Here is a 57671-nt window from a genome sequence, read left to right as displayed (position 1 = left end):
TGAATCGATTGGCGTTGGCCTCAATCTTTGTGCCGTCTATGAAGATAGCCTCATCCTCAATTAAGCCTTCCTGCACCAATTGGCATCGGAACTGCACGAAGCATTGACGCAACAGTTCTTGAACCGCAGGGTTCACCCGGAAACGATTGATGGTACGATACGTGGGCTCATAACCTTGCGCGAGCCACATCATCCTTACGCTGTCCCGAAGCAATCCTTCAATTTTTCTCCCGGAAAACGCTGATTGTGTAGGCACACAGGATGATCTTCATCATCATTCGCGGATGGTAGGCGGGGCAACCCGTCTGACGGACGAAAGCGATATCTTTTTTTGGTAATTTTACCGCTAAATAGATAGGCAAAATAACTTGATTCATAATATAATGTTTAAACATAAGGATACCTTTTTGTTTACCAAAAACCTCCGTAGGAGGATAAAAAAAATAGACGCGAACTTACCCAACTTAGGTAAACTCGCGTCTATTTTTTCTATTCAGTTGGGGTTTTGTCCCAGCCTCTTCATTTTTCATTAGCTTATACGCCGTACCTGCTACTGCACCATCTCCACAGCAGCTTTCGCAATGGTAGTTTTTCGTTTCGAATAGACCAGACTCAAGCCTAACCCAATCAGAACAACACCGATTGCTACATAAAAGGCTTTCGTGAAGTCGCCATTATTGGCCGCTGCTAATGACGCCGTCACTTTCGGCGCGACAAAGGCGGCGCTCGAAAAGCCGATAAAGACGATACCGTAATTGACGCCCTGATTTGCTGGGCCGAAGTTATCCATGACCAATCCTGGGAAGACGCCCATGACGCCGCCGAAGCAGAGACCCAGAGTGACGACACCGACAGCAAATGCCCACACTTGGTTGACGCTGACGAGCAGGACAAAAGCAAAAATGATGGCACTGTAGATGATGATGACCGCCCGGATCTGACCGATGCGATCGGAAACCGCGCCCCAGAATACCCGGCCGGAGGTGTTGCTCAAGGAATACAGACTGACGTAAGCCGCTGCGGCCGATGCCGACAACCCGAACATGGATTGCCCGATCAGCGATGCATTCGAGGCGATCATCAAGCCGGAAAAAGCGCCCATCGCGAACATCAGTATCAACAGGTAGAAGGCTGGGGTTGCCAACATTTCCTTCCAGTTTTTGTTTGCGGTGATGGCTTTTGCTGGAGCCGAAGTCTTTTCGGAGGCTGTATCCGCTAGCGGAACAATCTGCTTAGGTGCAGAGCGAATGAACAGACTGAAACAGAAACCGACTAGCGCATACGCTAAGCCCATGCGCCAGAAAGCTTGGCTCACGCCGTAGCGCTCGATCAGCGTGTTCGCGATCGGAGCCGCGATGATCGCTGCTCCGCCCATACCACCCGTAATCAGACCGGAAGCCAAGCCTTTTTTATCCGGGAAAAAGCGGATCGTGTTGCTGAGGCAAGCAGAATAAGCAAAGTTCTGCGCAAATCCGCCGAAGATGCCGTAGATCAGGTACAACTGGAAGATGCTCGTCGCTTGACCGGTGAACGCGAAGCTGATCCCGAATAGGACGACGCCGATGCGGGCGATCCATTTCGCCCAGCCGCGGTCGGTAAAATATCCGCCGAAGATCATCGGGATCGGCCCCACTGCGGAATTGATCGCGAACGCCATCATGATGTCCGGCACCGTCCATCCCCGCAACTCCGCCAACGGTCCTGCGAAAACGCTGAACGTATAGACGATACCGGTGCACAACAAAATCCCCATCGAGCTGATCAGCACCACCCAACGATTTGTTTCTTTCTTCATTAATTGTTCCCCCTTATCCGATTTTTTCTATTTTTTAAAGAGATTGGCGCAAAAGCAGCGCCGCTATCCCAATATTTGCTTATGCCTTTCACATTTGAAGGTTGTTCCAGTATGCCACGGAATCGGGGTATAGGGTAACACTTAATTGGTATATTCAGTTATAGACTGATGCTATATGTGCTTTGGTGGCCGGCCGGAGCTAGGTTGCTTGCGCGGGCGCCCTGCTCCGGCGAGGGAGCGCTCGTCGGAGGACGAAGGCAACTTCTGGGCTCCTCCTCCGACGGGCACGGTCTCATCAGAGGACAGCACGCATAATGCGGGCCGAACTCCGGCGTAGCCTACGCTCATCGGAGGAAAACTCGGTCCATCTACTGTCCTCTAACACCATAGTGCGTACAGTTCAGCATCCAGACTCCGCCAGATGTCTTAATGAAATTAAGCCCATTGGTACGTCTGTAGCGACAGCCCCCATTCACAGTAGTTATCAGACAACCCAAGAAATTTAAACGGGTAGGTGATCCCACTTCGCTTTTATCCTTGTTGACGACTAGCTTTGGGTTGTCATTCGCTAACAGTCCCTACTTCAAAGCCTGTAGTGGACTTTCACCACCAAGTTATCACCCGTGCCGGGCGCACGTTAGAAGGGGGTGTCTCAATAGGACAATGTCATTAACTTAAGGGTATCGACAAATAAGAGACAGTGGAAATGGGAGATAAATTCTCTCATGTCCACTGTCTCTTTCTTTTCTGACAATCGAAAAAATACCCAGGAAAGCCAACCACTCAGCACAGTGGACCGAAATTGTCGAATAGCTGAGGAACATGCGACAATTTGCTTCCACGTCGGGCCGAGATTGTCGGATGTCGAGAAACATTCGACAATCTCGGCCCCGCAGTCAAAAAAAGCGAGGGTGCATTTTGCATTCTCGCTTTTTACAGTTGTCTAGTTGCTTAAGTTAATGACATTGCTCAATAGGAGGCAGCCTCTTGTTTGCGGTTTGGCGGGGTATGTCTGCCCTTGAACTACTCACCACTTAATTTCTATCGAAATTTGAAGTGTGAGATTCCTGCGAACACCGGTGTATCCACCCGTTATTGAGCAGGCTCTGCCCGTCGTCCCAACGGTGAAAGTTTTGCTGGTTTGTACGTTGGACTCGCCGCACGTTCCCATGTGCTTGGTTTTCGCTAGATGGAAACGTGCGGGATGTCTGAACGTTGAAGATTTTACCTGGCAGACGAATTTCCTGCCAGAACCCCCTATCTTCAGTTTTCAAAGAACAACCTACACGCATATTATAGTACGTATGTTCGGGTTGTTCAACAATTTAGGCTGACGCCATTCATCTCCCGCCTACTACTTGGGCTACGCCCTTTTCATTCCTTGAGGCGGGAGTATTCTGGCGGAAAACGATAAACATAGAAAAGGGGGTGCCTCAGAACCAGAAAAGGATTTTCTGGTTCTGAGGCACTCCCCTCTTTCTTTATTCAATTAATTAATCTAAATTAAGCTGCTCTGAAATTTTATTCGACTGTACTTTCACAGCAATGAACCCTGTCACAAATGCTCCTGCAATGACAACTAGGTACTGGACCATAGATGCGAAACTACTGGTGTACAGCAACAGTCCAGGAATAAAGGTGATTCCCATACCTGTAGCGGATAGGCTAAAGATATAAGTAAGCAGACCACCCACAGCTCCTCCCAACATGCCGGAAACCAGTATTCTCAAACTTCTCAGATTGACACCGAAGAGAAGAGGTTCTGTAATTCCAAATAAGGTAGATGTGGAAGAAGAAATAGCGTTAGTTCTCTTTAGTTTAACATTCATTAGTAACGCTGCACTGATCGCTGCCCCTAATTGTCCGGCCATACTGGCTGTAATAAGTGGATTCAGCACATTTTCACCTGTATCGGCAAGTAGCTGAAGCTCAATGATTGACAAAGAATGATGAAGTCCTGTAATAACCAAGAGTTGTTGAAGTGCGCCAAATATGATATATCCAATACCAAAAGGTGCATTAACCAGCATAACGATAAAGTCACTGACTGCAATCTCGAATGTATGCGTGATAGGACCTAAGATAAAGAGCATTAGAAAAATGGTTACTGTTAATGTTACAAACGGCGTTACAAGCAGGTCGATGATCTGAGGAACAACTTTTCGTAGCTCCTTCTCAATTCTTGATATCAGATACCCTGCTACGATAGCGGGGATGATGGACCCTTGATAACCTACAATAGGAATATTCAGTCCCAAGAAAGAAACGTTGAGTGCTTCAGCGCTTCCACCTGCTACAGCCCAAGCATTAGGCAAATTAGGAGATACCATCATAAGGCCGACTACGATACCGATAATGGGATTTCCACCAAATTTACGAGTGGCACTATAAGCAATAAGTACTGGTAGGAAAGCAAATGCGGTATCTGTCAGCATCTGGAACATGCTCAACATAAGTGGGCTAAATTCTACACCCAGTTCCACAAGAAGTCCTCTTAGACCCATTAATAGTCCCGTTGTGACCAGTGCAGGAATTAGAGGAATCAGAATATCCGCCAAAGTTCGAACGACTCTTTGAACGGGAGTCATGTTGGAGTAAACATCTTCTTTAAACGCTGTATCCGCTGACTCATCCATCTTTGTATATTGCTTAAATTCAGCATAGACTTCATTTACCTTTCCAGTTCCGAAAATAAACTGGTGTTGTCCTGTATTAAAGAAGTAACCTTTGCTTCCAGTGACATTTTCCGCCTTTTCCTTGTTCACCTTGCTGTTATCTCTTAAGATAATTCGAAGTCTGGTAGCACAGTGTTCAAAATTTTTGACATTATCTTGGCCTCCCACAGCGTCAAGAATGTCTTTGATGGTTTGTTCATTTTTCATTAATGATTCCTCCTTTTGTTCTGTTGTGCCTAAGAATAAGTGCAATACAAGCTGTGTTTCAATCTATTGCGGAACCGGTTCCTTTCCGGTTCAAAAACGAGAGGCGCAATTTTTCTTCAGTGAAACCGGTTCCTCTTGATACAAATAGTAAACCCTTTCATATTTAAAGTCAAGCGTTTTCTAAAAAAATATTTTGTGTTTATTATGAACCGGCTGGCGACGGCCTTTCCTTGGCAAAAGCGTTAAAATGAAGGCAAAGATTCTGTATTTAGTTATCCCATAACCGCCAGCACAAACGGCATCGCGAAGATCCCGATCAGGATGGAGACGGAATTCATGAAGGCGGAGGTTTCGACGTCCCCGCCCGCTTCATCGGTGAATCCGGTCGCCATGGATGCGATCGGCGAAAAGAACAGCATGCAGAGGATTGTCTTCACGACCATTGAAACCGGCAGGAAGAGCACGGTCAGGATGGAAAAGATCAGCGAAAATCCGTAGCGGATGGCCAAGTATTTGAAGGCCAGCTTGAAGCGGTGCGCGTCCAAGCCCAATTCCAAACCGATCCCAATCATCAGCATCGCCAGGAATGTATTGGCGCCGCCCACAGTGGACGTAAAGGTAATGACTGCATCCGGCAATTGCAATCCGAAGAGGCGCATCAACAAAAGAATCAAGTATGTATCGAACAGCGGCGAAAGGAACATGAGCTTGAGGAAGCCGCCTAAGGTCGTTTTTTGTTTCTCGTCCGCCACCGAACGGGACCAGCCATAACCGATTCCAGCTGCGCCGAAGGAATTGCCGACATCGAAAAGGGATGCGAAAATGATCGACTGCGGGCCCATCAATCCGGCGATATATGGCATCGCAAAGGCCCCGACATTGTAGCTGCCGATGTTGATGATGCCGAAAGCTTGTGCTTTGCCGCCTTTCCGCTGGTTCACCAGATAGCCGGTGATTTGTTGGATCAGGTTCGTGATGATGCCGATTGCCGTCAAAAACAGCAGGTTGTAGGTGATGTCGAACGTGTTGAAACTGGTGATCAGTGCGCAGGGCAACGTGATCCGCAAAACGATTTTCGAAAATTTCGGAAAATCCTCTGCTTTGACCCATCCGATTCGTTTGATGACGTAGCCGATCACGATGATCAAAATCAATGATGCGGCTTTTGCTGCTATTTCACCCATTACGTTCCCCCTGCTCGCGTTTTTCCTTCAATTATAACAAAAAAAATGCCGTTTCATCCGATTTTTCTGTATTTCGTAATCGCGTTACGGATTCTTTTGCATCCTCGATCAGAGCATTCAAAAAAGTTCCGCCTTCCCCACTGGAATGGGCTTGGCGGAACTTTGAGAGTCTTTCTATTCTTCGTATTTCAAAACGGAACGCTCGCCCAATGGTTGGACCTCTCGGTTGTTGCCTTGATAATATTCGTTGAAGGCCGCAATCTGTTCCGCAGAGACTTCCACAGGGTTCGCCATCACATACCACTCGACATTTTCGGTCAGCGGCGGTGTCGTCAAGGAGCCTAGGTAATGGTAGTAGCTTTTGTTGGCCGGAAGCAGTTCGGCAACGTTCAGGCTAAGTCCGCTCGCAACAGTAGCTTCTTCATTCGCCTTCACATCATCCAGAATCGCTTGAAAGGCAGCATTCTCGGTTCCTTCTTTAAAGAAAACCGCGATGACTGCCAAACGTCCGTCCTGTGCTTTGTGGACAAAATGCAGTTCGATCGGGAAACTTTCGCCATCCACTGTATGCTCGCTCGGGGAATGCAGATGGAATTGCGCCAGTTCAAAACTGCGTCCGGCAATCGTCGCCTGGCCGCCGTCCTCGATTTCGATGCTGTGCCCGTTGTCGACCACATCGATGATCTCTTCCGCATAGTCCAGTGTCAACGAGCCGTCTGTGGTCATCGCTTCGGTTGCACTCGTTTCGATATTGATCGGGGATTGCATCTCGCCGTATTCGAAGTCCCATTCATCCTGATTCTCGTAATCCAAATGTTCCTCAGTAGCCGCTTCGGTTGTTTCTTCAACTACCGCTTCGGAAGTCTGTTCCGTCGTCGCCTGCACGCTGCTGTCCGTTTCCGTCGTTTCTTCTTGGCCGCAGCCGCTCAATCCCAATAAGGCGAACGCCCCCAGAACCGCCAAATATTTTTTTAATCCTTTTACATCATTCATTTTCCCGATCTTCCTCCTCTAACGCAGTATCTACTTATTATATAATAATCCGCAATTAAATTATTGATTCAATCGCGAAAAACAATAAATCAACAGAAAATCCCTTTCGTTCCCTGAATTCAACAGGATATTGCGCTGAGAGGACTGGCGGGGCTATCCCGTCCCATGTGCGGTTCCGGATGCCGTCAACAGCTAGCTGCCGAGGATTTCCGCGATGGCCTCGGTGCAGATGCCGACTGCTTCATCCAGTTCGGCTTCTATAATCGTCAAAGGCGGATTGAAATAGAGCACATTGCCGAGCGGGCGCAGGATCAGACCTTTCTCCAAAGCCTTTTTGTAGATCTGATAACCGATCCGCAGGTCCGCATCAAAACCGGTCTTCGCCTGCTTGTCGGTCACCAGCTCGATGGCATGTATCAGGCCGATATGGCGGATCTCGCCCACGTTGGGGTGGTCCAGCAGCGTTTCGTTCAGACGCTTGGTCAGATGTTCGGCGCGGATCGCGGCTTTTTCCAGGATCCGTTCCTCGCGGAGTACCTTCTGGACCGCCAGCGCCGCGGAGCAGCCCAGCGGATTGCCGCTGTAGGTATGGCTGTGCATAAAGGCCTTGCCTTCGCTGTATTCGGCATAGAAGGCGTCGTAGATTTTGTCTGTCGTGATCGTGATTGCCATAGGTAAGTAGCCGCCTGTGAGCCCTTTCGAGACGCACATGATGTCGGGGCTGACGCCGGCATGGTCGAAGGCGAACATTTTGCCGGTCCGTCCGAAACCGGTCGCGATTTCGTCGGCGATCAGCAGGACGCCGTAAAGGTCGCAGAGTGCGCGCAGTTTCTTCAGGTAGAGCGGTGGATAGATGCGCATGCCCGCGCTGCCTTGCACCAAAGGCTCGACGATCATGGCGCAGGTTTCGTCACCGTGTTCCGCAAAGGCTTTATCGGCATAGACGAAACATTCGCAATTGCAGCTGTCCCGATTTTTCTGGAATGGGCAACGATAACAATCCGGCGCCTCGATCTGGTTTGTGTCCATCAGCATCGGCTGGTACATTTTGGCGTACAGATCCATGCTCCCGACCGCCAGCGCGCCCAAGGTTTCGCCGTGGTATCCTTCCGTCAGGCACATGAATTTCGTCTTCTCCTTGTGGCCGGTCTGGTATTGGTACTGGAAACTCATCTTCAGCGCGCATTCTACGGTCGCCGATCCGTTGTCGGAAAAATTGAACTTCGAGAGTCCGGCCGGGATGATCTCCATCAGCTGCTCGCACAAAGCGATCGCCGGCTCATGCGAAAAGTTCGCGAAAATCACATGCTCCAGCCGGCCGATCTGGTTGATGAGCGCTTCGTTGATCGTTGGATTGCAGTGCCCCAGCAGGTTGCACCACCACGAGCTGACGATGTCAAGGTACGTTTTCCCTTCCTTGTCGTAAAGAAACACGCCTTCGCCCCGGTCGATGATGATCGGCTTGAGTTCCTCATAATCCTTCATCTGCGAGCAAGGGTGCCAGATGTATTTCAGGTCCTTTTCGACTAGATCCATCCGACCGCCCCTATCCATACAATCCCGCCAGCGTCGCCGCATCGATGGCGATGGCCGCTTCATCCTTTTTCACGCAGGCGATGACGGGCACGCGGGTGAGGATCTCGACCATCTTCTTGTTGTCGCGCATCATCGCATTGGCCGCGTCGTAACGGTTCAGGATGATCCCCTTCACCGGGATGCCGCGCCTTTTCATGTAGTCGACCGTGAGCACTGTCGCATTGATTGTGCCAAGGCCGGCATCAGCGACGACGAGCGCGCCCAGCCCCAAAGCCGTGATGACATCCTCAAGCAACAGCTGCGCATCGTCGTCGTAGCGGAGCGGGCAGACGATGCCGCCGCTGCCTTCCATCGTCACGTAGTCGTATCGGGACAGCGCTTGCTGATAAGCGGTCATCACGACAGCCATTTTGACGGGATTGCCCTCCAGCTTCGCGGCCAAGTGCGGCGAGACGGCCTTTTCGTAGACGTAGGAGACGGAATTTACCGCGTCATCCTCGGATATTCCCGCCACATCCGCGACGTAGCCCGCATCCCCGGTTCGGAAACCTGCCGCAGTCTTTGCGATCCCGCTGAGCGCGGCCTTGTAGTATCCGGCGGAATGACCGGCCTCGCGCAATTTTTTCACGATCAGCGCCGTAACATAAGTCTTCCCGACATCCGTCCCGGTCGCAGTGATGAACAATCCTTTCCCATCAGTCATCGCGTAGGACCACCTCGTAACCGAGTTCGCCCAGCATGCGCATATCCTGTTCGATCGTGATGCCGTCCGTCGTCAGCATATCGCCGGAAATGGCTGCATTGGCGCCGGAAAGGAAGCACTGCCTGCCTTTATCCGCAAGCAGCCCCCTTCCACCGGCCAAGCGGATGTATGCATCGGGAGCCAGCATCCGGAAAATAGCGATGATGCGGCTCATCTCGTCGTCGCCGACGACTGCGTTTCCCTCGAACGGCGTGCCCGGGATGGGATTCAGCAAATTGACGGGTATCGAGCGGATGTCCATTTCGCGCAGGTCGATGACCATATCGATGCGGTCCTCCATCGTTTCGCCCAAGCCGATGATGCCGCCGCTGCAGACGGTCAGGCCGGCCTTTTGCGCGGCGCGGATGGCGGCGATCTTGTCGTCGTAAGTATGGGTCGTGCAGACATTCGGGAAGTTCCGCCGCGAAGTTTCCAAGTTGTTGTGGATGCGCGTCAATCCGGCCTGCTTCAGTTTGGCGAATTCCGGTTCCTCCAAGAGCCCGAACGAGCCGCAGAGTGCGATGTCGGATTCCTTTTGGACTGCTTCCAGGCTTTCGCAGACCCTGTCCACTTCCTTGGGGGACAAGGCCCTGCCCGAGGTCACGATGGAATAACGCAGCACGCCGCGCTCTTCGTTGTATTTCGCTTGTTCGACGATCGTTTCCGATCCGATGAGCGAGTAGGCATCCACTTTCGTGCGGTAATAGCGGGATTGGGCGCAGAACTTGCAGTTTTCCGAGCATTTGCCGCTCTTGCCGTTGATGATCGTGCAGACATCGAACACATTTCCGCAGAAATGCGCGCGCACCTCGTTGGCGGCAGCGCACAGTTCTTCGAGCGGCACTTCTATTAATTCCAGTGCTTCCGCTTTTGTGAGGCGTCCACCGGCATACAGTTTGTTTTTGATTGCTCCCATTGTCGTCATTTTCGTAGTCCTTCCTTTCCTAAAGCCCTTTTCTGATGACCGGGATCAGCCGTTTGCCGAGTGATGCGCCCAGTAAGCAGAGCGCGATGTCGCCGGGCACGGACAAAAGGAAGCCGTACAGGAACAGCGGTCCCATCGCGATCGGGGCACCGATGACGTAATTGCAGATGAGGTAGTAATAGATCAGCCCGAACACATACACGATGCCCAGACCGGCCAAGCTGGCCAGCAGCAGCCGCTGGAACGACGGCTGCGCCACCTTGTGCGCGATCACGCCGGTCACATAGGTGCCGACGCAAAAGCCGATCAGGTAGCCGAAGCTCGGTTTCAGGATATAGCCGATGCCGCCGCCTTCAGCGAACACGGGCAAGCCGGCCAACCCCATCAGCAAATAAAGCGACACGCTCGTTGCCCCGAGCCTTCCGCCCAATAACACGCCTGCCAGCATCGTGAACAGGAATTGCAGTGTGAATGGCACAACCGGCACCGGCACGCGGATAAAAGCCCCGACCGCGATCAGCGCGGCGAACAAGGCGCACAGGACCATCTCCTTTGTGGTCAATCTTCGGTTGGCCCGCTCTTCATTTTTTACGGATAAAACAGTCTCTTTTTCGCTCATCATCATTCTCCATTCATTCTGATATTGTACTTGCATCAATAATTACATAGGCGGAAAACTATGTCAACCGTATAAATGTTGTGGGTAACAATGAAAAACACTGAGAAAACTTACTCCTCTGACGATTTGGGTGTTTTTGGAGCGGTTGCACGGGTTTGCACTTTTTCTGTTTTTAGCGTACGAACCAAAAAAAGACCCGTAAGCAAAATTTGCTTGCGGGTTCTTAATTGTTGCCATCAGTTGCTAGTCGTATAGGCTGGGGCTATTCTTTTCTCATTGTCGATTCCCGGATCAACAGCTCGTTATCCAGCGTTTGGATCTGGTCGACTTCCTTTTTCAAGATCAGTTCCATCAGGATTTTGGCCGCCAATTCGCCGGATTCCATGAATGGATAATGGACCGTTGTGATGCGCGGATAGACCGCCTCGGTGATTTCATAGCCCCCGAAACCCGCCAAGGAAAGCTGATCCGGTATTTCGATTTGCAGTTCGTGGGCCGCGCGCATGATCCCGATCGCGATATTGTCGGTCGCGCCGATCACGAAGGTCGCTTTTGATTGCGGCAGGATTTCCAGCGCCTTTTCGTAGGCGTCCTTCATGGCAAAGCTCGTTTTGACGAAGGTATAGTCGATGTCGTGGCCTTTGAAAGCCTGCTCGATGCCGTTGCGCCGGGTCACCCCGACCGCCTTATCGGATTCGTCGACCCCGAAGACAAGGATGTTCCTGTGCCCGTTCGCCACCGCATAGGAGCCGACCGAATGTCCCGCCTTCTCGTCATCATGGATGATGCAGTGGAAATCGGGATGCGATTGCCCGACGATGACGACGGGAACATCAGCATCTTCGAACGCCTTCACATGAGCCGGCGTGATGGCCGCCGCGAAGAAGACGATGCCGTCGACGCGCTGCTTCGCCAAGGTGGAGATGGCTTCAATTTCGCGCTCGCGGCTCTGATCCGCATTCGTGATCAACAATTGGTTTTTGGAAAGGCGCAGACTGTTCTCCAAGCCGCGCAACGCTTCATTCGTCGCAAAGGAATTCAGACGCGGAATGATCGTCCCGACCATGTGCGTACGCTTCGCTTTCAGGCTTTGGGCAAATTTATTCGGTTTATAGTCGTTCTCGGCAACGATTTCATCCAGCTTCGCCTTTGTTTTTTCGCTGACCGCCCCGCCGTTCAGATAGCGGGAAACGGTGCTCTTCGCCACACCGGCCATTTTGGCGATGTCATTGATGGTGACCATAGTTAGCATGCACCCCTTTCTTGTGCTGCATAGCGGACTTTGTTCCGTATCCGTATACATATTCGTTCTCTGTCTTTGATTATACAGGTGCGAGGGGTTCGCCGCAACGGACCCGGGAAGGAAATCTGCCTGTTGGGATTGGCCGGAGTTCCGGCCCACATTCCGATCGAACGCAAAAATCCGCACGCCGCCGCGGACAGCCTCCGCAAGGGCGGTTTGGGGCTGTCCTACCGGCAGAATGCGGAAAGGAATTCAGTTATTCAGATGGCTTTTGTTCTGTTGGCTTGCGGCGCGCGCCTTTGTTTTTCAGCGTCTTGGTGCGGATTTTTTTCTTTTTGATTTTCTTGGCTGGCGCCTGCGGGGACGCTTCTTCCTCTTTCAAGGCAGCTTTTTTCTGGATTTTGGCTGCTTTGGCTGCGGCCGGTTTCTGCGCATCGCGGATTGCGTCACGGTCTTCCCGGCTCGGCAGTTCGTTGACGAGCTCGCCTCCGTAGATGAAGAATTCTTTCACTTCATCCGGATGCGGCGCGAAGCGTTTGATATCGCGACTGTTGCGGTCATTCACCAAGGACAGCACAATCCCTTTTTTGCCCATCCGGCCCGTACGTCCGGATCGGTGCAGGTAGGTTTCCTTCGAAAGCGGCAGATCGTAATGGATGACGTAAGGCAGATCCTGGATGTCGATCCCGCGGGCGGAAACATCCGTCGTCAGCAGGAACGTCGCGTTGCCTTTGCGGAATTCCTCCATGGCGCTCTTACGCTGCGCCTTGCCGTAATCGCTGTGCAGCATGCGGACATTGATGCCCTCGAACTGCAGTTTTCCCGCCAAATAATCAAGCTCCTGCGTAGAATTCACGAAAACGAGCGCCTGCATGCCTTCCAAGTTGCCCAAACGGCGCAGCATTTCCGCACGCTTCCGCGTCGGCGCCTCGATGAAGCCATGGACAGTCTGGTCCATGAACTGGCCTTCCTTAGTCGTGTCGAACCAAAGCGGCTCCGTGTTGAACCATTTCTGGATATCCTTCAGGTTTTCGCTGTTCGTAGCCGAGAAGAAACCCATCTGGCGGGCGCCCGGCATTTTTTTGATCAATTCGCGCAAAGCACTCAGATGCTCTTCCTGCATCAAGTAGTCGGCTTCATCCAAGATGACCGTCTTGATGTTGTGCAGTCTGAGTTTTTTCTGGTTGGCCAATTCCAGCAATCGTCCCGGTGTTCCGACCACGATTTCCGGCTTTTCCTTCAGCTTGTCGATCTGACGGCCCACGTTAGCGCCCCCGATGATCACTTGCGCGGTCAAGTCCTTCAGGGAACCCCATTCCGCCAAAACGTGCCCTACTTGGTGCGCCAATTCCTGCGAAGGCACGAGCACCAATAATTGCAATTCCTTGTTGGCATCCGTTTTTTGCAGCAACGGGATGGCATAAGCCAAGGTTTTACCGGTACCTGTCGGCGATAGACCAACGACATCTTTGCCTTCCATCAACGGCTTGAAGACATTTTCTTGGATCGGCGTCGGCAGCTGAAAACTCATCTCGTTCCAGTATTTCTCGAATGGCATTGCCATTTCTTCCATCATCATCATTTATTTCCTCATTTCTTATAGTGCAGCTTGTTATTAAGCTGCGGTGCAAGCCTCGCGCGGAAGCATCCGGCTGACCTACGCCTCATCTAAATCCGCTGGATAAACGATGCCCGCTTTTTTGCGCAAAGCTTCCATTGTCCGGTTGACGTCTCGGCTGATCTGCGTCCAACGTTCATAGTCTTCTATAGTATCAGGATTTTCCGGATCATTCAAGACGCCCGCGAATGCACGGACCTCGTCATCCATGAAATGTCCGGACGCTTTTTCGGCTAATTGATAACGTTCCTCGGTCTCGCCGTCTACCAGTTCGACGGATTGGATCAAATTGACGCCATCGAGAATCAACGTTTTTTTACCGCTGTAGATTTCCGAATCAGCGAAAGAATTGTAGATTTTCGACGTGTGCAGGCTGACTGTGAAATACGGATATGTCAGAAGCATTGTGCCGGCTCCATCTACGCCCGTCTGGATTTTCTTGGCGGCATAATCGACTTCCTCGGGCACTCCGAACCATGCGATGGCAGCATAAAGCAAGTATACGCCCAAATCGGAGAGCGCCCCACCGGAAAAATCCAGCGAGAAAATGTTCGGTTCCTCGCCGGCCAAGACTTGGTCGTAGCGGGAAGAATATTTGGCATAAGTGAAGCTGGCGCCGTCGATTTCGCCCAATTTGGCGATCTCGTTCTTGACTAGCGCGAAGTTCGGTTCATGCAGGTGGCGGGCTGCTTCAAACAGGAAAACATTGTTGGCTTTCGCTGCGGCGAAGGCAGCCTCCCATTCCTTCGTGTTCGAGAAGATTGGCTTCTCTACGATGAGATGCTTGCCGTTCGCGATGGCCGACATGGCTTGCTCAAAATGGAGGCTGTTCGGCGATGCGATGTAGATGGCGTCCACTTCCTCCAAGGCTGTGAATTTGTCCAACTCCGTGACGAACAGGTCCGCGCCGTAGCCTTCCCCGAAACTCTGGGCGTTGAACTGGGTGCGGCTGTAGACCGCTTTTATTTCGAATTGTCCGGATGCTTTTGCCGCTGTGGCGAATTCATGCGCGATGCTGCTCGTTCCGATGATGCCTAATCTGATCATGGCTTAATCCCCTCACTCACTGTTTTCTTTTGAACATTCTATTCCTATTCTACACTAATCCAGAGTGGATTGCTTAGTGATACCATTTTTTTGAGATGCAAAATGAATGATTTTTGTAGGCATGATTTGGGCTGGTGCCCGGTTAAAGCATCCCCTTTGCAACAGAATCAAAAAAGCATCCCGATACAAATGATGGGATGCTTGCGTTATACATTACAGGAGTTGCTTTCCCGCCCGTTTCAGCTCTTGGCGCTGCTTTTGGCGTTTCTTCTTTTCGGCTTCCGTCAGCGGCGCATAGTCCTTCAGATCCGGCAGGACGCCGACGGACACTTCCCACAGATAGAGGCTCGCAATCGAACCGTATGGCGCGTAACGCCGTTTGTATTTCTGGAAAAGCTGCTTTGTTATTTTGCGGTGATGGTACACCATCCGCAGTCCGCGATGGATGGCGAGGTCGTCCCAACTCAGCACGTCCTGACGGCCCATTGAAAAGATCAGCAGCATCTCGGCTGTCCATTTGCCGATGCCGCGCAGCTGCGAGAGTTCGGCGATGACCGCTTCGTCGCTCATGACCTCCAGCGCCTCCAGATCGCATTCGCCGGAAAGGACTTTTTCGGCCGCTTCACGGATATAGGTCGCTTTGCGGGTCGACAAACCGCACTGCTGGATTTCTTCGACGCTCGCTCGGCAAAGATTCTCCGGCGTGATCGCTCCGAAAGCGGCAAGCATCCTTTTCCAGACGGTCTCCTGGGCCTTCATCGAAATCTGCTGGCCGACGATATTGTTGATGAGCGCCGAAAAGAGATCCGCATCAATCGGCCGCTCAATCGGTCCAATCCGGTCGATGATGTCCGCCAAGATTGGATCCTTTGCCTTCAGATAGCGGATCGCTTCTTCGTCATAATAAAAATTCATCTTATCCATCCTTGTTCTGCATATTTACAGCCATTATATCATTTTTCAGGAAGGAACATTAAAAGATAAAGCGCATAGCCCACTGAAAGAACCACCATCACGAGGCTGCTGATGAGCTGGACAGATCCATCACCTTCCACTGCAAAAAGGCTCGTCGCATTGATGACCGCATGCGCAAGGATGCCCGGCCACAAGCTTTTCGTTTTCATGAACAACACCGTAAACAGGAACCCGATCGCGGTCGCGTAACCGATCTGCAGCAGCGTCGGAAGAAAATCCGCCCCGTTCAGCAGGTTCACGATGTGGCCCATCCCGAATGTGACGCTGGAGATGAGCATTGCCGAGCGGACACTTTTCCTGGATAAAGCTTTGAACAGGAAACCTCTGAAGATGACTTCCTCAAGGAATCCGATGAATAGCATGCAGATGATGAACAGGACCGAATCCAGAAAAGACTGCTCAAAGACGACACCGTTCCAAAGATTGGCCGTCGACAGGACAATCAGCGGCAAAAAATACAGATACTTGCGGTAATCGGTGGATGCAACCGGCCGGAGCCCGTAGTACTGTTGCAGCTTGTTCTTCCGGATCCATCCGTAAAGAAAGAAACTTAACACTAGCGCCACTGGCAAAGTGATCACTTTCAGGATCCCGATTTCTTCGGACAGCCCATCGGCGGTGCTGATGCCGATGACATAGACAGCAATCCACATCAAGGCAAAAAACAATTCATTCTTCTTGTATAATCGTTCCATCGTGCACTTCCCTCACTCATTTGATGATGGAAACCTTAAAAAAGCCAAGGACCCGAAAGTCCCCAGCTCTATCATTTTCTTTAGACTGTCTTATGCGTATCGAACCCGATGCGTTTGCCCAAGTTATGATCTTGGTGGCCTTTTTCGAAATTAGTGGGTTTTTGGATACGCGTGATCATTTCCAATTCCTGATCGGTCAATGTGAAATCGAAGATGTCGAGATTTTCTTTCATGCGATCGGCATCCTTCGTTTTCGGAATCGGAATGAGGTCACGTTGCACGCACCACTTCAATGCGATCTGAACCGGTGTCTTGCCATATTTTTCGCCGATCTTGATGACTTTGCTTTCCGAGATGATCCGACCTTTTGCCAATGGGCTGTAAGCCATGGTCACGATATTGTTGTCGTAGCAGAAGTCATCTACGACTTCCATATTGTTGTACGGGTTGATTTCGAGTTGGTTTACTGCTGGTTTGATCCGACAATTTTCCAGTAACTGCGTCAGATCGCCGCGCATGAAGTTGGAAACACCGATACTGCGGACGATTCCGGAGTCTGTGGCATCTTCCAACGCTTTCCACGTTTCTGCGTTGACATCGTCGCTTTCGCTAGGCGAATGGATCAGGAACAGGTCGATGTATTTCAGTCCGAGACGGTCATAGCTGGCTCGAATAGCGTCCGTTGCTTTCTCAAAACCCATGTCGTCTTTCCAGATTTTAGTGACGACGAAAATGTCATCTCTGGAAATGCCGCCATTGATTGCTTTTTGGATACCGCGGCCTACGCCGGCTTCATTTCCATACATGCTGGCTGTGTCGATTAGGCGGTACCCGCGCATGATGGCCATGAAGACCAATTCTTCCGCTTCATCATCGCTCACATTCCAAGTGCCGTATCCGATACCGGGGATTGTAAAACCATCATTCAAAGGCATTCTGTCCATTAAGCTCTTCACCATGATAACCCACACTCCTTCTACTTATTACCTTAAGTGTAACGCAATTCAGTCAGAAATACAAAAATTATTAATGCGCTTACATAACAAACTGGGGGGAAAGCTCTTCCAACACCGTCTAGGCGTAATCAGAGCACGCGCCTACAGCTTTTCGGAAACTGAGCCGCTCGTCAAGGTCACGATGACCATTTCCGGTCGGTTGTTGATGCGGAACGGGAATGAGGATCCGCCGAGACCTCGGCTGACGACTAGTTTCTTTTCCTGATCTGTCGGCAACAGATAGACCCCTTCGGTATGTTGCGGCATCCGGCCTTGTCCTGGTGCATAGAGTCCGCCCAGTCTAGGGATGCGGATTTGACCGCCGTGCGCATGGCCGGCAAATGTGATGTCAGCTGATTTCTCTGGATTGATATGGTATTTCAGGAAATGTTCAGGCCGGTGCGCCAGCAAAAGGCGCGTCTGGCCTTGCCAATCTTTGCGGAGCTTGATTTTTTTCAGGAAATCCTTCGTGATTTTCTGGATGGCTGCGCTTTTGTCGCTCAGACCCATTATGACGACAGGCTTTCTGCCTTTTGCCAGGACGCTGATTGCTTCATCGTCCAAAAATCGGATCCCTGTTTTCTTGTACAGATCCAACGCAATGTGGAACATCGGAGAGTGGCGGTCATGGTTACCGTTGATGGCATAGGTCGGTGCAATCGCCGCCAATTTCCGGAACAGTTTTTCCGCCACCGAGGGATCAAAAGGATGATCCCCTTGAATCTGGTCGCCGGTCAGAAAGATGAAGTCCGGTTCCGCTTCTTTGGTCATGTCGATAAGCTTATTCAGATCGATTTTCTCTTTCGGCAGATGGAGATCAGAAATCTGAACGATCTTCAGCCCTTCGTTTTCCGGCGCAAGGTTCTTTACCGGAATTGTGTACTCGGTCTTCTGGATCCATGTGTTTTGGAGATGCAGATAGGCCGCCGCGCCCGCCAAAACGGCAGTTTTCAGCAAGCTTTTGTTTTTTATGTTCATATTAATCATCCTTCATGAAACCCAATTGTTTCCTTTATTCTAATGCTTTGGAGCGCTTCCGTCAAAGTAAAACGGTTGGCTCTAGTGACCGTCGGATCCGGGCGAATTTCCTGAAAGCATCGGAAAATTGCCCAATGCCCTTCAAAAGGGTGCGTTTCACTTCCTATTTAATAGTTCGCATGGTAAGTTTAATGTATAGATATTACTATTCAACATTATAACATCACCATGGAAGGAATGAATCTATGCATATATTTACAGAAAAATTAAGGGAAGTCCTGCAGTCCGTGCTGCCAATCACGCTGCTGGTCGTCCTGCTCCACTTTACTTTGACTCCGCTCGAGACGATTGACCTGCAGCGGTTCCTGTTTGGGGCGTTGCTTATCATCATCGGCCTGTCCATCTTCCTTTTCGGAGTGGACATCGGCATCACGCCGATCGGGAAATTCCTCGGGAAAGGTTTGGCCCGCAGCGGCAGCATGAAATACGTGCTCGGGATGGGGCTTGTGCTCGGCTTCTTCATCTCGATTGCGGAACCGGACTTGCATATTTTGGCGACGCAGGTTTCCGAGGTAACGAATGGCATGTATCCGAAAACCCTGCTCTTGGTTGTCGTTTCCGTTGGCATCGCCGTGATGCTGACGCTCGGCCTGTTCCGGATCGTTTACCGTTATCCGCTGAACAAGGCCTTCACGTTCCTCTACCTTGCCATCTTCGGCTTGGCCTACTTCAGCACCAACGACCTATTCGCCATCGCTTTCGATGCCTCGGGATCGACGACCGGCGCTTTGACCGTGCCCTTCATGTTGGCGTTGGCTGTCGGGGTTGCATCCCTGAACCGGCGGACGCAATCAGCGGAAGAGGACAGCTTCGGCCTGGTGGGGATCGCCTCAGCCGGCGCCATTCTGGCCGTATTGATCCTGGGCTTGTTCGTCCGCTCCGACGAACCACTCTCGGGCTCGATGCCTGCCAGCACGGCTACAGTGACCCACTGGCTTGCTCCTTTCCTGCACGAGTTGCCGAAGATCGCGGGCGAAATCCTGTTGGCCGTTTCGCCGATATTGATCATCTTCGTGCTCAACCATGTCTTCTTTGCGGATGAAAAACTCTCGAAACGTGCTTTCCGCCGTATTTTCTTGGGGATGGCTTATCTGTTTGTCGGGTTGGTGCTTTTCCTGACTGGCGTGAATGCCGGATTCATGGAAGTCGGACGCAAACTCGGCATGCTGATCGCTGGGATGGACAGCTCCATTCCGTTACTGATCGTCGGTTTTGTGCTGGGGGTATTGGTCATTTTGGCGGAACCTGCGGTATATGTATTGACGCATCAAATAGAAGATGTTACAACAGGGTATGTAAAGCGCGGTATTGTGCTGGGATTCCTGTCCATCGGAGTCGGGCTCGCCGTCCTCTTGTCGGTCGTGCGTGTGCTCATCCCTTGGCTGCAACTGTGGCACTATCTCGTCCCCGGCTATCTGATCATCATTGCCCTCTCCTACAAAGTCCCGAAGCTGTTCGTCGGGATCGCCTTTGATGCGGGTGGCGTCGCTTCAGGACCGATGACGGCCACTTTCATCCTGGCGTTCATCCAAGGCGTTGCGGAAATCACACCGGATGCCAATGTGCTCTTGGAAGGCTTCGGGATGATCGCGATGGTGGCGATGATGCCGATCATCTCGCTGCAATTGTTAGGCGCCATCTACCAGCGCAACAGTGTAAAGGAGGGTCTTTAAATGACCAAACAAGTTGAGAATACACGATTCTACGACGTCATTTTTGTCGTCGTCAACATCGGCAAAGCCAGCCGGGTGCTTGAGGAAGCGAAGAAATGCGGCATCACCGGAGGGACCATTATGCATGGTTCCGGCACGGTTTCCAGCGCTTTGTTGCGCACGATCGGTTTTTATGAAGTAAAAAAAGAGATCCTTTTTATGGTCTGCGCGCGAGAGAAGACGCAACCTGCCATCGAACACATCAGCTCACTCTTCCATTTCGAGTTACCGAATCGCGGCATCCTCTTCACAAGTCAGGTTTCGCACCTGATGGGCACGCACGGTGAACGTCTGCATCTGGACGAAAAGGAGGCCAACACGCCTACCGATCATGAAGTCTTCTTCACGCTCGTCGCCGCCGGATTGGGTGACGAAGTTGTCGAAGCAGCTGCTGCGGCAGGCGCACGCGGTGGCACCCTCTTCCACGGGACCGGGGCTTTCGCAGAAAAATGCCGGAAAGTATTCGGGATCGAAGTGGATGCCGGCAAGGACATCATCATGAACCTCGTCACTTCCAATGTCGCTCCCGCGGTGGAAACCGCCATAGTCGAACGGATGCAACTGGATGTGCCGGGTAATGGCATCCTGTTCAGTTTCGATGCCGAAAATGTGCGCGGGGTGCGTTAAGAAAAATACGATTTGATAGACCCGGATTGGTGTTTGATGCCGATCCGGGTTTTTTGTTTTGCATGCGGTGCTGGATCATGTTCCGGTTGCCCGATTCTTTGCGGTTATCGGACAACGTAGCTTTGATCCTTGTTGTGGTTGTCCGATTCTTCGCGGTTATCGGACAACGCAGCCTTGATCCTTGTTCTGGTTGTCCGATTCTTTGCTGTTATCGGACAACGCCGCTTTGATCCTTGTTCTGCTTGTCCGATTCTTCGCGGTTATCGGACAACGCAGCTTTGATCATTGTTCTGGTTGTCCGATTCTTCGCGGTTATCGGACAACGCAGCCTTGATCCTTGTTCTGGTTGTCCGATTCTTTGCTGTTATCGGACAACGCCGCTTTGATCCTTGTTCTGGTTGTCCGATTTTTCGCGGTTATCGGACAACCCTAAACATTTTTTTGTTTTCAGTAACTTTCGTTGCATATTGCGGGGGCTGTTCCCCATTTCACAAACTGTTTTACGAACTGTATCAACATCCGGAGCGAATGTTCGGAATTAAGTCAGCAGATATGCTAATTTTGTTCAATCTTTTCATTGAAAATGATTTATAACAGCATCTTAAACTGTATTATTTTTATAGATAAAACGGTTGCTTTAAGCCCGGATACGTGCTATCTTATGTCTAGTTCTTATTCGAGGAAAAAGGAGAGGTTTCACGGATGGTAAAGAAAAAGAGAGTTTTATTTGGCGGTTTGACAGCATTACTAGGTTTGACTTTGGCGGCCTGCGGGAGCGGCGAAACTGCCGACAGCAGCGCTACTGATACAGCAGTATTAACTGATTCAGAAACAGCATGGGACAAGATCGAGGAAGCCGGGGTTTTGAAGGCAGCCACTTCCGGAACGCTTTACCCTAATTCTTATCACGACAAAGAAACCGACGAATTGACCGGTTACGAGGTGGAAATCCTCCGTGAAATCGCTGAGCGCATCGGCGTGGAAGTGGAATTCACAGAAATGGGCGTGGACGGTATGCTTACTTCCGTCAACAGCGGCGCAGTGGATGTTGCAGCATTCGGGATCGACCGCAATGGCGAAAATGCCGACAAATACAATTACACAACTCCATACAAATATTCATTCGGTGCCATGGTTGTCCGTGAATCCGATAATTCCGGCATCGAAACGCTGGAAGATTTGAAAGGCAAAATCGCTGCCGGTGCGGCAACGACGACTTACATGAAAGTCGCGCGTTACTTCGGCGCGGAAGAAAAAATCTACGACAACGCGACAAACGATATGTACCTTTCGGACGTTGCGAACGGACGGACCGACGTTATCCTGAACGACTACTACGCACAAAAATTGGCGACTGCCGCTTTGCCGGATATCCCGGTAAAAGTGCATGACATTTTCTACAACCCATCCGAAACCAATTTCTCCATCAAAAAAGGCAACGACGAATTGACTGATAAATTCAACGAAGCATTGGACGAAATGCGTGCTGATGGCACTTTGGCGGAATTGTCGAAACAGTTTTACGACGGCGCGGATGTAACCGTACAGATCGAATATGATTTCCCTGTGATTGATGTAAGCGACGTAGAATAGAAACATAAAGTAAAGACGTAGAACAGAAAGGTGGGCAAGACATGTCAGGCATCCAATGGCAGTATATCTTCAATCCGGAGTTGGCTCTAGAAAGCCTTCCGTACGTCCTGAAAGGGATGGGCTATACACTTGGAATCGCGTTGACCAGCATGGTGAATGGCACGCTGCTTGGCTTTGTTCTTGCGATGCTGCAGTTGGCCAAGTTGAAACCACTACGCTGGCTAGCGCGGCTCTACATCTCCTTCATGAGGGGAACCCCTACTTTGGTCATTTTGTTCCTGCTCTACTTCGGCTTTCCGTTCATCGGCATCCAATTCACAGCCGTCACGGCGGCCATCATCGGCTTCAGCATGAGCTCAGCCGCCTACAGCGCGGAAATCATCCGCTCATCATTGAATTCCGTCAATCACGGACAATGGGAAGCGGCTTATGCGCTGGGGCTGAAGTGGTCGTTCATCATGCGGAAAGTGATCGTGCCGCAAGCGCTGCGGATCGCCATCCCGCCGATGAGCAACGTGCTGTTGGACCTGATCAAAGGTTCGTCTTTGGCGGCGATGATCACCGTTCCGGAAATGTTCCAGAACGCCAAAATCGTCGGCGGCCGCGAGTTCGACTATATGACCATGTATATCCTGGTCGCGCTCATCTATTGGGCGGTCTGCAGCGTCTTCGCTGCTTTCCAGACACGCATCGAAAAGAAATTATCTATGTATGTGGAATGACAAATAGAACTGCAAAAGAACGAAAGAAGCAACCTCGATACACGGGTTGCTTCTTTCGTTCTTTTATCATACTTCATTACCGCATAAATTTTAAGCTTTTAGTGTTCAATTTTTTTACCGGAATTCAAAAGTTTTTCTTGGGCTCTTTTGTTGCTCTCTTTAATCTTTCCATCCATTTTAACCTTTAAATCATTATGGATGCTATGGAATTTCTCCTCATCCGATTTTCCAGGCGTCCCAAACAGAAAATCTTTCAATTGGTATTCGTTGATACTATAATCTTTCATCAGCCCTTCTCTGGATATGTCCAAAGCAGCCATATGATGCTGTAATTCCAACGATTCCTTACCAAAAGGAGCATCGTACCGACTTCCCTCTTTTTTGAAAGGCGGTAATTCGTTGTATTGTTCCGAATTAAGGTGGTGCTTGCTCATCCGTATCACCCTTTCTCGATTGCAACCTTTGTCTCATGATTCAGCAAATATTCCTTCAGATGCAATCCCCCGGCATAGCCCACCAGTTTCCCGTTTGTGCCGATGACGCGGTGGCAAGGGGTGATGATCGAAATCGGGTTGCGGTTGTTGGCCATGCCGATGGCGCGGACGCCTTTCGGATTTTCGACAGCGATGGCGACGTCCTTGTAGCTGCATGTCTCGCCGTAAGGGATTTGGCGCAAAGCTTCCCAGACTTTCAATTGGAAAGGCGTTCCGGCTGCATCCAAAGGCAGATCGAATTCTTGACGTTCCCCATTGAAGTACTCTGTCAATTGACGCTCCCCTTCAAGCAACAAAGGTGTGTCCGCCTCAACCATTTCTCCAGCCGCGATTTCCTTTTCGATCCGCGGATCCAATTCCAATGCAACATGCTCCAGAAACGTGATGCCCTTGCCGTTTTCAGCCAGCAAGTATTTCCCCAGCGGCGTTTGGATATATTTATATGCTTTCATGCTGATCATCAGTCCTTTTTTTCGTAATCATGAAATCTCTCTGCTCCATTATACACAGCGGTGGCAGCAACAGGAAGCATTCTTTGTTTGTCGTTTCCTCCGGTGAACGGAGGCTTCGCCGGAGTTCGCCTCACATTCTGAATGCTCTCCTCCGGGGAGACGGGCCTCCCCGGAGGTGGGGCAATTTTTTGAACGCTCCTCCGACGAGTACGCTCTCGTCGGAGCTGAAGCCACGTCCGGCCGCTTTACTCCGGGGAGCGGCTGATTTTTTGTTTACTCCGGTGAACGCAGGCCTCGCCGGAGTTCACCCTACATTCTGAATGCTCTCCTCCGGGGAGACGGGCCTCCCCGGAGGTGGGGCAAATTTTTTGAACGCTCCTCCGACGAGTGCGCTCTCGCCGGAGCTGATTCCCCGTCCGACCGCCCTCCTCCGACGAGCAGCGCATGCCGCAAACATTTCTTATGAAATTATTTCAAGCATCTTCATGCTTTCTTCACACACTAGCTCTATAGTAGGTTCACATCATTCCTACTAGGGATGAATCTTTAGGAATTGTTTAAGAGTAAGTTGAGCCGCTTGCACAAAGAATAGTTTTGATTTAGAATAGTTTTACATCACAACTATTATCCTGCAAAGGAGCGGATTTCAATTGAAAATTGATTTTTTGAAAAAAGAGATCTGGGATTTGATACGGACCATCCAAGTTTCCAAGGATACCGTCATGTGCCCGGTCGCTAAGGATTATTGCATCACCCCGCTGCAATTGCGGATTTTGATGGAAATCAAGCTGAGCGAAGATCTGTCACTCAACCGTTTGGCGAAGCTGATGGATATGAACAACGGCAACGTCTCCACCATCTGCAAAAAACTGGAACAGCAAGGTTATCTGACGCGGGAACGGCGCGCGGACGACGAACGCTTCATTACGCTGAAACTCACCCCGAATGGCCAAGCGATCCTTCAGAAAATGGAGCAGGATATCGAAAGCAAATACTGCTTGCTGATGGAAGGCGTGTCCGAGGAGCGGCTTGAAAAAATTGCAGTCGGCATCAAGGAATTGCAGCTTTTGATACAGGAAATGAACGAACAACAACGAGAGGATTGAACAGACATAAATGGCAGATGACAAAAATAAAAACAACCGAAAATGGAATGTGAATTTGAATAACGACAACCCCGATAAACGCAGAACGACAGCCTATTACTTGTTGATGGCACTGAGCGTCCTGATGTTCCTGAACTACTTCATATTGCCTAGCTACATGAACCGAAGCGTGGAGGAAGTGACTTACAGCACATTCCTGAACCAAGTGTCGACTGGTGACGTATCCGAAGTCAAACTTGAAGAGAACCAAATCACCTTCGTCGCAACCGATGACGCAGGCGACAAACAAGTCTACATGACCGGCCTGATCGATGATCCGACACTCGTCACCCGCTTGGAAGAAGCCGACGTGACCTTCAGCAAGGACATCCCGACTGAAGCCTCCCCGATCCTTTCCATCCTGGTTTCCTGGGTCCTGCCACTCCTGCTGTTCTGGGGATTGGGTAGCCTGTTAGGGAAACAGATGGCGAAACGGATGGGCGGCGGTGCCGGTGGCGCATTATCATTCGGCAAATCGAACGCCAAAGTCTACGTAAAGGCAGGCGATTCGAAAACATTCAAGGATGTCGCCGGACAGGACGAAGCCAAAGAAGCGCTCAGCGAAGTCGTCGATTACCTGCATCAACCGAAAAAATACCAGGATATCGGTGCCAAGAATCCGAAAGGCATCCTGCTGGTCGGACCTCCCGGAACCGGTAAAACCCTGTTGGCCCGCGCTGTCGCAGGCGAAGCCGATGTGCCGTTTTTCAGCATATCCGGTTCCGAATTCGTCGAAATGTTCGTCGGCCGCGGAGCTGCCAAAGTCCGCGACCTGTTCAAGGAAGCCAACGAAAAAGCCCCATGTATCGTCTTCATCGATGAGATCGATACGATCGGTAAGAAACGCGATAACGGTGGCTACGGCGGGGGTAACGATGAGCGTGAGCAGACCTTGAACCAACTGCTGGCGGAAATGGACGGTTTTGAAGCCAACAAAGGCATCATCCTCCTGGCCGCCACCAACCGTCCGGAATCCCTTGATGCTGCCCTTCTGCGCCCGGGTCGTTTTGACCGTCGCGTACCGGTTGAACTGCCGGACTTGGCAGGACGCGAAGCCATCCTGAAAGTGCATGCCACGAACTACAAGATGGATCCAAATATCGATTACAACACAATCGCCCGCGCCACATCCGGTGCTTCCGGTGCCGAATTGGCAAACATCATCAACGAAGGCGGTCTAAGGGCCGTCCGTGAAGGCCGCACCGCCGTTACGCAAAGCGATCTGGAAGAGTCTGTGGAAACCGTCATCGCCGGTTACCAACGCAAGAATGCGGTCATTTCTCCGAAAGAGAAAAAGATCATCGCCTACCACGAAATCGGGCATGCGCTGGTCGCCGCCAAGCAGACTGAATCCGCTCCTGTCCACAAAATCACGATCATTCCGCGCACTTCCGGTGCACTCGGTTACACGATGCAGATCGAAGAAGGCGAAAAATCGTTGATGACGAAACAGGAACTGTTCAACAAAATCGTCACCTTGGCAGGCGGTCGTGCCGCCGAAGAGATCGTCTTCGGCAGCATCACGACCGGTGCTTCGAACGATATCGAGCAGATGACCAAAATGGCTCGCGCCATGATCACGCGCTACGGCATGAGCGATGCGTTCGACATGATGCAGATCGAAACCCAGACCAACAAATACCTGGGCGGCGACACTTCCATGAACGTATCCGCTGGCATGGCCGAACAGGTCGACCGCGAAGTGCTGGACATCATCAAGAAAGCCCATGAAAAGGCCGCTGTCCTGCTGAGCGAAAACATCGACAAACTCCATGAACTTTCCCGCTTCCTGTTGGTCGAAGAGACCATCACCGGTGCAGAATTCATGGAAATTGTGGGAAAATAATAGCTCACATGATAGGCACGGTTCCATCAGAACTGCCGGTATGCTAGCAAAAGAAAACAGTGTAGCTGTCTCAGCCACACTGTTTTTTGTTTTTGAAGCGCAAAATGTTCTGGTTGTCCGGTTTTTTCAGGTTATCGGACAACCTCCGTTGTGATTGGACTCGGGTTGTCCGATTCTTCCCGGTTATCGGACAACCTCCGTTGTGATTGGACTCGGGTTGTCCGATTCTTCCCGGTTATCGGACAACTTCCGTTGTGATCATGCCCGGGTTGTCCGATTCTTCCCGGTTATCGGACAACCTCCGTTGTGATCATGCCCGCGTTGTCCGATTCTTCCCGGTTATCGGACAACCTCCGTTGTGATCATGCCCGGGTTGTCCGATTCTTCTCGGTTATCGGACAACGCAACAACCCAAGCCATCCCCGGCTGAATCCAGATATGAAAAACACACTCAAGTACCCATAAGCACCAACTAAACATGCAAAAAAACAGGGCTATCCATATAGGAATACCGCCCTGTTTTTGATGATTTAATCTCCCAAGTTCAACACTTCTTGCAGTGACGGGATGGATTGCATGCCGCCTGGTCGTGTCGTCACCAATGCGGCTACACGGTTGGCGAACGTGCCCATCTCGCGTATTTCATCCAAACTACAGTCTTCCCAAGCAGCCTTACCCGCTATCTGATAGAGGAAGGACCCGATGAACGAGTCACCTGCCCCTGTCGTATCAACCGCTTGGACGCTGATCCCTTCAACGCTGGCCTTCTCGCCTTTGAAGTACAAGTCCGCTCCGTTTTTCCCTTTTGTATAGATCAACAGTTTTGGCTCCGTCTTAAGCAATGCCGCTAGCCCAGCCTCTTCTGAATCCTTGCCCGTTATGAACGCCAATTCATCATCGCTGATTTTCAGGATGTCCGCATACGGGAGGAATTCTTGGATCGTCTGTTTCAGCATTTCCGGATTCGGCCAAAGATTCAAGCGGACATTCGGGTCAAAAACAATCGTCCCGCCTGCCTGCTTCATTTTCTCCAAAGCCGCAAGATGCGCATACTTTACGGGGGCTTCAATCAGATCGACCGAGCAAAAGTGCAGAATGTCTTCAGCGCTGAAAACAAGTTCTTTCAGTTCTTCCTTGTCCAACAGCATGTCCGCGCTGGGATTGCGGTAGAAACTGAATTCGCGTTCCCCGTTCGCCTGGAGCGACACGAATGCCAGCGCCGTGTTTGCCTCGGCGGTCCTGAACAGGTGACGGATATCGACCTGATTCTGTTTGAGGACATCTGTCAGATAATCCCCGAATGCATCCTGACCAACTTTGCCGATGAAGCTCGCCTTTCCGCCCAAGCGGCTGACCGTCACAGCCACATTTGCCGGCGCACCACCCGGTTGCTTAGTAAACCCATGGACATCTTTCAAGGGCACACCGATTTCGCTCGGGAAAAAATCAATCAGTATTTCTCCAATCGTATAAACTCTCCGCATAACGTCTCCTTCCCATTGCAGCAATTTTTTCAAAAATTCGATTTCCCAATCAGATGAAGGGCGTAAAAGTCGCTTCCTCAAACACCGCTTTTCCGCTGCATTCAAAAGAAATGCCCGTCGCTTCCTCGGTAGGATAAACGTTCGCGGTCATAACCGCTTCGCCATTTCTTTCAAACACTTCAACCGACGAACGATCCAAGTAAATGGCGAGTTCAAGATAGGATCTCTCGCCATTCAGCGTGACTTTGCGGCTGACAGGAGGTGTCGCTTCTTCACCTTTCAGCGCGATGCCGCTTGCGGATCGGTCGATTCCTAATTCATTTTTTTCTTTGTCGAAGGACACGATTGTTCTTTCGTTCTCGTTTTCGCGGAGAAGGATGGACAGTTTTTCCAGTTCGGAGATGTCCACTTTCAATTGCAGCAGTCCGCAATCCCCATCGATGCCCGGGATCGTTTCTTTGGCATCTTCCAGCGTGATGATCCAGCTGTTTTCTCCCTGAGTGTCACTGTTGGCTTCGATGCCAATCGGAAATTGCTTCAACTTGCCATCTTCCCATTTCAGTTCTCTCGGGATCGTCATGGAGCCTGTCCATCCGTGGCCCAGCGTATCAGTCGGGAAATCTCTTCCCCACATCTGCATCCAGCCGATGCAGATCCTTCTGCCTTTGTCATCCTCCAGGCTTTGGGGAGCATAGTAATCAAATCCGTGATCCAATTCTTGGTAACTTTCCGGGCGGAACTGCTTCGTCGTCCAATCCACCTCGCCGACAGCCAGTACCGACGAATTCAAATTTTGATAGTCATTGCCATCCTGCGGCCATTGCATCGGCGAGAAGATCAAGCAATCCTTCCCATTCAAGCGGAAGAAGTCCGGGCACTCCCACATGATCCCTTGTTCCTTGGTCCCCTTCAGGAAGACAGAGGCAAACTCCCATTCCACCAAGTCTTCAGATTGATAAAGCAAAATCTGCCCTGTCTCGTCGGAAGCCTTGGACGCGATCACCGTGTAGTACATGCCTTCGTTTTCAAATACTTTTGGATCCCGGAAATCGATCTGGGAAGCATCTTCCGGCAAGGCCGCGATCGGGATGACCGGATTTTGCTGCACTTTATCGAAATTCAGCCCATCCTCTGACACCGCCAGGCACTGCACCTGGTGATGCACGCCTTCTTCATCGGCTTCGGTTACACCGGTATAAAGCAGATATAGTTTTCCGTCCCGTTCGATGGCGCTTCCTGAGAAACAGCCGAACCGGTCATACGCCTGATCAGGCGCCAAGGCGACAGGCAAGTCTTCCCAATGGATCAAGTCCGTCGACTTCATGTGGCCCCAATGCATCGGGCCCCATTTCGCATCATACGGGTGGAATTGATAAAACAGGTGGTACGCACCTTGGTACTGGACGAAGCCGTTCGGATCGTTCATCCATCCCACTGGCGGTGATGCATGATAGCGATTCCGGTAAAGAGGATTCACCGTTTCCTTATTTTCTGTTATGTATCGGTTGGCCCTATCTGTTGAATAGGCCACTTGACTTTGGATGTTCACGCTACCCCTCATTTCTTGGATTTGATTTATGTTCTTTCTTGTTATTTATTGTTTGACAGGTATGTATCATAGGCATCTTGTTTGATTTGCATCCATTCTTCCAGTCCTAAACGGTTCAATTCCTCTACGTAGGCATCCCATTCTTCGGCGATTTTCCCGTTTGCGATCCATTCAGCACGTTTTCTGTTGACGAACGGCATCAAATCCGCTTCAATCTGAGCGATCCGGTCTGCCTGTTCCAATGACAAGAATACGCGTGGATAATTGAATTGATTGTGCACGTCAGCCAAGTAAGTATCTTTGTAGATGTCCAAACGCCATTGCGCATCATCCGGCATTGTCGTCACAGTTCCATAGTACTCGTCCAAGATAGCCAGCGGTCCGCCTGCTTCAGTTTTTTGGCGCAATTCACCTGGTGCAGTGCCTTCCAAAGGCAGGTGCTTCAGCGAGTTGGTTGCTTCTACGAACTCAAAGATATTCTGTTGTGTCTCGTCTCCGTAGGTTCCCCAGTTGTTCTGAACGGATTGAATCGGCACGTACATTTGATCGGCCCATTTGGCAGTCAATTCCAGATTTTTGTTGGCACTTGTGATGACGAAACGGTCACGGCTGAAACCGAAGCCGTTCGTGCGCGTCACATGTTTTTCTCCGCTTGGACCAGCCAGTGCCGGAAGCGGCTCGTAGGAATCGTTCGATCCGGAGACATTGGCTTTATCCCATGTGAAATACACGCCGAACAGTTGCTCTTTCCCTTTCGCCACGTAGGCATTCCAATCCTGTTCAAAAGCTTCCACATCGATCAGTTTTTTATTGTACAGATCATTGAAATAAGCAACGCCGTTTTTAAATTCTTCATTATCGGCAGTGAAGTCGATTGTGCTGTCTTCATTGACTACCAGGTGATCATCGTTGTCGCCGATGCCAAATGCGCCGAAGAGGAACTTCATGTCTTCGTTTCCGCCGTCGTTGATGAAGGACATCGGGATTTCATCCGCTTTACCATTGCCGTTCGGGTCTTGGGTTTTGAACGCTTCCAATACAACCATCAATTCTTCCGTTGTTTGCGGCATCTCCAAGCCTAACGTTTCCAGCCAATCGACATTGATCCATGGAATATCGTTCACGGTATGGATGGATTCTTTGTCCTGGCCCAATTCTTCAATCCACGGCAGTGAGTAGATATGGCCGTCCGGTGCTGTGATCATGGCCAAATATTCCGGATTTTCGTCCAATACTTTTTTGAAGTTCGGCATATGTTCATTGATCAGGTCTTCCAAGGGAATGATGATGCCGTCTTCCGCCCAGGAAAGCAGATCGTAGTCGCTGGCGCCGGCATTCCACATGGCATCAGGCAAGTCGCCGCTGGAAATGTCCAGATTTCTTTTTTCTATGTAATCCGAAGAATAGTTTTTCCATTCGACTTGCACGCCCGATTGCTCTTCCAAACGCTGGAAGATCAGCTTTTCATTCGGATCGGCCGGTGCCAACGGCGAACTGGAAGTGGACATCTTCAAGGTCACTGTTTCCTCCAACGGGAATGAGACGTCCGTCAATTCGTAGTCCGGAGAAGAGGCCCCGCCGGATGAACCGCATGCTGCTAAAGTCAGGACTGTTGCTGTGGATAATAGTGCCGTGCCAAAGTATTTTACTCTCATTTTGTATTTCTCCTTTATTTTGTTTTTATTTTGTATTGCGTGTTGCCTAGCCTTTGAGTGAACCTGCCATCATCCCTTTATCGAAGTACTTCTGGAAGAATGGATACATGACCAGAAGCGGCAAGCTGGAGATGACGATCGTCGAATATTTGATCAGTTCGGCCAACTGAGCCATTTCTGCCATCTGGGTGGCGGATCCGATCATGTCTTGTTGCGGTTGATTTTGGATCAGTATTTTTCGCAGCACTATTTGTAGCGGCTGCAGGTCTGCATCGTTCAGGTAAATCATGGCGTCGAAGTATGAGTTCCACTGGCCGACAAAAGCATAGAGGAACAGCACGAAAATGATCGGTTTCGCTAGCGGCAGCATGATTTTGAAGAATATCTGCAGTTCATTTGCGCCATCGATGATGGCAGCCTCTTCCAGCTCGGTAGGCAGTTGTTGGAAGTACGTCCGCGCCAGGATGATGTTCCAGATATTTATCGAGCCGGGTAAGATGATCGCCCAGACCGTATTCAGCATGCCCAAGTTTTTCACCAACAAATACGTCGGAACCAATCCGCCCCCGATGAACATGGTGATGATCAAGAAAATCGTGATGGGTCTTTTCCCTATCAGCTTCTTCTTCGAAAGCGGATAGGCCGTGAGGATCGAAACGCCTACTGTAATGGCACTGTATGCGGTTGAATAAAAGATGGAATTCAAGAAACCTCGAACGATTGCGGGGTCTTGCAGCACCCGTTTATAACCTTCCACGCTCCAATTGGCAGGATTAAGGCTCAACCCTTGTGAACGAAGAACGAACGGATCCATGAAGGAGGCGATGAGCACATATAGCAAGGGCGATAAGGTAACCAGTATCAAGAAACCTATCAGGATGCGGTTCAGAAACAGAATGCGACGATCAAATTTTGTTAAGGTTATCATGTTTATCCTCCTTTCTATAATGCGGCATCTTCACTGCCGACCTTGTTCGCGACTGCATTTACAGTAAGCAACAAGATGATGTTAATGACTGTATTGAATAGCCCAACGGCAGTAGAGTAGCCATAATCGCCCATCTGCAGACCGACTTTGTAGACGTAGGTCGAGATGATCTCCGAAACAGGCAGGTTCATCGATGTCTGCATCAGGAAAGCTTTCTCATAACCTACGTTCATGATCCCCCCGACAGAAAGGATGAACTGAATGACCATGATCGGGCGCAACGCCGGAAGATCAATGTACCAGATGCGGTACAAGATATTGGCGCCGTCCATGTGGGCCGCATCGATCAGATCTTGGCTCACGTTAGCCAAAGTTGCTGTGTAGAGAACCGATGCCCAGCCCATGCCTTGCCAAATACCGGATAGGATATACAAAGTCCGGAAATAATTCGGATCCGTCATGAACGTGATCCGCGAACCGGTGATGGTTTCAATTAATCCGTTGATCGGGCCATCCGCGGCCAGAAACATGAACAACATCCCCACGACGATGACCAAGGAAATGAAGTTCGGCGCGTACAGGATCAGTTGGAATCGCTTCTTCCATTTTGTGCTGATCAGATGGTTCAAAGATAATGCTAAGAGGATGGGTGGAAAGAATCCCAAGATCAGTCCGTAAATACTAATTTTGAGCGTATTCTCCAATAACACGGAGAAGTTCGGTGAGTCGATGAACTGTACGAAATTTCCCACTCCCACCCATTCGCTTCCCATGATCCCACGCAGCGGGTTGTAATCCTTGAAAGCCAAGAGAATGCCGTACATCGGGAAATACTTAAATACCAGCGTGAGTAACAGTCCCGGAAACAGCATATAGTAGAGCATTCGGTGCTGTTTGATGAATTCCCATTTGGACTGTGTGATTCTTTTCGGCTTGCTTTTCTGGCTTTTTTTCATGACTGATCTGACTCCTCCTTTTGGAAATTGAAACGTTTCCACTTTGCTTCAAAAAAATGTGGAAAGGTTCTTTTTCGATAATTGAAACGTTTCCACTTTAGTTCAAAAAAATAGTTTCTGAAGAATCGGCACACTACTTTTGAAATCGGTGCGGTTGATCGATCATCAAACTGCCCGCGATTTCAAAAATAGGGAAACGTTTATTCGATAATTGAAACGTTTCCACTTTGCTTCAAAAAAATATGTTTTTGATTTAAACATATAATAATTCAGTAACCGTTTTCTGTCAATACCAAAAACATATTATTTTAAAATTTCATTTTTCGTCGTCGGTCCTTCTACGTAATGGACTGGCAAAGTGATCTTCGTTTTGACGGGTTCGCCATCGATCACTTGGATGATTTTTTCGACTGCGGCTTTGGCCATCAAATCCACAGGCTGTCGGATTGTAGATACGATCTGTTTGCGCCCTGCTTCCATCTTGATGCCATCGCACCCGATGATCTGCACCTCTTCCGGCACTTTGCGATTCATTTCCTCCAAAACTTCCAGTATGTCCAAAGCAATAAAATCTGTGTGGGCAAATACGCCATCCACATCCGGATTTTCTTCGAGAAAAGTTCGTATCTCCTGCTTGAATTCCACAACAGGGTCTTCCCCATCGTAGATAGCATAAGGCATTCCCATCAGCTCAGCTTGCTCTTCGAAGCCCACTCTTCTTTTTGTCGTCTCGCTCGGAAAGCGTGAATGGGTTCCGATATACCCGAGTTTTCTACAACCCTTCTCAACCAGCTTTTCTACTGCTAATTCACCTGCATGAAAGTTGTCCGAGGTGACACAAACCGTTTCTTCCTTGAAATGACGGTCAATGGTGACGAAAGGCAAATGCGACGAGACAAAATTATCCAAATCCGAATAGGTGATGCCGATGATGCCGTCCACTTTATTTTCTTGAACCATCTGAATATATTCCAGTTCCTTGTCATTGCTGACATCAGAGTTGCACAACAGCAGCTTGTATTTATGTTCAGACAAATTTCGCTCCACATAATAGGCGAATTCCGAGAAAAACGGATGCCAGATTGTCGGAATGATCAATGCGATCGTGTGTGTCTTGTTCATCTTCAGGCCGCGTGCATAGGCATTCGGGATATAATTCAGTTCTTTCATCGCCGCTTCCACTTTTCGGCGGGTCGATTCTTTTACAGCTCCGGAATTGTTCAGCACACGCGATACCGTACCGACACCAACTTTCGCTAAAGCAGCTACGTCTTTCATTGTTCCCAATTGAAACACCTCCTTTCCTGTATACACTTACAATCTAATTATCATGATAGCAGAGTCAACAAAATAAGTATAGCTGCACTTTGGAGCATCCCTTTCTCATGGATCGTGCAATGCTTCATTCCATTCTATTACTTTAGCGATTTTTTCGGGAGAATGGGTTAACATTATTCGATTTCAGCCGACTATTATACAGGTATTTCTAATTTTTGGTTTATAGGCTATTATATCAGCATTTTACGAACCGTTTATTCGTACTTGTTTACATGGATCACTACTCTAAGGAGGCTAATTATGCGGAGACGAACGCTTCTCAAAAGATGTTTACTGATAACTTTTATCGTCAGTACATTATCGATCAGGCTTGCCCCCCCCGAAAGCGCATCTGTTTTGGATAATCAGGCAGCTGTAGCAGAAGCACCAAAAGAAGTATTACTGGATGTCCCTTTATTGAACCAAATGGATTATCCCGTTTTATATAACGGTTGCGAGGTAACATCGCTTACAATGATACTGCAGTACAACAACGTTTCGATATCAAAAAATGATGTTGCTGCTTGGCTCCCTTCTGTTCCGATTATTTATGAAAACGGCCTGCGTGGCAACCCAAACGATGCTTTCGTAGGTGATATTACCGGTTATAATTCTGGCTTTAGTGTCTACCATGGGCCGATAGCTGTCTTAGCTGCTAATTTCGTGTCATCAGATCGCATAAAGGATATCACCGGCAGCCCATTTGAGGCTGTGATTAATGCCTTGAACCAAGGATACCCAGTCTGGACAATCACTAGTACAAGCTATGCCCCAGTCGATGATATGGAGGTATGGCAAACTCCAACCGGTGAAGTCAGTATCAGCTATAATGAGCATAGTGTTGTAGTCGTTGGCTATGATGAAAACTATTTTTACGTAAATGACCCGTACGGCAAAAAGAATCAACCTGTAGAAAAAAGTAGTTTCATTGCCTCTTGGGAGCAATTCGGCAATCAGGCTGTCTATATTGAATGACCAAAAAAACGCTGAAAAATCGGGACAGAATGCGTTTACGCACATTATGTTCGGATGCACAAAGAGGCTGGTGGGCTTGTCCAGCCCTTTTCGTCGTTGGTATCCGATGACTTTTTTGAGCTTGCTCTCTAAAATCAGGATCTGTACCATTCTTCTCCGGCGAACGAAGGCTTCGCCGAAGTTCAGGATGCATTTTTGTTTGCCAGCTCCGATGAGGGCACATTCCTCGGGGGTAAGTCCGATTTTTACCGGTGTGCTCCGGTGAGCAGAGCGCTCACCGGAGCTGAGGACAGATTACACGCAATTCTCTGTTCAGCGTGCGAAACAAGCAGGGGCTATCTCATGACGAGACAGCCCCTCCTTGTTTTTCTGATCAAAATTTGAATTCTTTAACCAACAGATTCAGCAAGTCTGCCAGGCCTGCGATCCTTTCGGAATTCATCGAAACTTCTTCCATGGAACTGCTGATTTCCTGGCTGGCAGCCGATGTCTCTTCGACTCCGGCGGCGGATTCTTCCGAGATTGAGGCGATTTCTTCGATGGACGTGCTCATGTTGTTGGTATTCTCAGCCAAAATGGACAAATTATTGGTTACGCCAGAAATATTCGCCACCATACTATCCAATTGCATTTTCATCTGATTGAATGTACTGCTCGTCTTATCAATCTGTGCGGCACCCGACTTCACTTCTGCATATCCTGATTGCAAGGATGAACTTACATTTGTGGATTCTTTTTGGATAGTATCCACAAAACCTGTAATGTCCATGACTGAAGTGGCGACCTGTTCAGACAGTTTTCTGACTTCATCGGCTACAACCGCAAAGCCGCGCCCATGTTCACCTGCTCGCGCAGCTTCTATTGCAGCATTCAATGCCAGTAAATTCGTTTGATCCGCTACATTTTGAATCAGTCCAACCAATTTGTTGATTTCTTGGGTCTGATTTTCCAAAATGCTCATCTTATCTACAGCCTCTTGCATGATGTCCTGAATTTTGCTCATCTGCAGACTTGATTTTTGCATAAGTTCTTCGCCTTGAGTTGTATTCACAAGTATTTCTTGGGATCCGACTTCGATCTGCATGGCATTTTCATTAACGGCTTGGAACTCATCATTGAATACATCGATCACAGTCGCCAAGTTACTTGCACTGCTCGCTTGCGTTTCGGCTCCGGTCGCCAACTCCTGCATTGTGACAGCCACTTGTTCAGTGCCTAACTTCACTTCATTTGAAGCTTGGTGGAGGTCCCGACTGTTCTCCTCAAGTGTATGTGATGCTTCCGAAATACTGATGATGATGGCTTTCAATTGTTGCTGCATTTGATTGATCGCATCACCCAGTTTGCCTAATTCGTCAAAATGTTTGATGTCGATAGGTTCTCCATTCAGCTTTCCTTTTGTCAGTTCGGTTGTTTTGTCCATCAATAGCTTGATACGCTTCATCAAATCGGAAGAGATCAATAATGCGACAGCAACACTCAGTAATATCACAATCAATGCTATGCTGAAGGTAACTTTCGTTGCTTGATGCCCATTTGCAATAACGCGGTCTCCGTCTGCTTGAATGGACATGATTCTCGCATCGAGTGATCTTTCCATGGCACTGATGTTCTCATTGCCCAGTTGCTCGGATCTTTCAAATAATGCCTTTGTTGCTTGTTCCTGATTACCTGCTTGGTAGACGTTGATGACTTCTTCTCGCGTGATACGGGTCCACTCATCGATTCCTTCGAACAGATCCACAATCACCTGTTTGTTGCCGTTTGCCTCCAGAATTTCCGCTTGGATGGCTTCACTTTGCTGTGTGTACAATTCAAATAATTCCACATAAGTTGTATCTCCGGATAATAAGTAGCTGCGGACGACGGACATCCGGCTTGCCACCAGATAGTTGATTTCAGCGCCCTGTTCCAAAATAGGGACACTGACATTCACAATATTTTCAGTGTCTGCGTTGATTTCGTTGAATGTTCTGTAACTGTTGTAGCCTAGCATGAATATGGCCAGAATGATGATGGAAAACCCTACAAGTAGATTCGTGCGGATGCTTTTGAACTGCAGTAATTGGATCTTGAATTTTCTTTTCATTTTTGACTGTGCGTTTGTTGCTTCCAGATTTGATGCTTGCAATTGCTTCACTTCCCTTTACCGTTTCTTCCCTCTTCACCCGTTAGAGAATGAATCAGGCTCTTAAGATTAATTCGGTATTGTTTGTGAATAGTTAATAGCGGATTTGCGGGAAATTTCATAACAAAATTTACCACACAACAAAAAAGAACTGTTGTGCAAAGTATTGCACGGCAGTTCTCATCTCCTATATGGTTCATAGCAACATACTATTATACGATAAAATACTCTTTCCGTTTAAAATCATATTGAAGCGTGTTTTGCTGCTTCTTTTCTTGATCTTTTATCAGATACCCATCCTTCATTTCGAGAATACGGAAACGAAAATTCTCTATGATTCCTTGGTCATGCGTGGCCATCAATACGGTTGTGCCACTTCGGTTGATCTTGTAAAATAAACGGAAAATTTCCAAAGATGTCCGGGGATCCAAATTTCCTGTAGGTTCATCTGCAAGGATAATTTTTGGAGAATGTACAATAGCACGGGCAATCGCCACCCTTTGCTTTTCCCCACCGGACAACTGATCTGGATAACTGTTTGCTTTGTCCGCCAACCCTACAGTTTTCAGGGATTGATGTACCTTATCCGAAATAGCTTCAGGATCCTCACCGGTTACCTCCAGCGCAAAAGCGATATTCTCATATACTGTTCTACCTGCCAACAATTTACAATCCTGGAATACAATTCCAATGTCCCGCCTTAGATGATGTATGATATGGTTTTTCATTTTGCCGACATTGTGTCCGCAAACTGTTACGGTTCCCTTCGTGGGTTTGATATCCCGGTAGAGTAATTTAATGAAAGTGGACTTACCTGATCCGCTGGCGCCTAATACATACACAAACTCCCCTGCTTCGATGGTAACTGATACATCCTTAAGACTTGAGATACCCCTAGGATATTCTTTTGTTACGCCAGCCACTTCGATTATTGCCATCTGCTCTCTTTTCCTCCATCTTTTGCTCCCGCAGGAGATGCCTGTACTGTGTTATCTCTTGAATCCGTTTATGACACCCATAATCTCATCTGAAGTTTGCGCTGCTTTCAAATTCATTGAATAAGCGCGTTGTGTAACGATCATATCGGTGAACGCAGCTGCCAAATCCACATTGGACGATTCCAGAAAGTATTGCTGTATGCCTCCCAGTGGATAACCTTCTGCCGAGGAATACATACGCGTGCCCTCCGCCACTACATATTGGTTTTCTCCGGCTGGAACGAGGGCGTCAGTAGAAGCAGGATAAAACAGGGGAATTCTTCCCGCCAATGTCGCCGTGCCGTTGCTTCCTACCCATATTTCACCATTATCCGAAATCGATAGGCTTGCCCCGGAAAGGTCAAGAGTCGGCAACAGATTTTGCTCGATTGCGAGGGCATTCCCTGCTGAATTGGTCACTACGCCATCAGGACTCACTTGGAATGCACCATCCCGCGTATAAAAAATATTTCCATTCGCATCATTGACTCTGAAAAATCCATCTCCGGAAATAGCCAGATCGAAATCACCAGAACTTTCGACCAGTCCACCCTGGGATAGATCCATCCCGGAAACCTTGCTTGATACCCCTGTGGAAATCGTTAATTCCCCGAAACCATCAGAAAACAGCAATTTTTCATTTTCTGTTTGATTATTGACTAACAGTTCCTGAAAATTCACATTTTTTGCTTTGTAGGAATTTGTATTAACATTTGCAATATTGTTTGCAATATTATCCATACCTGTTTGGAATGCTTTCATGGCTGTATTTGAAATATTCATCGGTAAACTCATCTTCACCCGCCTCCTTCTTTCTATACTTTTCCGATTTCATTGACTGCTTTACTTAACGTTTCATCTGAAGCGTGCAGCATTTTTTGATTCGCTTCGAATTCCCTTGTAAGCTGCATCATCTGGACCATGTGATCTGCCATATCAACATTGGAAGTTTCCAGGTACGTTTGCAGGACGAGCGTGTCATCGTCCGTTGTCATCCCTGCCTGATAAGAAAATAACGTTTCCCCAATCGATTGAAGATTTTCAACTTCCACATTATCCGTCAACAAAAAATGGACGCCGGTAGCGTTGACGTTTCCTGTCTGGTCGACAGTAAATGGCACACTGCCTGCTGGAATAGTAGCTATTTGTCCAGTTTGGGTTCTTCCGAGCACCAAGTAGCCTTCCTGAGTAGTCAGATTGCCGGTTGCGTCCACCGAAAAGTTGCCGTTTCGCGTAACTGCTTGTTCACCGTTGGGCATCTGGACTGTAAAAAAAGCGTCTCCCATTAAAGCAAAATCGTTGGATGAAGCCGTTCCCTTGAGACCGCCTTGGGTCAGATTGCGGTAAGCTGTATCTATCTGATTTCCGAAATTCAGTCCATCAATCAGATTCTGTTGGTTCAGCATCGGACCGTTCAAGTTATTCCCGAATTGAAAAGTCTCGGTAGTACTTTGAATAAGTTCTTGATATTTGTACCCGCTAGTATTCACATTAGCGATATTTGTGCTCAGGTTCTCTTGCTTTTTTTGCAATAAATTGAACTGGTGGCCAACTGTGTCCAAACTTCTAATCAAGTTCGTCTCTCCTCATTTCTTCTTTCAACTTCAATATCATTTTCCCATGGATTTGTGAAACTCTGGGGACGGAAACTTCCAGTATGAACGCAATATCCTTCAATGGTAATTTCTCAACATAATACAATTGTAAAATCATCTGCTCCCGTTCCTTCAAGCGGCCGATTGCGCCTTTCAATGCTTCCATCTGCTCGTTTTTCAACAACTCTTCCTCAACGGAAATGGCATGCGTATCGACGATCATATCTCCCAGTTCTACTCCATTGCCTTCATCATTAAAGATCATTTTTTCCAATGACTGAGTAGCCAAATACGACGCCGTGTCATACACTTGCCCTAATTGTTTGGCAGTAATATGAAGTTCTTGGCATATTTCCTCTTCAGTGGGTATTCTTTTTAAACTGTGCTGAAGCGACTCCACTGCAAGCCTGTAATCCTTTAATTTATTCATTCCTGTGCGAGAAACCGGACCATTACGTCGAATTTCATCGATTATGGCCCCTTTGATCCGAATAAATGCATAATTTTCAAAAGGTACTTTCTTTTCTTCATCGTATTTATCGATTGCATCCATGAGCCCAATGACACCTATATTCACCAAATCGCTCTTCTCGTAATCAGGATTACTCAATCCAATGTGTCGGACCACTTTTTCGACTAGAGGCACGTACTTCAATATGAGTGCTTCTCTGTCCTCTATATTTTGCATATCCTGCTCCCATCTTCAAGTGATTAAAAAATTCATTTTTTATACTAACTATCTTGAAGGTTCAAAAGTAATGTCTTCGACTGTGCCGACTGATTCAATCGCAATTTCATTTGGGACTTCATTCAAAGATAATACAGCTATTTCTGGAAAATTAAATGTCAACAGATTCTTCAAAGAGGGTCTTATTTTTGGAGATACCAGCAGGACATGCGGTCTTCCCTCTGCTTCCAGATTGTTATGGATTTTCTTTATGCTGTCAAATAATTTTGTGACATTGTTTCCTTGAATGAGTGGAATCGATCCCGATGAAGATTTTTGGATATTTTTACTGAGCAATTCCTCCGTATTTGGATGAATCGTTACAACATTCAATACTGCATTTTCATCCAAATAATTTTTCACGATGGTTTGCTTCAATGTTTGACGGACATATTCTGTTAAAAGCTCAATATCTTTTATCGTGGTGCCATAGTCAGCCAATGTTTCCAATACAGTCACCATGTCGGTGATCGGGATATTTTCCTTCAGTAAATTCTGAAGCACTTTTTGTACTTCGCCTAATCTAAGAATATCCGGTATCAACTCATCAATGACAACATTATGCGTTTCTTTCAACGTTTCCAATAGTTGCTTCACTTCTTGCCTGCCAAGCAGCTCCTGACTATGCTGAAAAATGGTTTCCTTAAGATGCGTTACGAATACAGTGAGGGGATCTACCACGGTATATCCTTGCAAATCTGCCATTTCCCGATCATTCCCAGTTATCCACATGGCATCTAGCCCAAACGAGGGTTCTTTCGTTGCGATACCATTGAAAGCAAACTCTGTATCTCCTGGTGACAAGATCAAAAAGCGATCCATATATAACTCACCTTGAGCGTAGACGTTCCCTTTAATTTTGATCAGATACTGATTCATGCCCAGTTGCAGATTATCTTTAATGCGAATCGGTTTCAAAAGTATGCCGATTTCCGTAGCACACTGTTTCCGTATGCTTTGTATTTGGTTCATCAGATTATCGTCTTTTGATTCATCAGCTATTACAATCAAACCGTAGCCGATTTCAATGGAAATGGGGTCCACTTGATGGGCAGTGACCGTTTCTTCATTGGATTGATTTTGGAGCATGCGCTCTCCTGCCAAAATACGTTGTTCTTCAGTTATCCTCTCAAACTGTGTTTTCTTTTCATTTTGTTGAATAAGATAGCTCGAGCCACCCAATAGTATCGCTATTATTGAGAAGGTGAATGTTGGAAAACCTGGCAATAATGCGAAAATAATTAAAATAACGGAAACCAGATAAAGTACCTTTGAACTGGACATCAATTCCGGTATCAGCGATGTCCCGAATGTTTTTGCGTTTCCGGATCTTGTAACCAAAATCCCTGAACCGATTGAAATCAATAAGGACGGTATCTGGCTGACTAATCCATCACCGATTGTCAATCTCCCGAATTTATTCATTGCTTCCATGATGGGCATGCCTTGTTGAAGAGAATAAATGAGCGTTCCACCGATCAAGTTGATGAACGTAATAATTATGCCCGCGGTAGCATCGCCCTTAACAAACTTGCTTGCTCCATCCATCGCCCCAAAAAATTGAGTTTCCCGTTCTAAGTCGTTGCGTCGTTGTTTCGCTTGCTGTTCATTGATCAGACCGGAATTCAAATCAGAGTCAATCGACATTTGCTTTCCGGGCATCGCATCAAGGGTGAACCGTGCGGATACTTCCGATACCCGGCCTGCGCCATTCGTCACGACGATCATTTGGATGATGAAAATGATAATAAAAATGACTGCGCCGACAATAATATTATTTCCAGCAACCAAATTCGCGAAAGTATCAATAACCTTACCAGCATCACCCTTCGTCAGAACCAACCGCGTTGAAGAAATATTCAACCCCAACCTAAACATGGTTGTCAGTAAAAGGAGCGTCGGAAAGGTTGAGAATTCCAGGACATTTTTAGTGAATAACGTCAACAACAAAATCGTCATGGACAAGGCTAGATTCACAATCAACAACAAATCGAGAAGTGGTGCAGGTAATGGAATAATGATCATTGCCAAAATGAGGACGACAAACGTTGCAATCCCTACATCCATAAACGCTGAAGCATTCCCATTTTTTTTGGTTAGTTGTGCAGCCATTACATCACTCTTTCTCTCACTTATATTTTTCTCTTGTTGCTTTCATTGATCTGATAAATCAACGCTATCATCTCAGCTATCGCTTCATAAAAGTCCAATGGTATCGGCTGGCCGATTTCAACTGATCGGTACATGGCACGTGCCACTGGTTTATTTTCCATAATCGGAATATTATTTTTTGAGGCCACTTCTCTGATCTTTTCTGCCACATAGTCTGCCCCTTTGGCAACGACTACGGGCACCTGATCGCGTTTTTTATCATAACGCACGGCAATAGCCAAGTGCGTTGGGTTTGTGATGATTACAGTCGCAGATTCCACGTCCTTCAGCATTTGTTTACTGAATTGTTTATATTTTTGACGTCGTAATGATTTTATGTAAGGATCGCCTTCTGATTCTTTGTACTCATCCTTAATTTCTTGTTTGGTCATATTCAGATTCTTTTTATAGTCATATTTTTGATAGATGAAATCCACTATCCCCAAAAGAAACAACAAGATGGCCAGATTCGTGCTGATATCTTTGACCAGTTCCAGAATCAAAAAATAGAGTTTTTCGGTTCCCACTGCAGATGCATTGATGATGTAGTAACCCGATTTTTCGAACGATATATAACAGACGTATGCGATCAGAATCATCTTAAGAATATTTTTGATCAAAGTGAATAGCGCCTTTTTACTGAACATATTTTTAAGACCACTCACTGGGTTCAGTCTGCTCAGTTTAAATTTTAAGGCCTCTGTTGAGAACAATAATCCGGTTTGAATGATATTGGCAATCAAAGCACCCACGAAAGCAATCCCTAAGAAAGGTCCCGCTAAGATGAAAATGGCTAAGATGGCCTTCATCCCGATATCATTGAGATTATTTTCAAGGCCACCCACATCATAATTCACTGCCAATTCCCTTTTCAGATAAACATACCCATATTGAAGGGCATGCGTGGATAGAGCAATTGCAAACATCAGGAACATGATATAAGTAAAGGCGGAATTGAATTCTTGACTCTTGGCTATCTCTCCACGTTTTCGTGCATCCTTCAGCTTTTTTGGGGTGGGTTTTTCAGTCTTCCCATCTTTCTCACTCACATGATCACCTCTCCATCAGCTTAGTGACTGGATAAATTCAGTCATGTATTTCACCATCAATGGCAGCATCTCTGTCATGCTGTCCATTAAATTAGGCAACAGAATCAGCATAAGTGACATACTGACCAGAATCTTTAAAGGCATGCTAAGCATCAACACATTTATCTGAGGCACCGTGCGCGAGAGCACTCCCAAAACGACTTCCGTCAACAAGGCCGCAATAACGATTGGCGCTGAAAGATTCAACGCTATCTCAAACATCCTCGTGAATAAAGTGACAATTCCTTTCACTCCGAAATCTCCTACGGAAAACTCCTCTATGGGAAAAACAGTGAATCCAAATACCAATGCCCGCAAGACATGATGGTGCATATCCGTAAAAAAGAAGATGGACAGCGCCATCCAATAATATATTTTCCCGAAGTAGGAAGCCTGAACCCCTATGGCAGGATCAAAGACGGCAGACATAGAAAAACCCACCTGAAAATCAGCAAAGCCTCCTGCTATCTCGACCGCATAAAAGAATAGGTTTGTGATATAGCCTAGCGCCAGGCCGACCAGCGATTCCTTCAGCGCGAAAAGCGCCAATTGCACTAATCCCAGCTCGGACTCCATGGCGGGTATCATGACGTAAACCGGTAAGCTTAGACCCAATGAAATGGAAATCTTTACAATGGTAGGTACACCTTTGAATGAAAATCCCTTACTTATAAAAACGAAAGCGCCTATCCGCATAAAGATCAATATGAGTTTCTGTAATGTAATCAGCATTCTTTACCCATCACAATCCAGCGATCAACTCGAATATTTTTTCTGTATAAGCGATCAACGCATTCAGCATAAAATTGCCGAATACGATCAACGCTCCGATTACGGACAATATTTTTGGCACAAAACTCAACGTTTGTTCCTGCAACTGTGTAGCTGCTTGAATGATACTGATGATCAAGCCTACCACCAATGCGATGGCCAGCGTCGGTCCGGCAACTATCAAAATGGTCATGAAGCCTTCTCTCAAAACATCTAAAACTTTTTCTATCGACATTCATGCCCCCCTATTGAAAACCTAATACCAGCGACTCAACGACCAAATACCAACCGTCCACCAAAACGAACAGGAGCAATTTAAAAGGCAACGAAATCATAACCGGTGATAGCATGAACATCCCCATGGACATCAAAATACTTGCAACCACGATGTCTATCACCAAAAATGGAATGAAAATCAAAAATCCGATCGTAAAGGCTGTCCGTAACTCGCTGATCGCAAAAGCAGGAATTAGACTGAGTAAACTTACATCTCCGGTGTTGGTTGGCATGTCATCCCCTTGCAAATCCAAAAAGAGTGTAAGATCTTTTTCCCTCGTCTGTTTTAACATAAAGTCTCTGATTGGATCCTCTGCTATGTAAAAAAACTCTTCAATCCCAATTGTATCTTCCATCAACGGCACCACTGCCTCATTGTACACTTCCGTATAAGCTGGCCTCATGATAAAAAATGTCAAAAAGGCTGCCAAGCCAATCAAAACAGTATTAGGAGGATTCTGTTGTGTTCCTAACGAACTTCTCAAAAAAGAAAAGACAATGATGATTCGCGTAAAACACGTAGTCAATATCAAAAATGCAGGTATGATACTTAGAAGACCTATCAATACATACATTTTCACGGCATCTGATGTCCCATCCAGAGCATTTTGCACCGTGTCAACGATTTCTGCGGCGTGAACTTTTTGAGGAAATGTCAAAAAAAACAATCCAACGCTACCTGTGACAATTCCCTTTTTCAACATCCTATTTTCTCATTCCTCTTCGCGAAATTCTTACATTCTCATCAATTTCTTCAAAAACTACTTGGCTTGTTGAACGATTATTTTTATGCTGCGATAGATCCAAGACTGCTTTTTCTTCTTTTATATCCTCAATGTTCAATTCCTTCAAAATTTCATTCTTTGAATCTGTACAGCTCATCAAAAAATAGGAATCCGAGACTTTAACAACACAAAGAGAAGATGTGCGACTTAATGGAATGCGCTCTACCATGGTGATGTATTTGCCGTTTTTATTGACGAATCGATCTAATATTTTCAACAGATAATTTATGGCAAAAATAACAAAAATCAACACGATAAAACTTTTTCCGATGTATAACATTTCATATTCCATTTCTTTGACGCACACCTTCCACTTTGCTATTGCATGACAATATTTGTAATGTATAAATCACTCGCAACTTCCGAACCCAAACTTTGATTGATTTTCAAAATGATTTCCTGCTTGATGACCAGAACACCCTCCGATTCGTCGAAAATATTGGCAGTAGATTTATTTCTGAGCACGCTGATGATCGCATCGCGCACAATTGCTGCCTTTTCGGTCAGAATTGTTCCGTTCTCTTCACCAGTTGTTTCTACTGACATTTCAATTTTCAAAAAATCATCCAGACTGCTATCATTGGATTGTAAATTTACAAGAAATTCTGCTTGGGGAACCAGTATGGTCTCTACTTCTTTTTTATTGAAGCTAGTGATCCATTCTTTTGCTTTACCGGTCGTTATCAAAGAACCGATCGTTCCTCCACCAATCATCAGAGCCACTAAAATTACTGCTATCAGAACAAGCCTTGGAACGTTCTGTTTCTTAGGCAACTGCGCTTCTTTTTCCATTATTTTGCCCCCTCAGGTTCATAAACCAACACAATATTGACTCTTCGGTTTTCGGCAAGCTGTTCAGCTGTGTCATTTGGGACAAGCGGATTATATTCTCCATAACCGACAGCCGATAAACGTGCGGGATCAACATTTTGCTGTTCAGCCAAGTATCTGAGAACAGCAATAGCTCTACCAGCCGATAATTCCCAGTTACTATCAAATTTTGGATCGTGATGGGGAACGTTATCTGTATGCCCTTCAATCACGACCTTATTTTCAAAATTACCTATTAATTCTGCTACTTTTTGTAAAGCTGGTGTGCCACTTTCGGTTATGACCGCGCTGCCTGGAGTGAACAAGAATGCTGCCTTCACGTTCATGTAGACACCATCTGCATCCATACTCATACTGATTTCTTCGGACAGTCCATTCTTTTCGACGAAATCTTTGACCTCTTGATACATTTTGATGACTTCTGGATCCACTGCAATCATCGTTTGACCATCTGACGTTAACAACTCATCCTGAGCTGCCTTTGCTTTTGCCGCTTCTATAACAGCCATGTCCGTTTTTGATAGGGAGGCGGTATCTCCAGTTGTGGCATTCACCCCAGCGTTCTCATTGTTCTCTGGAATCCATTGTCCTCCATCCAAAATGCTTTTCTGGCTAGAGCCCACAAAGGAATTTTGCAAGGAATTTGCCGCTTGGGTAAATTTAACATTGCTGACACTGGACATGGAGTAAAGTAAGATGAAGAAGGTCAGTAAAAGCGTCATCAAATCCGAGAATGTAGTCATCCATTCCGGAGAACCACCTGATTCAGTACCTTGTTTCCGCCTTTTACTCATATATTAATTTACCTCGCTTTGAACAGCATCAACGTTCGTATTCATATTTTTCTTATTGTTTTTTACAAGCTTGTTATCAAGGTATCCATTCAATTTCTGCTCGATTGTTCTAGGGTTTTGCCCCGCTTGAATAGATAAGACGCCCTCAATGATCATGTCGCAAACGTCCAACTCGGCTTCAGTCTGCATCTTAAGATTGGTCGCTATCGGAATAAACAAGAGATTCGCAAACAAACTTCCATAGAAAGTCGTCAACAACGCGACTGCCATCCCGCTGCCGATTGTGCTGGGATCATTTAGTTTACTCAGCATATTGATTAATCCGATCAAAGTTCCGATCATACCGAACGCAGGAGCCAGTTCTCCCCATTTCAGGAAAACGGCTTGTCCAACTCCATGCCTTGATTCCATATTTGCAATTTTTATTTCCAGAATACTCTTTATATCAGTAGGATCCATGCCATCCACTGCCATTTGAAGCCCATCTCGTAATATCAGATTGTCTATTTGACTAATTTCTTGTTCCAAAGTCAAAATCCCTTGGCTACGGGCTAGACGAGAAAGTTCAGTAAATTTCTCAATCAGATCATTTTTATCCACCTTAGACGTACTGATGACTTTCTTGAAAATAATTGGGATTTTTTTTATATCTGAAAATGGAAAGCTGATCAGCAAAGCACAGAACGAGCCCGCTAACGTTATAATTAAAGACGGTACATCGATAAATCCACCTATACTCCCACCCTGACTAATGGACCAAATGATTAATGCTGACCCTATGACAAGAGCAATCGGTGGGATCGGATTCTTTTTCATTTTCTAACCTCCGGTAAAGCAAGATAGATTTTTCTCTTATAGTCCACAATTTTTCCCACTATTTGGCTTGCCGGTTCGCTCACACGAATGTGCTGACCATCCGTCAAAGTTATTATCGTATCATAGGCTTCGTCGATACGGTAAATCAGGTCACAATTCAAAAAAAAAGCCTCGCCTGAAACACTGGTTAAAGCTATCATGGACTCTCCTCATTTCTTCTTGAAGTTTAGCGTTTCAATGCCAATAACTCTTCCAACATCGAGTCAGAAGTCGTTATGCTTCTTGAGTTTGCTTGATAGGCTCTATTAGCGATGATCATTTCGGTAAACTCGTTCGCAAGATCGACATTTGACATTTCCAAAAAGCCTGATCGGATGACGCCATAACCATCGTCTGCTGGAAAACCTAGTTCTGGAGCACCAGAGTTGGCTGATTCAATATACAGATTGCCTCCGGATTTTTCCAATCCAGCCGCATTAGCGAACTTAGCCAATGCAACTTGTCCGATCACATAGGATTCGCCATTCCCATAATTTCCGGTGATGACACCTTTAGCGTCAACGGAATGACTCTTCAAACCAAACACGTTGGTTGCTCCATTAGGGATACTGTCTGATGCTGAAATCGTTCCGTCAGCATTGACCTGGATATAGGCAGGCACACTCAGTTTTTCCAGAGTTTCAGTCCCATCCGGCTCAGTATTGTTGACGCCCATGACACTGTAACCAGCACTCGTCACCAAATTATTCTCGGCATCGAGGTAGAAACCTCCATCCCGGGTGTAGTAATTATTGACACCGCCATCTCCACTCACAACAAAGAAAGAGCTGTCGCCATTCTCTATCCCGAAGTCCAGTTCACGGCCTGTGGATTGCAGGGATCCACCGTTCATGATCGTGTCGATGGCACTTGTCTGGACGCCAAGTCCAACTTGCTTCGCATTTACACCTTCTTGGGCACTCGCAATCGATTGGCTGATCATATCTTCAAAACGTACCCTTCCGCTCTTGAATCCAGTTGTGTTTACGTTAGCTATATTATTTGAAATTACATCCATCTTTGTTTGTAAGTTTTTCATGCCTGTAACGCCAGAGTATAATGATTTTAACATGTGATTTCCTCCTAGTAGTTAACATCTTGATCCTATCTGTCATTCAAGGATCGCACGGCTTCCTTATCGGTCCAGTCGTTTTTTAATCTTTAATGAATTTTGTGCTGTCAATATTCATCACTGTGTCCAATTCATTCTGATTCAACGCGGTGATGATCGTTCGATTGTCGATGCTTGCTATTAATGCCATGTCTTTATAAAATAATAAAGAATTTTTTGAACCTTTATCATTCAGCTCATCCATCGCTTGGCTCAGGTTACTCATATCTTCACCCGCCAATGAAAATCCTCTTTGATCCAGACGTTTTTGAGCATGGTTGGAAATCTTCAACCCTTTGTCATCTGTACTTTGGCTCAGCGCCTCTTGCATGATTGTTTGGAACTCTCTTGATACTTGTTGCTTCTTATTAATCTGTTGGAGTGGCTCAACCCTCTTAATATCGGCATTCGCTCTTATGTCCATCCGGTTACTCTCCAATCGACTGTATGTCATTCAAATAGTAGTCCTTTCCTCCAATCATCAGCGTTGCAAATCCATTTGAAAATTTCACCTTATCCACTACTCCTGTGACGATGCTTGTTCCTCCAGTCACAGTAACGGTTTTCCCGATCATTGCTAATGCCTGTTGTTGTTGTGTCATCAACATGGTTGTGTTCAATGATTCAGTCAAATCTTTCAACTGTTCCATCGTACTGAATTGGATCATTTGAGCCATGAAATCTGTGGAGCCTCCACTGCTTCCCCCTTCTTCTGACATGGCAGGCATTTTTATGGCTGCAGCCATGATCTGCAAAAAATCATCCATAGAAAGATCAGAATTGCTTTGATTTTTATTGCTCACCAGCTGTTCCGTTGATCCGATCGTAAAATTTGGTGTGATATCCACTATACGTTCACCTCCTCATTATGCCAATAAACTCAGCCCGCTTGAAGGCTGCTTAGTCATTGGTTTTTGTTTTGTTTCTGTCTTCTCTTTTGATGTTCTTTTTCTGGATTCCTGACGTTCCATTTTCCGATGTCCCGGATCAGCTCCTTCTGAAAAGGAAAAGGCTAAACTTGTGTCAGCAACAACAGTGATGGTTACTGATACTTCAGAAATACTATGTTTGAATGGCTCCATCAATAGTGGCAATTGATCCTCCAATAGCCCCTTCGTTTCGGCATCCTTGACATGCAGGACAGCAGTGATGCTTTCTTTCGTTTTGATCAGTTTTACATGGATATCCCCGATATTATCCGGGGTAAGAAGAATTTTCACGACTGTATTACTTAGCACAGGCGTTTTTTCTATCTGCATTTCGATTGTCTTTTGGATGTCTTCGATATGAGATGCAGTCACTTTTGAAGGCTTGTGTCCAAATACATTCTCTGTGGCTAAATCACGGTTAATCGGTCCTTGATTTAAATGTGATTTGTTTCCGTTAAAATCTGTTGCCTTTGCAGCTGCTTCCGCTTGGTCAACCTTTTCCTCTTCATCAGCAATCGTTTGTCGAATGGTTGTTTTTCTTACTAGCAGTTCAGTGGGTTGCTCAGTGCTCTTACCTTCTGGCTCTGTATCCACCGTTGCTGGACTTTCTGAAAAGTATGTTGAGAATTCATCCGGTTTGCTGATTGCCTCTATAGAAAAAGCATGGTCCGATTGTCTCATTTTATGTTCCCCGGGAATTGTTGCCGTATCTTTCAACAGCTCATCAGCCAGTAAGGAATAACCTGGCTCCAAGCTATTCTCCGATTTCTGTTCTAGGCGGATTTCAGGTCCGGCCAATGAACGTTCTATCTGTTGTCTCTGTAAAGCATAACTGGTCGAATAGAATTCCTTTTCTTCCGATGCCCTTACTCCAATGCTTTCTGTAGTGGTGGCCCGCTCATCCGCTTGTGGTCCAGTTGACTCAGTTACGATGGTGGCCTCTGAAACAGGCAGACTTTTCATGCGTGAACTGTCTTCAATTTGTGAAGTTATTGTACGCGTCTCTACTGCAAGAGCAGAGTTGTTAAGTTTCTCTGTTATCACAAGTTGTTGATCTGCTACACTTACAAGCCACTCTCCCGCTTGATCTGCTTTTTCTTCTGTTGGAAAAGTTCTACCTGCTAACGAAGATTTCCCATCCTGAAGGATTCTGTAGAGAAAGAGATTCATATAGGCCTGTTCCATGGCTTCTTGATCAGTGCTTTCTTCCGGCGCCGCCATTTCCGAGGAGTCGGGTGTTTCTTCTTGCATATCGGGAGTCGGTTCCTTGCCTGTGATCCTACCCGACAGAAGACTGTCAAAAATTAATCCGGCTTCTTTTGTGGTAGGTACTTGAGCCGAACCGGGAAGTTGCGCTGAAATTCCAGAAGATAATCCTGTAATCAATATTTCACCTCCTTTAAATGCCCATCCTATACTATAATCGACTTAAAAGTAGCTTTTTTTATACTGAAGCGTAGCGATTTCGTCAAGCTCTTTTTGTTCTTCACTTTGCAATTGCGCAAGCACCTGCACACTTTCGCGTTCCTTTAACTTTTCCATTATTTTACGGTCTTTATGTGCTTGTATCAACGCTTCTTGAAGCTGATCCATATCACTTTGTGCTTGGTCGATAGCATTCTTTTGAATGATTATTTTTTCGTCGATCAAGCCTTTAAGGTGATGGTTATACCTTAAAGTGCTTATCTCTGTCAGCTTCATTTGGTCGTGTTTCAATTTGGTGTTTTCATTAACAAGATGTGTGAGTTGTAGTTGCTGCTGTTGCATTTTATTTTGGGCATGGAGAACTGATTTCCTGGCGTTTTCTTCTTCTGTAATTCGCCACTCGAGAATTTTTTCCATTGAAAATTGATGTCTTTTCACCTAATCACCTTGATTTCTGATCATTTGAACAAATTTTGTAAAGTAGCCACAATTTCGCTATGAGAATGAGGTTCATCCACACGTTGCTTCAAGAAGTTTTTGATGACGGGCGCAAGTAAAATAGCCCGATCAATTTCAGGGCTACTCCCTTTCCGATAGGCACCTACGTCGATCAAGTCTTTCGCTTCTGCATAAATGGCCATATTCTCTTTCAGCATTCCTGCGGCACGGCTGTGCGATTCCGGAACGATATCTTTCATCAAACGGCTTACGCTGTTTTGGACATCGATTGCCGGATATTGATTCTCCGCAGCAATTTTCCTTGAAAGGATGATATGTCCGTCCAAGATCCCTCGGACCGCATCTGCGATTGGCTCGTTCATGTCATCCCCTTCAACCAATACTGTGTAAAAAGCAGTGATCGAGCCATGCTCGGACATGCCGCTTCTCTCCAATAATTTCGGAAGCACTGTGAACACGGAAGGTGTGTACCCTTTTGATGTCGGTGGTTCCCCTGTAGCCAATCCGATTTCCCTTTGTGCCATGGCGACACGCGTCACGGAGTCCATCATCAAAATTACTTTTTTCCCTTGATCCCTATAGTACTCTGCTATCGCGGTGGCAACATACGCCCCCTTTAGCCGGACCAACGGTGGAGAATCTGAAGTAGCGCAGACAACCACCGATTTACGGTAGCCTTCTTCACCCAAATCCTTTTCGATGAATTCCAACACTTCACGTCCACGCTCTCCGATGAGACCAATCACAATCACGTCCGCCTCGCAGTATCGTGCAATCATCCCTAAAAGGGTACTTTTCCCGACACCACTACCGGCAAAGATCCCAACCCGCTGTCCTTCACCAATTGTAAGCAGCCCGTCGATCGCTTTAATTCCGGTAGGGATAACCTGCTCAATTCTGTTGCGTCTGAATGGATCTGGTGCGCTTCTGTTCACTTTGAAGGGAGCACCATTCAGTTGCTTCGTTTGATCCATCGGTCTTCCCAAACCATCCAGCGTGGTGCCAAGCAGTTCATCACTGACTTCAATCTGAAGTGTCTTTCCGGTTGGACGCACTAAACAACCCGGTCCTATTCCATCGATTTCATCAAGCGGCATCAGCAATACGGTTGCATCCACAAAGCCGACCACTTCACTCAAGACCGTACTTCCGGTCGACCTGATCTGAATCTCGCAAACTTCACCGATAAAGGCATCCAGACCCTCTACTCTGATGATCAGTCCAGTGACTTGACTCACCTTGCCCATCTTCAGATAGAATTTTTTTTTTCGGATTTGTCTATGGTATGTTTCAAAGGGAATTTCAAACATGGCTATTATCTCCCAGAACATTCAGATCTGCGACAATAGCAGCAAGTTGTTTCTTTATCTGCAAATCGATGATGGACCGGCTGCACTCAATGATGCAGCCATTCTTTTCCAACGTGTCATCGCTCAACACGACATAACGTGCAGTAAATTCATCCATTTCGTGCTCGTTGACTTTTATTCTGATCGTTTCAGCATCATCCGGACGCACTGTAATCGTAATGAAGGGCTCGTTTTTTTCCATTCTTTTTAGGATCGGATTGAGCAGAAGCATGATTGATTCATCAGTTCTATCAATAGAATGGTGCACGATTTGTTCTGCCATCTGCGCAGCCAGTTCAATAATTGCCTCTTTATTTTCTTTGTAATAGGTCGATACAAGTGTATCGGTCTCTTTTAATTGATTCAGCAGGCTTCCCCGGATTTTTGACAATGTCTCTAATCCCTCTTGCCGGCCTTTTTCATAGCCAGCAAGAAAACCTTCTTGCATGCCCAACTCTTTCCCTTCGAGCATCCCTTCTTCTTTCGCCTTATGCTTGATGAGGTCTGCTTCTACAACGGCTTGGGCAATGACGCTTTGTCGTTCTTCCTGGGCCTCCAATAACAACTGTCCGATCTGCTCGGCTTGAGCAGCGAAAGGGGTACTGGCATCTGCTTGACGCTTGTCGTTCATCCCCGTTTTTTTGTGAGACAGCAATGACGCTTTTTGGATAACAGATAATTTTGTGTCGATATCTGAAGTAGTTTCATCCGACTTCCATTGATGCGACTTAATGATGTTATGAGATGACGGCATCTTGTTCACCTCTTCTTAAGTAAATTTCTCCAACTTCATCCAGCCTTCTTATGACTGAGACGACCTTCTGTTGCGCTTCTTCTACAGCTGATAAGCGCGCTGGTCCCATAAACTGCAACTCTTCCTGTAGGGTTTCGACTGCCCGACTGGATAGATTTTGGAATATGAACTGCTTGATGTCTTCCGATACGCCTTTGAGAGCCAAGGCCAATTGGTCATTATCCACTTCACGCAGAACTTTTTGAACATCTCCACGTTCCAGGCTGACGATATCTTCAAACGTAAACAGCTTAGCTTTGATTTCATCAGCCAGTTCCGGTTGTTTTTCTTCCAACATCGATATGATGTTCTTCTCCGTGCTCCGTCCAACAGAGTTAAGGATTTCAACCAGCGTATGGACGCCTCCCACTGATTCTGTTTCATTATCCACAAAGCTCGAGAATTTCGTCTCGATCACTTTTTCAATTTTTTCTATTACTGCAGGCGTTGTGCGCGTGATCGTTCCGATTCTTTCCGCAATTTCGGATTGTTTTTCTAAAGAAAACTGGGATAGAATCATCGCCGCTTTGTCGGGCTGCATGTAACAAAGTATCAATGCTACTGTCTGAGGCTGTTCGTGCAGGAGCAAATTCGTCAACTGCTGCGGGTCAGCTTTTCTCGCTATATCAAACGGGCGTTCACGTAATTGGATCTGATTCAGCATATCTATGACTTCTTTTGCTCGCTGCGCACCCAAGGCCATATTCAACAAGTTACGGGCATACTCTACCCCGCCATCTATGACATACTCTCTCGCTTGTGCCATTTCCAAAAACTCTGTAGCGATTTCGTCTACTTCATCTGGATTGACATAATCAATGTTTGCTATCTCATAGCTTATTTTTTGAATGTAACTTTCGGGCAGTTGCCGCATTATTTCTGCAGAGGTTTCTGTTCCTAATGAGATAAGCAAAATTGCTGCCTTCTTGATTCCAGCTATATCGCTCACTTATATAACACCTACTTATCTTTCATCCATATTTTAATCATATCTGCGACCATTTCCGGATTCTCTTTCGCATAAACCTTCACCTTTGCATCCCTCTGGAACTTTGGATTTTGAGTGAAATCAAACAGATCAGCCTCTTGATTGTTTACAGAAGGAGGCTGAGGAATATTTTTTTCCTCAATAATACGTTTTGCATTAGCCATTTCCTCATCAAAAGCGCGGTACTTCTTTTCCTTACTGTTGCGGAAAATGAAAGCGATCAGAGACAAGATCAACAGCCCACCTATGCCCGCCGCAACATACAAACCATATTCTTTCAGGTAATAGGCAAAGGTCGTCTTATCGTCGACAATCACTTCTGCTGCATCTTCCGACGCAATAAATGGAATCCCTTCGATTTCAACCCGATCATTCCGTCCCGCATCAAACCCAATCGTTGCTTTTGTGATATTATCAAGTTGAATCTGTTGTTCATTGCTCAATGTGCCATTGAATATGACAGTCGCGGTTATTCTCGTTATCGTTCCAGGAGCGCTGACTCTGACAGAACTGGTGGTGTTTAATTCATTATTGATGGTCTGTTCATAAGATGACTGTCCTCCATCTTCCTCCGAAATAACAGAATTTATCGCGTTATCGTTTGCTGTAGCCTCGGCTCCATCATTGACATCAATCGTTCCACCAGTGACCGCAACATTTTGACTCCGGATCGCTGCTTCACCATAAAGAATCTCTTCTTGTTGAAATGAGTCAAAATCCATCTCTGCATTTAAAGCAATGGAAAGATTCTCCATTCCATAGATAGGTGCCAACGCTGCCACCAACTTCTGTTGCAGTTGCTGTTCGTAATTCGTGACGATAGCATTGTACCGACTCACCAACTCGGGTGAGTACTCATCTGAACCTGCCATCACTGCATTTCCCAAGACCTTTCCATTTTTGTCTACTATTTTAATGTTGTTGGTCGGTAAATTTTCTACCGCACCGGACACCAAGGAAACGACCCCTTGAATAGTGGCAGCAGGCAGCTGTTGATTCCCTCGCGTCGCAATCACTACGGATGCACTGGCTTCTGGTTGTTCTGTGCCAAAGACGCTTCCTTTTGGAATGGATAAGATGACTTTGGCAGACTCAACGGATTGAAGAGAGGTGATGGCTCGTTCCAATTCACCTGTTACTGCCCGCTGGTACATGATATTGCGGTCCTCGTCCGTCGCCATCATGCTCGTCTCATCAAAAATTTCAAAACCGGTCGAAGTCTCCGGCATCATCCCATCAACAGCCAATTGAATCCGATATTTATCAAGTTGTGTGTCATCGATCAGAATCGTTCTTCCGTTGTCCTCAAGCTTATAAGAGATCTTTTTTGCATCCAGATCATTTACGATCAAACCTGCATCTGCCTCTTCCAACCCTGAAAATAAAGTTGTGTATTCCACGCGTTGGGAATAATAAGAGAGTCCTGAAACAAGCAGAAAGATTGAAAGGAGAGCAGTTATCATCCCTGCTTTCTTTTGAGTGCTGAGACCCCGCCAGCCTTCTTGAATCTCCCCCATCGTGCTCTTCAATTGATTCATGTAGCTTATTCCCCTTGCCTATCATTAAAATTGCATATTTTTGATTTCATTGAATGCTTCCAGACTTTTATTTCTGACCTGTACTGCTAAATCAAGAGCCAACTGCGCTTCAGTAGCCTTGATCATGACATCATGCAAATTCTGGCTGTCACCCATTATCAGACCTTGTGTCGCCAAGTCAGACGCTTGTTGCGTTTCATTAAGCATCGTCATTGATTTGCCAAGCAGATTATCGAAAGAGGCTGCAGCGCTCTGGTCCTGAATGTTAGTCTTTCCACTTAATGAGCTGATTTCAGATGTTAGTATACTGCTAGCGGTACTGCCGCCTAAATTATATATTGGTAAACTGATAGCCATGT

At 47.1% G+C, this 57671-nt stretch carries 55 protein-coding genes and 1 pseudogene (1 of these 56 running past the window's edge); 7 read left to right on the top strand and 49 right to left on the bottom strand.

Translation table 11 applies throughout. The annotated features are described in order from the left end of the window. From PH235_RS08060 to PH235_RS07985, 16 genes and pseudogenes are all read right to left on the bottom strand, one after another. Positions 1-395 (bottom strand): annotated as a pseudogene (locus PH235_RS08060) (transposase); its annotated part reaches 956 nt to the left of the window's first position; the annotation flags it as partial. Between the two features lie 155 nt (positions 396-550). After that, positions 551-1795: an L-lactate MFS transporter gene (locus tag PH235_RS08055; protein ID WP_272161846.1), complete on the bottom strand. Its 1245-nt coding sequence runs from the start codon at positions 1793-1795 to the stop codon at positions 551-553. Between the two features lie 1493 nt (positions 1796-3288). Next, the gene (locus PH235_RS08050; RefSeq protein WP_272161845.1) at positions 3289-4677 is read right to left on the bottom strand and encodes a PTS transporter subunit EIIC; all 1389 of its coding nucleotides are present in this window, start codon (positions 4675-4677) and stop codon (positions 3289-3291) included. Positions 4678-4949: 272 nt separating this feature from the next. Beyond that, positions 4950-5861, bottom strand: coding sequence for an AEC family transporter (locus tag PH235_RS08045; RefSeq protein WP_272161844.1), 912 nt, complete (start codon positions 5859-5861; stop codon positions 4950-4952). A 174-nt stretch (positions 5862-6035) separates the two neighbouring features. Continuing rightward, entirely contained in the window at positions 6036-6854 is an 819-nt protein-coding gene (locus PH235_RS08040; protein WP_272161843.1) for a carbonic anhydrase, read from the bottom strand. A 192-nt stretch (positions 6855-7046) separates the two neighbouring features. Further along, on the bottom strand, positions 7047-8408 hold the full coding sequence (gene bioA / locus PH235_RS08035; protein ID WP_272161842.1) for an adenosylmethionine--8-amino-7-oxononanoate transaminase: 1362 nt from the start codon (positions 8406-8408) through the stop codon (positions 7047-7049). Continuing rightward, positions 8401-9093, bottom strand: coding sequence for a dethiobiotin synthase (gene bioD, locus PH235_RS08030; protein ID WP_272161841.1), 693 nt, complete (start codon positions 9091-9093; stop codon positions 8401-8403). Before bioD ends, bioA begins: the two co-directional genes overlap by 8 nt. Further along, complete coding sequence (gene bioB / locus PH235_RS08025) at positions 9086-10057, bottom strand: biotin synthase BioB (RefSeq protein ID WP_272161840.1); 972 nt, start codon at positions 10055-10057, stop codon at positions 9086-9088. The genes bioD and bioB overlap by 8 nt, the downstream gene beginning before the upstream one ends. 19 nt (positions 10058-10076) lie before the next feature. Then, positions 10077-10712 (bottom strand): biotin transporter BioY, encoded by a 636-nt coding sequence (locus tag PH235_RS08020; RefSeq protein ID WP_272161839.1) that lies wholly within the window; start codon positions 10710-10712, stop codon positions 10077-10079. A gap of 226 nt (positions 10713-10938) precedes the next feature. After that, entirely contained in the window at positions 10939-11919 is a 981-nt protein-coding gene (locus PH235_RS08015) for a LacI family DNA-binding transcriptional regulator (protein WP_272161838.1), read from the bottom strand. 256 nt (positions 11920-12175) lie between these two features. Beyond that, on the bottom strand, positions 12176-13501 hold the full coding sequence (locus PH235_RS08010) for a DEAD/DEAH box helicase (RefSeq protein WP_272161837.1): 1326 nt from the start codon (positions 13499-13501) through the stop codon (positions 12176-12178). Between the two features lie 75 nt (positions 13502-13576). Continuing rightward, positions 13577-14584: a Gfo/Idh/MocA family protein gene (locus PH235_RS08005; protein ID WP_272161836.1), complete on the bottom strand. Its 1008-nt coding sequence runs from the start codon at positions 14582-14584 to the stop codon at positions 13577-13579. Positions 14585-14797: 213 nt separating this feature from the next. Next, a complete protein-coding gene (locus PH235_RS08000) occupies positions 14798-15499 on the bottom strand; it encodes a DNA-3-methyladenine glycosylase family protein (protein WP_272161835.1) in 702 nt (233 codons plus the stop codon). Positions 15500-15537: 38 nt separating this feature from the next. Further along, on the bottom strand, positions 15538-16254 hold the full coding sequence (locus PH235_RS07995; protein ID WP_272161834.1) for a CPBP family intramembrane glutamic endopeptidase: 717 nt from the start codon (positions 16252-16254) through the stop codon (positions 15538-15540). Positions 16255-16334: 80 nt separating this feature from the next. Further along, complete coding sequence (locus tag PH235_RS07990) at positions 16335-17213, bottom strand: aldo/keto reductase (protein ID WP_086628610.1); 879 nt, start codon at positions 17211-17213, stop codon at positions 16335-16337. Between the two features lie 138 nt (positions 17214-17351). Next, positions 17352-18227: a metallophosphoesterase gene (locus tag PH235_RS07985; RefSeq protein ID WP_272161833.1), complete on the bottom strand. Its 876-nt coding sequence runs from the start codon at positions 18225-18227 to the stop codon at positions 17352-17354. 245 nt (positions 18228-18472) lie between these two features. Between PH235_RS07985 and PH235_RS07980 the strand changes: the two genes are divergently transcribed. The 4 genes from PH235_RS07980 (at position 18473) to PH235_RS07965 (ending at position 22941) form a co-directional block, all read left to right on the top strand. After that, complete coding sequence (locus tag PH235_RS07980) at positions 18473-19960, top strand: DUF1538 domain-containing protein (protein ID WP_272161832.1); 1488 nt, start codon at positions 18473-18475, stop codon at positions 19958-19960. After that, positions 19961-20626 carry a hypothetical protein gene (locus tag PH235_RS07975; protein ID WP_272161831.1) on the top strand — a complete coding sequence of 222 codons (666 nt, stop codon included), beginning with the start codon at positions 19961-19963 and terminating at the stop codon, positions 20624-20626. A gap of 702 nt (positions 20627-21328) precedes the next feature. Continuing rightward, positions 21329-22219, top strand: a complete 891-nt coding sequence (locus PH235_RS07970) for a transporter substrate-binding domain-containing protein (protein ID WP_119092763.1) — start codon at positions 21329-21331, stop codon at positions 22217-22219. A 41-nt stretch (positions 22220-22260) separates the two neighbouring features. Next, the gene (locus PH235_RS07965) at positions 22261-22941 is read left to right on the top strand and encodes an amino acid ABC transporter permease (protein WP_086628605.1); all 681 of its coding nucleotides are present in this window, start codon (positions 22261-22263) and stop codon (positions 22939-22941) included. Between the two features lie 98 nt (positions 22942-23039). On the opposite strand, the gene PH235_RS07960 is transcribed toward PH235_RS07965, so the two are convergent. Next, positions 23040-23375 carry a hypothetical protein gene (locus tag PH235_RS07960; protein WP_272161830.1) on the bottom strand — a complete coding sequence of 112 codons (336 nt, stop codon included), beginning with the start codon at positions 23373-23375 and terminating at the stop codon, positions 23040-23042. Between the two features lie 5 nt (positions 23376-23380). After that, positions 23381-23887 carry a methylated-DNA--[protein]-cysteine S-methyltransferase gene (locus tag PH235_RS07955; RefSeq protein ID WP_272161829.1) on the bottom strand — a complete coding sequence of 169 codons (507 nt, stop codon included), beginning with the start codon at positions 23885-23887 and terminating at the stop codon, positions 23381-23383. Positions 23888-24537: 650 nt separating this feature from the next. On the opposite strand from PH235_RS07955, the gene PH235_RS07950 reads away from it, so the two are divergent. Further along, on the top strand, positions 24538-24993 hold the full coding sequence (locus tag PH235_RS07950) for a MarR family winged helix-turn-helix transcriptional regulator (RefSeq protein WP_272161828.1): 456 nt from the start codon (positions 24538-24540) through the stop codon (positions 24991-24993). Positions 24994-25003: 10 nt separating this feature from the next. Beyond that, positions 25004-26878, top strand: a complete 1875-nt coding sequence (gene ftsH, locus PH235_RS07945; RefSeq protein WP_272161827.1) for an ATP-dependent zinc metalloprotease FtsH — start codon at positions 25004-25006, stop codon at positions 26876-26878. 530 nt (positions 26879-27408) lie between these two features. Here the strand turns inward: ftsH and PH235_RS07940 are convergent. The 6 genes from PH235_RS07940 to PH235_RS07915 all read right to left on the bottom strand — a co-directional run bounded on the left by PH235_RS07940 (position 27409) and on the right by PH235_RS07915 (position 34728). After that, positions 27409-28362, bottom strand: a complete 954-nt coding sequence (locus tag PH235_RS07940; protein ID WP_272161826.1) for a carbohydrate kinase family protein — start codon at positions 28360-28362, stop codon at positions 27409-27411. A gap of 49 nt (positions 28363-28411) precedes the next feature. Continuing rightward, the gene (locus tag PH235_RS07935; protein WP_272161825.1) at positions 28412-29911 is read right to left on the bottom strand and encodes a glycoside hydrolase family 32 protein; all 1500 of its coding nucleotides are present in this window, start codon (positions 29909-29911) and stop codon (positions 28412-28414) included. Between the two features lie 41 nt (positions 29912-29952). Continuing rightward, the gene (locus PH235_RS07930) at positions 29953-31566 is read right to left on the bottom strand and encodes an ABC transporter substrate-binding protein (protein ID WP_272161824.1); all 1614 of its coding nucleotides are present in this window, start codon (positions 31564-31566) and stop codon (positions 29953-29955) included. Positions 31567-31612: 46 nt separating this feature from the next. Then, complete coding sequence (locus PH235_RS07925; protein WP_272161823.1) at positions 31613-32494, bottom strand: carbohydrate ABC transporter permease; 882 nt, start codon at positions 32492-32494, stop codon at positions 31613-31615. A gap of 14 nt (positions 32495-32508) precedes the next feature. Further along, positions 32509-33450: an ABC transporter permease gene (locus PH235_RS07920; RefSeq protein ID WP_272161822.1), complete on the bottom strand. Its 942-nt coding sequence runs from the start codon at positions 33448-33450 to the stop codon at positions 32509-32511. A gap of 303 nt (positions 33451-33753) precedes the next feature. Then, entirely contained in the window at positions 33754-34728 is a 975-nt protein-coding gene (locus PH235_RS07915) for a LacI family DNA-binding transcriptional regulator (RefSeq protein WP_272161915.1), read from the bottom strand. Positions 34729-35028: 300 nt separating this feature from the next. Here PH235_RS07915 and PH235_RS07910 point away from each other — a divergent pair, with 300 nt between their 5' ends. After that, positions 35029-35742, top strand: coding sequence for a C39 family peptidase (locus tag PH235_RS07910; protein ID WP_272161821.1), 714 nt, complete (start codon positions 35029-35031; stop codon positions 35740-35742). A 373-nt stretch (positions 35743-36115) separates the two neighbouring features. Here the strand turns inward: PH235_RS07910 and PH235_RS07905 are convergent, their stop codons facing one another. From PH235_RS07905 to fliE, 25 genes are all read right to left on the bottom strand, one after another. Then, entirely contained in the window at positions 36116-37873 is a 1758-nt protein-coding gene (locus tag PH235_RS07905; RefSeq protein ID WP_272161820.1) for a methyl-accepting chemotaxis protein, read from the bottom strand. Positions 37874-38082: 209 nt separating this feature from the next. Then, positions 38083-38808 carry a cell division ATP-binding protein FtsE gene (gene ftsE / locus PH235_RS07900; protein ID WP_272161819.1) on the bottom strand — a complete coding sequence of 242 codons (726 nt, stop codon included), beginning with the start codon at positions 38806-38808 and terminating at the stop codon, positions 38083-38085. A 51-nt stretch (positions 38809-38859) separates the two neighbouring features. Then, positions 38860-39642 (bottom strand): flagellar hook-basal body protein, encoded by a 783-nt coding sequence (locus PH235_RS07895; RefSeq protein ID WP_272161818.1) that lies wholly within the window; start codon positions 39640-39642, stop codon positions 38860-38862. 20 nt (positions 39643-39662) lie between these two features. Further along, the gene (locus tag PH235_RS07890; protein ID WP_272161817.1) at positions 39663-40421 is read right to left on the bottom strand and encodes a flagellar hook-basal body protein; all 759 of its coding nucleotides are present in this window, start codon (positions 40419-40421) and stop codon (positions 39663-39665) included. Next, positions 40414-41130, bottom strand: a complete 717-nt coding sequence (locus PH235_RS07885) for a sigma-70 family RNA polymerase sigma factor (RefSeq protein WP_272161816.1) — start codon at positions 41128-41130, stop codon at positions 40414-40416. Before PH235_RS07885 ends, PH235_RS07890 begins: the two co-directional genes overlap by 8 nt. Before the next feature lie 48 nt (positions 41131-41178). Continuing rightward, positions 41179-43281, bottom strand: coding sequence for a flagellar biosynthesis protein FlhA (flhA, locus tag PH235_RS07880; protein WP_272161815.1), 2103 nt, complete (start codon positions 43279-43281; stop codon positions 41179-41181). Between the two features lie 20 nt (positions 43282-43301). Beyond that, positions 43302-44369, bottom strand: a complete 1068-nt coding sequence (gene flhB / locus PH235_RS07875) for a flagellar biosynthesis protein FlhB (protein ID WP_272161814.1) — start codon at positions 44367-44369, stop codon at positions 43302-43304. A gap of 15 nt (positions 44370-44384) precedes the next feature. Beyond that, positions 44385-45140 (bottom strand): flagellar biosynthetic protein FliR, encoded by a 756-nt coding sequence (fliR, locus tag PH235_RS07870; RefSeq protein ID WP_272161813.1) that lies wholly within the window; start codon positions 45138-45140, stop codon positions 44385-44387. A gap of 10 nt (positions 45141-45150) precedes the next feature. After that, complete coding sequence (fliQ, locus tag PH235_RS07865) at positions 45151-45414, bottom strand: flagellar biosynthesis protein FliQ (protein ID WP_272161812.1); 264 nt, start codon at positions 45412-45414, stop codon at positions 45151-45153. A 10-nt stretch (positions 45415-45424) separates the two neighbouring features. After that, the gene (gene fliP, locus PH235_RS07860; RefSeq protein ID WP_272161811.1) at positions 45425-46159 is read right to left on the bottom strand and encodes a flagellar type III secretion system pore protein FliP; all 735 of its coding nucleotides are present in this window, start codon (positions 46157-46159) and stop codon (positions 45425-45427) included. A 1-nt stretch (position 46160) separates the two neighbouring features. Then, positions 46161-46532, bottom strand: coding sequence for a flagellar biosynthetic protein FliO (locus PH235_RS07855; protein WP_272161810.1), 372 nt, complete (start codon positions 46530-46532; stop codon positions 46161-46163). Between the two features lie 26 nt (positions 46533-46558). Then, positions 46559-47032: a flagellar basal body-associated FliL family protein gene (locus tag PH235_RS07850; RefSeq protein ID WP_272161809.1), complete on the bottom strand. Its 474-nt coding sequence runs from the start codon at positions 47030-47032 to the stop codon at positions 46559-46561. After that, positions 47032-47865: an OmpA family protein gene (locus tag PH235_RS07845; RefSeq protein WP_272161808.1), complete on the bottom strand. Its 834-nt coding sequence runs from the start codon at positions 47863-47865 to the stop codon at positions 47032-47034. The genes PH235_RS07850 and PH235_RS07845 overlap by 1 nt, the downstream gene beginning before the upstream one ends. 3 nt (positions 47866-47868) lie before the next feature. Then, positions 47869-48681 carry a motility protein A gene (locus tag PH235_RS07840; RefSeq protein WP_272161807.1) on the bottom strand — a complete coding sequence of 271 codons (813 nt, stop codon included), beginning with the start codon at positions 48679-48681 and terminating at the stop codon, positions 47869-47871. Then, positions 48678-48881, bottom strand: coding sequence for a flagellar FlbD family protein (locus PH235_RS07835; protein ID WP_272161806.1), 204 nt, complete (start codon positions 48879-48881; stop codon positions 48678-48680). Before PH235_RS07835 ends, PH235_RS07840 begins: the two co-directional genes overlap by 4 nt. 26 nt (positions 48882-48907) lie before the next feature. Beyond that, complete coding sequence (locus PH235_RS07830; protein WP_272161805.1) at positions 48908-49792, bottom strand: flagellar hook-basal body complex protein; 885 nt, start codon at positions 49790-49792, stop codon at positions 48908-48910. An 82-nt stretch (positions 49793-49874) separates the two neighbouring features. Beyond that, positions 49875-50255, bottom strand: a complete 381-nt coding sequence (locus PH235_RS07825; protein WP_272161804.1) for a flagellar biosynthesis protein — start codon at positions 50253-50255, stop codon at positions 49875-49877. 4 nt (positions 50256-50259) lie between these two features. Then, positions 50260-50679 (bottom strand): flagellar hook capping FlgD N-terminal domain-containing protein, encoded by a 420-nt coding sequence (locus PH235_RS07820; RefSeq protein WP_272161803.1) that lies wholly within the window; start codon positions 50677-50679, stop codon positions 50260-50262. 18 nt (positions 50680-50697) lie between these two features. Then, entirely contained in the window at positions 50698-52146 is a 1449-nt protein-coding gene (locus PH235_RS07815) for a hypothetical protein (RefSeq protein WP_272161802.1), read from the bottom strand. A gap of 42 nt (positions 52147-52188) precedes the next feature. Next, positions 52189-52623, bottom strand: coding sequence for a flagellar export protein FliJ (gene fliJ, locus PH235_RS07810; RefSeq protein ID WP_272161801.1), 435 nt, complete (start codon positions 52621-52623; stop codon positions 52189-52191). Between the two features lie 20 nt (positions 52624-52643). Then, positions 52644-53954, bottom strand: coding sequence for a flagellar protein export ATPase FliI (fliI, locus tag PH235_RS07805; protein ID WP_272161800.1), 1311 nt, complete (start codon positions 53952-53954; stop codon positions 52644-52646). Further along, positions 53947-54747, bottom strand: a complete 801-nt coding sequence (locus PH235_RS07800) for a FliH/SctL family protein (RefSeq protein ID WP_272161799.1) — start codon at positions 54745-54747, stop codon at positions 53947-53949. Before PH235_RS07800 ends, fliI begins: the two co-directional genes overlap by 8 nt. Further along, positions 54731-55735 (bottom strand): flagellar motor switch protein FliG, encoded by a 1005-nt coding sequence (gene fliG, locus PH235_RS07795; RefSeq protein ID WP_272161798.1) that lies wholly within the window; start codon positions 55733-55735, stop codon positions 54731-54733. The genes PH235_RS07800 and fliG overlap by 17 nt, the downstream gene beginning before the upstream one ends. Before the next feature lie 11 nt (positions 55736-55746). Continuing rightward, complete coding sequence (gene fliF, locus PH235_RS07790; protein ID WP_272161797.1) at positions 55747-57312, bottom strand: flagellar basal-body MS-ring/collar protein FliF; 1566 nt, start codon at positions 57310-57312, stop codon at positions 55747-55749. Between the two features lie 24 nt (positions 57313-57336). Next, the gene (gene fliE, locus PH235_RS07785; protein WP_272161796.1) at positions 57337-57669 is read right to left on the bottom strand and encodes a flagellar hook-basal body complex protein FliE; all 333 of its coding nucleotides are present in this window, start codon (positions 57667-57669) and stop codon (positions 57337-57339) included. Positions 57670-57671: the final 2 nt, after the last annotated feature.

This window comes from Trichococcus sp. K1Tr (assembly GCF_028309625.1).
GTDB lineage: Bacteria > Bacillota > Bacilli > Lactobacillales > Aerococcaceae > Trichococcus.
Note: the sequence above shows the minus strand (reverse complement) of the source record. Positions and strands in the feature narration are given on the sequence as shown.

Excerpts from the sequence above, each read along its gene's own strand:
- PH235_RS08055 (WP_272161846.1), bottom strand. The coding sequence starts at position 1,795 with ATGAAGAAAGAAACAAATCGTTGGGTGGTGCTGATCAGCTCGATGGGG.
- PH235_RS08050 (WP_272161845.1), bottom strand. The coding sequence starts at position 4,677 with ATGAAAAATGAACAAACCATCAAAGACATTCTTGACGCTGTGGGAGGC.
- PH235_RS08045 (WP_272161844.1), bottom strand. The coding sequence starts at position 5,861 with ATGGGTGAAATAGCAGCAAAAGCCGCATCATTGATTTTGATCATCGTG.
- PH235_RS08040 (WP_272161843.1), bottom strand. The coding sequence starts at position 6,854 with ATGAATGATGTAAAAGGATTAAAAAAATATTTGGCGGTTCTGGGGGCG.
- bioA (WP_272161842.1), bottom strand. The coding sequence starts at position 8,408 with ATGGATAGGGGCGGTCGGATGGATCTAGTCGAAAAGGACCTGAAATAC.
- bioD (WP_272161841.1), bottom strand. The coding sequence starts at position 9,093 with ATGACTGATGGGAAAGGATTGTTCATCACTGCGACCGGGACGGATGTC.
- bioB (WP_272161840.1), bottom strand. The coding sequence starts at position 10,057 with ATGACGACAATGGGAGCAATCAAAAACAAACTGTATGCCGGTGGACGC.
- PH235_RS08020 (WP_272161839.1), bottom strand. The coding sequence starts at position 10,712 with ATGCAAGTACAATATCAGAATGAATGGAGAATGATGATGAGCGAAAAA.
- PH235_RS08015 (WP_272161838.1), bottom strand. The coding sequence starts at position 11,919 with ATGGTCACCATCAATGACATCGCCAAAATGGCCGGTGTGGCGAAGAGC.
- PH235_RS08010 (WP_272161837.1), bottom strand. The coding sequence starts at position 13,501 with ATGATGATGATGGAAGAAATGGCAATGCCATTCGAGAAATACTGGAAC.
- PH235_RS08005 (WP_272161836.1), bottom strand. The coding sequence starts at position 14,584 with ATGATCAGATTAGGCATCATCGGAACGAGCAGCATCGCGCATGAATTC.
- PH235_RS08000 (WP_272161835.1), bottom strand. The coding sequence starts at position 15,499 with ATGAATTTTTATTATGACGAAGAAGCGATCCGCTATCTGAAGGCAAAG.
- PH235_RS07995 (WP_272161834.1), bottom strand. The coding sequence starts at position 16,254 with ATGGAACGATTATACAAGAAGAATGAATTGTTTTTTGCCTTGATGTGG.
- PH235_RS07990 (WP_086628610.1), bottom strand. The coding sequence starts at position 17,213 with ATGGTGAAGAGCTTAATGGACAGAATGCCTTTGAATGATGGTTTTACA.
- PH235_RS07985 (WP_272161833.1), bottom strand. The coding sequence starts at position 18,227 with ATGAACATAAAAAACAAAAGCTTGCTGAAAACTGCCGTTTTGGCGGGC.
- PH235_RS07980 (WP_272161832.1), top strand. The coding sequence starts at position 18,473 with ATGCATATATTTACAGAAAAATTAAGGGAAGTCCTGCAGTCCGTGCTG.
- PH235_RS07975 (WP_272161831.1), top strand. The coding sequence starts at position 19,961 with ATGACCAAACAAGTTGAGAATACACGATTCTACGACGTCATTTTTGTC.
- PH235_RS07970 (WP_119092763.1), top strand. The coding sequence starts at position 21,329 with ATGGTAAAGAAAAAGAGAGTTTTATTTGGCGGTTTGACAGCATTACTA.
- PH235_RS07965 (WP_086628605.1), top strand. The coding sequence starts at position 22,261 with ATGTCAGGCATCCAATGGCAGTATATCTTCAATCCGGAGTTGGCTCTA.
- PH235_RS07960 (WP_272161830.1), bottom strand. The coding sequence starts at position 23,375 with ATGAGCAAGCACCACCTTAATTCGGAACAATACAACGAATTACCGCCT.
- PH235_RS07955 (WP_272161829.1), bottom strand. The coding sequence starts at position 23,887 with ATGAAAGCATATAAATATATCCAAACGCCGCTGGGGAAATACTTGCTG.
- ftsH (WP_272161827.1), top strand. The coding sequence starts at position 25,004 with ATGGCAGATGACAAAAATAAAAACAACCGAAAATGGAATGTGAATTTG.
- PH235_RS07940 (WP_272161826.1), bottom strand. The coding sequence starts at position 28,362 with ATGCGGAGAGTTTATACGATTGGAGAAATACTGATTGATTTTTTCCCG.
- PH235_RS07930 (WP_272161824.1), bottom strand. The coding sequence starts at position 31,566 with ATGAGAGTAAAATACTTTGGCACGGCACTATTATCCACAGCAACAGTC.
- PH235_RS07925 (WP_272161823.1), bottom strand. The coding sequence starts at position 32,494 with ATGATAACCTTAACAAAATTTGATCGTCGCATTCTGTTTCTGAACCGC.
- PH235_RS07920 (WP_272161822.1), bottom strand. The coding sequence starts at position 33,450 with ATGAAAAAAAGCCAGAAAAGCAAGCCGAAAAGAATCACACAGTCCAAA.
- PH235_RS07915 (WP_272161915.1), bottom strand. The coding sequence starts at position 34,728 with ATGAAAGACGTAGCTGCTTTAGCGAAAGTTGGTGTCGGTACGGTATCG.
- PH235_RS07910 (WP_272161821.1), top strand. The coding sequence starts at position 35,029 with ATGCGGAGACGAACGCTTCTCAAAAGATGTTTACTGATAACTTTTATC.
- ftsE (WP_272161819.1), bottom strand. The coding sequence starts at position 38,808 with ATGGCAATAATCGAAGTGGCTGGCGTAACAAAAGAATATCCTAGGGGT.
- PH235_RS07895 (WP_272161818.1), bottom strand. The coding sequence starts at position 39,642 with ATGAGTTTACCGATGAATATTTCAAATACAGCCATGAAAGCATTCCAA.
- PH235_RS07885 (WP_272161816.1), bottom strand. The coding sequence starts at position 41,130 with ATGCAAAATATAGAGGACAGAGAAGCACTCATATTGAAGTACGTGCCT.
- flhA (WP_272161815.1), bottom strand. The coding sequence starts at position 43,281 with ATGGCTGCACAACTAACCAAAAAAAATGGGAATGCTTCAGCGTTTATG.
- fliR (WP_272161813.1), bottom strand. The coding sequence starts at position 45,140 with ATGCTGATTACATTACAGAAACTCATATTGATCTTTATGCGGATAGGC.
- fliQ (WP_272161812.1), bottom strand. The coding sequence starts at position 45,414 with ATGTCGATAGAAAAAGTTTTAGATGTTTTGAGAGAAGGCTTCATGACC.
- fliP (WP_272161811.1), bottom strand. The coding sequence starts at position 46,159 with ATGTTGAAAAAGGGAATTGTCACAGGTAGCGTTGGATTGTTTTTTTTG.
- PH235_RS07855 (WP_272161810.1), bottom strand. The coding sequence starts at position 46,532 with ATGGAATATGAAATGTTATACATCGGAAAAAGTTTTATCGTGTTGATT.
- PH235_RS07850 (WP_272161809.1), bottom strand. The coding sequence starts at position 47,032 with ATGGAAAAAGAAGCGCAGTTGCCTAAGAAACAGAACGTTCCAAGGCTT.
- PH235_RS07845 (WP_272161808.1), bottom strand. The coding sequence starts at position 47,865 with ATGAGTAAAAGGCGGAAACAAGGTACTGAATCAGGTGGTTCTCCGGAA.
- PH235_RS07840 (WP_272161807.1), bottom strand. The coding sequence starts at position 48,681 with ATGAAAAAGAATCCGATCCCACCGATTGCTCTTGTCATAGGGTCAGCA.
- PH235_RS07835 (WP_272161806.1), bottom strand. The coding sequence starts at position 48,881 with ATGATAGCTTTAACCAGTGTTTCAGGCGAGGCTTTTTTTTTGAATTGT.
- PH235_RS07830 (WP_272161805.1), bottom strand. The coding sequence starts at position 49,792 with ATGTTAAAATCATTATACTCTGGCGTTACAGGCATGAAAAACTTACAA.
- PH235_RS07825 (WP_272161804.1), bottom strand. The coding sequence starts at position 50,255 with ATGGACATAAGAGCGAATGCCGATATTAAGAGGGTTGAGCCACTCCAA.
- fliI (WP_272161800.1), bottom strand. The coding sequence starts at position 53,954 with ATGTTTGAAATTCCCTTTGAAACATACCATAGACAAATCCGAAAAAAA.
- PH235_RS07800 (WP_272161799.1), bottom strand. The coding sequence starts at position 54,747 with ATGCCGTCATCTCATAACATCATTAAGTCGCATCAATGGAAGTCGGAT.
- fliF (WP_272161797.1), bottom strand. The coding sequence starts at position 57,312 with ATGAATCAATTGAAGAGCACGATGGGGGAGATTCAAGAAGGCTGGCGG.
- fliE (WP_272161796.1), bottom strand. The coding sequence starts at position 57,669 with ATGGCTATCAGTTTACCAATATATAATTTAGGCGGCAGTACCGCTAGC.